This window comes from Rathayibacter sp. AY1C4 (assembly GCF_002932195.1).
In the GTDB taxonomy this organism is placed as follows: Bacteria; Actinomycetota; Actinomycetes; order Actinomycetales; family Microbacteriaceae; genus Rathayibacter.
The window spans coordinates 58,256-113,769 of sequence record NZ_PSWE01000004.1; the positions used below are offsets into that span (position 1 = coordinate 58,256).

The following is a 55,514-nucleotide window of genomic DNA, read 5'->3' on the forward strand; positions in this document are numbered from 1 at the left end:
AAGCCGACCGCGCCACACTCGATCCACACCATCCCCGCGAGCACCGCCACCGAGGCGAACCAGCGATCCGCGTACCAGCGGATCGCTGTAGCCGAACGCACACCGCCCTGCAGAACCCACCCCGTCGCGAAGCCGACCGCGCCACACTCGATCCACACCATCCCCGCGAGCACCGCCACCGAGGCGAACCAGCGATCCGCGTACCAGCGGATCGCTGTAGCCGAACGCCCCCCGCTCCTCAGAACGCACCCCGTCGAGAAGCCGACCGCGCCACGCCCGTCAGGGACGGGCGTGGAATCGACTACAGCACGTCGTCGCTCAGATCGATCGGGTTGCCGAAGCGGTGGTTCGTGATCGAGATCGCCTGCTCGCGGAGGAAGGGCAGCAGTTCGACGCGGCCGGCGGGGGTGACCGGGTCGGCGTAGACGGCGGTGTCGAGGGCGCCGCCGAGGGCTTCGGCGAGGGCGGTCGCGAGGGGGACGCGGGATCCGTCGGCGCGGGTGAGCGGGACCGGCTTGCCTGTGCTGCCGCGGGTCATGCCGGCGACGACGTCGGTGAAGGAGCCGGTCGAGTCGGACGATCGGCGGACGACGGCCTGCTGTCCGTGCGTCGGGCTGCCGGGGGCCTGCGGGCCCGCGTAGCCGTCGACGCGGTCGGAGACGATGTCGCCGATGATGCGGATGCGCCGGGCCGTGATGCGGCCGGCCGCGGCGCGCTCGAGCCACTGGGCGTCGGTCTCGACGACGATGCGCGGGACGAGGCCCGCCATCTCGGCGAGCTCGTCGCCGCCGAGCATCTCCTGGACCCGCGGCGGGAGCGGGAGGGACGTGGAGATGTCCATCCGGGAGCGGGTCAGCAGGCCCGCGGCGATGACGCGGAGGAGCTCTCCGAGGTCGCCGCCGTCGGCCAGGCGCAGCGCGATCGGCACGCGGAGGTAGCGGAACAGGTTCCGCTCGACGCCGACCTTCGAGATGTCGGTGACGACGCCGAACTCGGTCGCCCAGGCGAGCTGGTCGGAGAGGGCGGAGCGGCGGAGCAGGTCGAACTGCTCGAACCGGAGCGAGGACTGGGCCGCCTCGATGAACTGGCGCGCGCGGTCGTCGAGGCCGCGCAGGTGCAGCGTCGAGGAGGAGCGCGCGGGCGAGGGCTTCCAGGAGCCGAGGCCGATGAGGTGGTTGGGTCCGCCCGCCTTCGCGCCGCCGCCGACGGACGAGCGCTTCCAGCCGCCGAAGGGCTGGCGCCGGACGATGGCTCCGGTGATGCCCCGGTTGACGTAGAGGTTGCCCGCCTCGACCGAGTCGATCCAGAGGGCGAGCTCGTCGGCGTGCAGGGAGTGGAGCCCGGCCGTGAGCCCGTACTCGGTGCCGTTCTGCATCCGGACGGCGTCCTCGAGGGTCGCCGCGTGCATGATCCCGAGCACCGGGCCGAAGAACTCGGTGAGGTGGACGTAGCTGTCCTCGGTGACGCCCTCGCGGATCCCGGGCGACCAGAGCGTGCCGCTCTCGTCGAGCCGCTGCGGCTCGACGAGCCACGACTCGCCTCCGCCCAGCGTGGTGAGCGCGTGCAGGAGCTTGCCGGTGGGCTCCTCGATGAGCGGCCCCATCACCGCCGACGGGTCGTCGGGCCGGCCGACGCGGAGCGACGTGACGGCGTCGACCAGCTGGGCGCGGAAGCGCTTGGAGCGGGCGACCGAGCCGACCAGGATCACCAGGGAGGCGGCGGAGCACTTCTGGCCGGCGTGCCCGAAGGCGCTGCGGACGATGTCGGCGACGGCGAGGTCGTAGTCGGCGTGGGGAGTGACGATGATCGCGTTCTTGCCGCTGGTCTCGGCCTGCAGTGCGAGGCCGGGCCGCCAGGAGCGGAAGAGGCGGGCGGTCTCGTAGGAGCCGGTGAGCAGCACGCGGTCCACGAGGGGGTCGGTGATCAGCGCCCGTCCCAGCTCCTCCTCGTCGAGGTCGACCAGGGCGAGGAGCTCCTGCGGGACGCCCGCGTCCCAGAGCGCCTCGACGAGCACAGCCGCCGAGCGGCGGGCCTGGGGCGCCGGCTTCACCACGACTCCGGAGCCGGCGGCGAGCGCCGCGAGGATCGATCCGGCCGGGATGGCGACCGGGAAGTTCCACGGCGGAGCGACGACGGTGACCCGCGCGGGGACGAAGGTGGCCCCGGTGACGGCGTCGAGCTCGCGGGCGCGGGTGGCGTAGTAGTGGGCGAAGTCGATAGCCTCGGAGACCTCGGGGTCGGCCTCGGCGATCGTCTTGCCGGTCTCGGAGGCCATCACCTCGATCAGGCGGTCGCGGTTCGCGGCGAGGACGAGGCCGGCGCGGTCGAGCACGGCCGCTCGGTCGTAGCCCAGGCGCTCGCCCCAGCGCTCCGCGCGGCGGGACACCGCGCGCAGCACCTCCTGGAGCTCCGCCTCGGTGCTCACGCGCGCGGCGTCGGCCGTGCCCGCTCCGATGGTCGAGCCGGCGATGCGCTCGGTGATCAGGCGCGCCCAGCGGCGGTTGCCGGGGAGGGCGGGGTCGGTGTCGGGCTCGTTGTGGAAGCCCGCGGTCGCGGCGGCCGCACCGGAGCCGCGGCTGAGGCCGAGGACGGCCTGCGTCAGGCCCGCGGCGGCCGGGTCCTGCGCCCGCTCGCCGGCGCGGGCGTGCTCCTGCACGAGGCGGCGGCCGGAGCCGGAGGACCACTCCCGCAGGCGGTCCTGCGTGCGGTTCGGCGGCGGGACGGAGTCGTCGAGGGCCTCGAGCGAGGCGCGGAAGCGGCCGAGCTGCCGCTGCAGCACCTCCTCGTCGTCGAGGCGGAACGCGGCCGGCAGGAAGTTCTCGGGGCTGCTGTTCTCCTCGAGCCGGCGGATGAGGTACGAGATGGCCACGTCGAACTCGTGCGGGTGCACGACGGGCGTGTAGAGGAGGAGTCGTCCCACGTCCTCGCGGACGGCGCGCGCCTGCCCGGTCGCCATCCCGAGCAGCATCTCGATCTCGACCGCGCCGGTCACCCCGCGCTCGGTCGCCGTGAGCCACGCCCAGGCGAGGTCGAAGAGGTTGTGCCCGGCGACGCCCACGCGCACCGCGTCGACGCGCTCCGGCCGCAGCGCCCGGTCGAGCAGGCGCTTGTAGTTCGTGTCGGCCTCCACCTTGCTGCCGACGGTCGCGAGCGGCCAGTCGTGCAGGGCCGCGTCGACCCGCTCCATCGCGAGGTTCGCGCCCTTCACGACGCGCACCTTGATCGGGGCTCCGCCGCGGGCCCGGCGCTCCTGCGCCCACTCGGTCAGCTCGTCGAGCACGCGGACGGAGTCGGGCAGGTAGGCCTGCAGGACGATGCCCGCCTCGAGGTCGAGCATGCCCGGCTGCTCGAGGAGGCGTCGGAACACGGCGACCGTCAGGTCGAGGTCGCGGTACTCCTCCATGTCGAGGTTGATGAAGGTGGGGTCGGCTCCGGACGCGGCGGCCTGGTAGAGCGGGGTGAGACGCTCCACGACGCGGTCGACCTCCTCCTCGAAGGCCCACATCGACAGCTGGCTGACGACGCTCGAGACCTTGACGCTGACGTAGTCGACGTCCGGCCGCTCGAGCAGGCGGAGGGTCCCCTCGAGGCGGCGGCGGGCCTCGCGCTCGCCGAGCACGGCCTCGCCGAGGAGGTTGAGGTTGAGCCGGTCGCCGCCCTCGCGCAGCGCGGCGACGGCCGCACCGAGACGCGCCTCCGAGGCGTCGACCACGAGGTGCCCAACGAGGCGGCGGAGGACCCGGCGGGCCGCGGGCACGACCACCCAGGGCAGCACGGGGCCGACGGCGCCGCCGGTGCTGATCGCGGCGCGCAGGTAGGAGGGGAGGAAGGCGGGCGTCTTCGCGGTGAGCGCCGCGAGGTTCTCGGCCGCGACCGAGAGGTCCTCGGGCCGGGCGACGCCGTCGACGAACCCGACGGTGAAGTCGAGTCCGTTCGGGTCCTGGAGCACGCCCGCGAGCCGCTGGGCGGCGGGCTCGACCGGGAACTCGCCGCTGCGCGCGATCCAGCGGCGGACCAGGGACTCGACGCGCTCGATCATCGGGCGGTCGTCGACCTCGGGCTCGGCGGCGGCGGGCGCGGCGAGCTCCGACTCCGACGCGGCGTCGGGCCCGCGCAGGACCTCGTCCTCAGCGTCGCGCACGACCTCGTCCTCTGCATCGGGCTCGCTCACGGCCTCGTCCTGAGCGTCGCGCACGACCTCGTCCTCGTCCTGAACACCGGGCTCGCGCAGGTCCTCGTCCTCAGCGTCGGACTCCTGCTCGTCCTGAGGCTCAGCCACGTCCTCAGCGTCGGACTCCTGGTCGTCCTGAGGCTCGGCCACGTTCTCGGACGCGGACTCCGGCGCCGGCACGACCTCGGCCCCGCTCACGGAGTCGCGCGCCTCACCGGCCTCGACCTCGTCGTCCGACCCCGTGCCGCCCTCCGGCGTCCGACCACCGATCGTCGCGTCGACCCCGCTCCGCACGGCCGCCTCGTCGGGCTCGCGCTCCGGGTCGCTGCCGGGCACACCTGGGGTCGTCGACTGCTGCATCCTCCGAGGCTAAGCCCGACCCGCCGCCCGGACGCGGCGTGACGCGGTGGTCGCGCCGACTCGCCCGCGAGCCGCCCCTGTGGAGGAGCGGATCAGTGCCGGCGGTGGTCCTGGATGGTCATCCGCGGGCCGTGCCGCGGCTTCCTCGCTCCGCTGCAGCCGATCAGCCGGATGACCCGCTGCCGGTGCCCGCGCCACGGCTCGAGGAGCTCGAGCATGCCGTCGTCGTCGACCCCGAGCCGGCCCGTGAGCGCGAAGCCGACGGCCGCGGCCAGGTGGTAGTCGCCCACGCTGACCGCGTCCGGATCTCCGTGGGCGCGCATCATCACCTCGGACGCCGTCCACGGCCCGATCCCCGGCACCGACTGCAGCCGGCGGGCGACCTCGTCGCCGCCCCGCCCGAGCGCGAGGGTCCGCTCGAGGCCGGAGGCGACGAGCGCGGCGGTGAGGACGGTCCGCGAGCGCCGCGGATCCACTCCCGCGCGGTGCCAGTCCCACGAGGGCACGCGCCGCCACTGCTGCGCGCTCGGAGCCACGTGCAGAGCGACCGGCCCCGGGGCGGGCTCCCCGTGGAGGCGCACCAGCACCCGGTAGGCGCGCCACGCCTCCGTGCTCGTGACCTTCTGCTCGAGGACCGACGGCGCGAGCATCTCGAACACCAGGTTCGCGCGCGTGAGGCGCAGGCCCGCCGAGCGGCGGAGCACCTCGGCGAGCGGCGCGTGGGCCGACAGGTCGAGCCCGCTCCAGTCGTCGCCGTGGCCGAGGAGCTCGGGGACCGCGTCGATCAGCCACTCCGCTCCCCCGCCCCAGGCGCGCGCGTGGATCGCGCCGTCCGCCGCCTGCCGCAGATGCAGCGTGCCCGGGCCGAGCGGCGTGCGGAACGCCCGCCAGAAGCCGGACGCGTCGAGGAGCATGGTCGGGTCGCCCGAGCCCCGCAGCAGCGTGCGGAGGGTGAGCTCGAGGCTCACGGGCTCCGACGGCGCGTAGACCGTCGCCCAGGAGGGCTCGGGAGCAGGGGCGGGGATCGACACGCAGTGATGCTAACCGGCGGCTCCGACACCGGATCGGACGCTCCTCCGCAGAACCCCCATCCACGACGTGTTCGGAGCGACACGCCCGGCGGATTGGTTCAGACGGCGTGAACACATGCGCGGATCCGATCGCCCGTTTCCACTGGTCAGCAGGTCGGTCCCGGGCGTAGCTTCGCGCTGTCGCGGCGGCGCTCCAGCTGCCCGGCACCCGCCTAACACTGGAGATGCGCACATGTTCGACACGACCTTCATCCGCAACGCGATCGTCAAGAGCTCTGAGACCGCTCTCGACCGTCGCCGCTTCTTCGAGGCCACCGGCGTCGCCGGCCTCGGCATCGGAGCCGCGGCCCTCGCCGCGCCCACCGCCTCCGCCGAGGAGGTCGCTGCCAGCGGCCCCAGCGACGCCTCGATCCTCAACTTCGCCCTCAACCTCGAGTACCTCGAGGCCGAGTTCTACCTCCGCGCCGTCTACGGCACCGGCCTCGGCGGCTCGGACGTGACCGGCAAGGGCACGCCCGGCGGCGTCATCGGCGGCCGCCCCGTCGACTTCAAGACCCCGTGGCTGAAGAGCTTCGCCACCGAGGTCGCGAACGACGAGAAGGCCCACGTGCAGTTCCTGCGGGCCGCGCTGGGCACCGCGAAGGTGGCCCGCCCGGCGATCAACCTGAAGGACAGCTTCAACTCCGCCGCCGTTGCGGCGGGGCTGATCAAGGCGGGTCAGTCGTTCGACCCGTTCGCGAGCGAGTCGAACTTCCTGCTCGGCGCCTTCGTCTTCGAGGACGTGGGAGTGACCGCCTACAAGGGCGCCGCCCCGCTCATCCAGTCGAAGACCTACCTCGACGCGGCCGCCGGCATCCTCGCGGTGGAGGCGTACCACGCGGGCGCGATCCGCTCGGCGATCTACGCCGCCGACCTGTCCGACTCGGCGAACAAGCTCTCCGACGCGCGCGACAGCCTCGACGGCAAGACCGACCTCGACCAGGGCGTCAAGGTCAACGGCCAGGCGAACATCGTCCCGACCGACGGCAGCTCCATCGCGTTCAGCCGCACCCCGGGCCAGGTCCTCAACATCGTGTACCTGAACCCCGCGGCCGGGACGCGCACCGGCGGATTCTTCCCCCGCGGCGTCAACGGCGAGCTCGTCACGACCTAGTCCCACCAGCACCGAGCACGACGACGGGCCCTTCCTCGAGGCGGCGAGGAGGGGCCCGTCGTCGTCCGCGTGCACATCCGTTCACCGGGTCCTCTAACCTGAGCGAGTGAAGATCGGGATCCTGACCTCCGGTGGCGACTGCCCCGGCCTCAACGCCGTCATCCGCGGTGCCGTCTACAAGGGCATCAAGGTCTACGACCAGGAGTTCGTGGGCTTCCGGAACGGCTGGCGCGGAGTGGTCGACGGCGACCTCCTGCCCCTGGGCCGCCCCGAGATCCAGGGCATCGCCAAGCAGGGCGGCACGATCATCGGCACCAGCCGGACGAACCCCTTCGAGGGCGAGAACGGCGGCCCCGAGAAGATCGCCGAGATGATGGACCGCAACGGCATCGACTCGATCATCGCGATCGGCGGCGAGGGCACCCTGGCGGCGGCCAAGCGCCTCACGGACGCGGGCCTCAAGATCGTCGGCGTCCCGAAGACCATCGACAACGACCTCGGCGCCACCGACTACACCTTCGGCTTCGACACCGCCGTCGGCATCGCGACCGACGCGATGGACCGCCTCCGCACCACCGGCGACTCGCACGGCCGCTGCATGGTCGCCGAGGTCATGGGCCGCCACGTCGGCTGGATCGCCCTGCACTCCGGCATGGCCGCGGGCGCCCACGTCATCCTCATCCCGGAGAAGCGCACCTCCCTAAACCAGATCGTCGAGTGGGTGCAGAGCGCGCAGGACCGCGGGCGCGCACCGCTCGTCGTGGTCGCCGAGGGCTTCTCGCTCGACACGATGGACGACGCCCACTCCGAGCGCGGCCTCGACGCCTTCGGCCGGCCCCGCCTCGGCGGCATCGGCGAGCTGCTGGCTCCGCTCATCGAGGAGCGCACCGGCATCGAGACCCGCGCCACGACGCTCGGCCACATCCAGCGCGGAGGCACGCCCACCGCGTTCGACCGCGTCCTCGCGACCCGCCTGGGCATGGCCGCCATCGACTCCGTCGTCGCCGAGCACTGGGGCCGCATGGTCGCCCTGCGCGGCACCGACATCTACCACGTGGACTTCGCCGAGGCGCTTGGCACCCTCAAGACGGTCCCGGACGCCCGCTACGAGGAGGCGCGCACCCTCTTCGGGTAGCGCGCGCTCCCCGCGGAGCGGGTCAGCCCTTCGCGCCGTCCGGCGTCGCCGTGGCGACGATCTGCGCCCGCGCGAGGGTGTGGAAGTGCGCGTTGAAGCCGAGGATCGCCGGCGTCGACTCCGGATCGAGGTCGAGCGACTCGACGTCGAGGGCGTGCACCACGAAGAAGTAGCGGTGCTCGCGGTCCGGCGGCGCCGCTCCGACGAACTGGCGCAGCCGCATCTCGTTGGGCAGCGTCTGCGCGCCCGCCGGGAGCAGCTCGAAGCCGGCGGCTCCGGCTCCCGTGGGGAGCTCCGTGGTGTCGGCCGGGAGGTTGTAGACGGCCCAGTGCCAGAAGCCGGAGCCGGTGGGCGCGTCGGGGTCGAACACCGTCACGGCGAAGCTCTTCGTCTCGGCGGGGGCTCCCGACCAGCGCAGGTGCGGCGAGACGTCCTCCCCGCCGGAGCCCTCGCCGTAGTGGCGGGCGGACAGGGGCGCACCGTCGGCGATGTCGTCGCTCTCGAGCGCGAAGGTCGGCACCTCGCCGAGGCGGGCGTAGGGGTCGTAGGTCCAGTCGGACATCCGGTTTCTCCGTTCGGGAAGGGCGGGCGGGGGCCCGCGCCCTCAGCCTAGGAACCCGGCGGTGCGCGCCGAAGGGCTTGCGGAGGGGGTCAGGACCCGAGATAGCGCCCGGGCCGGTGGTTGAACGCCAGGACCAGGTTGAGCACCACCACTCCCGCCGCCGAGATCAGCACGTTCAGCGGAGGCACCACCAGCAGCGCGGCCGCGACCACGCACGCGTCGAGCGCCATCATCACGTAGCCCGCCCGCCAGCCGAGCCGCTCCTGCGCGATCAGGGCGACGATGCTGAATCCGCCCAGGCTCGACCCGTGCCGGAAGAGGATCAGGAGGCCGATCCCCGCGAGCACGTCGCCCGTGAGGACGCCGTAGACGGGCTCGATCCGCAGCTCGCCGAACGCCAGCGGGTGCAGGCCCGCCAGGACCGAGACCAGCACGATCGAGAACATGGTCCGCAGCGTGAAGCGCCAGCCCTTCTTCCACAGCGAGAGGGCGAGGAACGGCACGTTGACCGTGACGAGGATCACGCCGAACGGGATGTCGAGCGGGTACCCCAGCAGCAGTGCGAGACCCGCGGTGCCGCCCGTGACCGCCTGGCTCGCGCGCAGCAGGTAGAGGCCGAGCGACACGACGAACGCACCGGTGACGAGACCGAAGACGTCCTCGAGGCGGGAGTGCGGCACGGGGGCGGAGGCGTCGGGCACCCGACGATGCTGCCACACGCCGCGCCCCGGTCCGGACGTCCTCGTAGGATGTGCCGGTGCTGCCGAAGATCCTGCTGTTCTACCGCTTCGTGCCGCTGGCCGACCCCGAGTCCGTGCGGCTGTGGCAGCGCGAGCTGTGCGAGTCGCTGGGCCTGCGCGGGCGCCTGCTGATCTCGGAGCACGGGGTGAACGGCACGCTGGGCGGCGGGATGGACGCCCTGAAGCGCTACGTCCGCCGCACCCGTGAGCACTCGGCCTTCCACGGGCTCGAGGTGAAGTGGAGCGACGGCTCCGGCCTCGACGACGACGGCCGCAGCCTCGACTTCCCCGGTCTCTCGGTGAAGGTGCGCGACGAGATCGTCTCGTTCGGCGCGCCCGACGAGCTGCGGGTCGACGCCGACGGGGTCGTCGGGACGGCGCCGCGGCTCGACCCGGACCAGCTGGACGCCCTCGTCGCCGAGCGCGACGACGTGGTGCTCTTCGACGGCCGCAACGCCTTCGAAGCCGAGATCGGCAGGTTCGAGGGGGCGATCGTGCCGGGGGTCTCCAGCACCCGCGAGTTCGTCGAGCAGCTCGACGCCGGCGTCTACGACCACCTCAAGGGCCGGCCCGTGGTCACGTACTGCACCGGCGGCATCCGCTGCGAGGTGCTGTCGAGCCTGATGACGGCGCGCGGCTTCGGCGAGGTGTACCAGCTCGACGGAGGCGTCGTCCGCTACGCCGAGGCGCGGCGCGACCGCGGTCTGTGGAAGGGGGCCCTGTACGTCTTCGACGGCCGCGGCTCCGTCTCCTTCTCCCCCGACGCCGAGGCGCTCGGCCGCTGCACCTCGTGCGCCGCGCCGACCAGCCGGATGCGCAACTGCACCGATCTCTCCTGCCGCGCCCAGCTCGTGGTCTGCGCCGACTGCGATGCGGCGGCCTGCGCCGCGCACGCGGGCCCTACGCTCGTGCCATGAGCATCGAAGCGCGCGGACGCACCCTCGTCGACCTCCACACCGCCCCCGAGCTGCTGCAGGTGGTGAACGTCTGGGACGTGATCAGCGCGACCACGATCGCCGCACTCCCGGAGACCCGGGCGCTCGCGACCGCCAGCCACTCCATCGCGGCGGCGTTCGGCTACGAGGACGGCGAGCGGATCCCGCTGGAGCTGCACCTGGGCATGATCGAGCGCATCGTCGCCGCCGTCGAGGTCCCGGTCTCGGCCGACCTCGAGGCGGGCTACGGCGACACGGGCGAGACGGTCCGCCGCGCGATCGGGATCGGCGTCGTGGGCGCGAACCTCGAGGACCAGGCGAAGCCGCTCCCGGAGGCGCTGCGGGCGGTCGAGAAGGCCGTCGCCGCGGCCGAGGAGGAGGCGGTGCCCTTCGCTCTCAATGCCCGCACGGACGTGCTCCTCCGCGCCGGCGACCGCGACCGCGGCGAGGTCCTGGCCGACGCGATCGAGCGCGGCCGCGCCTACCTCGACGCCGGCGCCACCTGCTTCTTCGTCCCCGGGCTGCTCCAGGACGCCGAGCTGGAGTCCCTCGTCGCCGCCCTCGGGCGGCAGCGCGTCAGCGTCATCGGCGTCCCCGGATCGCAGTCGCCCGCCCGCTTCGAGGAGCTCGGGCTGGCCCGCGTCTCCTACGGTCCGTGGACGCAGCGCGTCGCCCTGACGGCGCTCCAGGACGCGGCCTCCGCCCTCTACTCCGGCGGATCGCTCCCCGAGGGCACCCGGCCCCTGAACTGACCGCCCGGCCGCGGGCCCGCGGGCGTAGCGTGGGCCCATGTACCGAGCCATCGTCGTCGAGCGGCACTCCGACTCCGACACCGACACCCCCAACCGAGCCCGCCTCCTCGAGCGCGACGACCCCGACCGCTCGCACGGCGACGTGTCGATCGCCGTCGAGTACTCGAGCGTCAACTACAAGGACGCCCTGGCGCTGGCGGGGCGGCCCGGGATCGTGCGCCGCACCCCGCTCGTCGCCGGCATCGACCTGGTCGGCACCGTGGAGTACGCGGACGGCGAGGCGGGCGAGCGCTTCGACTCCGGCGACCGGGTGGTGCTCAACGGCGCCGGCCTCGGCGAGCGCCACGACGGCGGGCTCGCCGAGCGGGCGCGTGTCGACTCCGCGTCGCTGCTCCGGCTGCCCGGCGCCATCTCGGCGGCACGGGCCGGAGCGATCGGCACCGCGGGCTTCACGGCGATGCTGGCCGTGCTGGCGCTCGAGCGGCACGGCGTGCGGCCGGGCAGCGGTCCCGTCCTGGTGACGGGGGCCTCGGGAGGCGTGGGGTCGCTCGCCGTCGCGCTCCTGACGCGCCTGGGCCACGAGGTCGTCGCCTCGACCGGCCGGCTCGGCGAGCACGGCGCTCTGCTCCAGCGCCTCGGCGCCTCCGACGTCATCGACCGCGCCGAGCTGCAGGAGGGCGGGAAGCCGCTGCAGTCCGAGCGCTGGGCGGGAGCGGTGGACTCCGCCGGCTCGCACACGCTCGCGAACGCCCTCGCGCAGACGCGGTGGGGCGGCACCGTGGCGGCGTGCGGTCTCGCGCAGGGCCCGGACCTGCCGGTGAGCGTGATGCCGTTCATCCTGCGCGGAGTGACGCTGGCCGGCATCAACTCGGTGGAGGCGCCGCGCAAGCTCCGCGAGGAGGCCTGGCGCCGCCTCGCCCACGACCTCGACCTGGAGCTGCTCGACGAGCTGACGACGACGGTGCCGCTCGGCGGGGCGGTCGACGCGGCCGAGGACGTGCTCGCAGGCCGCTCGCACGGTCGGACGCTGGTGGACGTCCGCGCCTGAGGGCACGGCGTCGGCGGAGGGCGTCCGCCCGCCTCGAGCGTCGAGGAGGGGGCGCCTCGGCCGGCGCTGCGGGGCTGCTGCTCGTGCGGCGGTGCGCTACTCCGCGGCCTCGGTGGCGCCGCTCGGCTCGGCCGACGCGTGACCGACGGAGGAGTCGGGGCGCGCGGCGCGGGGTTTCGCCGGCGTGCGGGGCTTCGGCGCGGGCTTCGCGGCCGGCCCCGGCTTCGCGGGGGCGGGCTCGGCGGACTCGGATCCGGCGGGCTTCGGCTCGGCGGGCTTCGATCCCGCGGACTTTTTCTCGGCGGGCTTCGGCTCCGCGGGCTTCGGCTCGGCGGGCTTCGGCTCGGCGGGCTTCACCGGAGCTGCGGAGTCGATCGGCTCGGAGCCGATGACGTCCACGGGCGCGGAAGCCCCGGACTCGGCCGGCGTGCTCGCGGCGGTCCGAGCACTCGTTTTCGGAGCGCCCTTCGGCGTGGCCTTCGGGCTCTTCGGAGCGGCCCCCGCTGCTGACTCCGTCGGAGCCGCGACGTCCTCCGCGGCGCCGTCCGCCTCCGGAGCCGCGGTCGCCGCGCTCCCGCCGCTCGCAGCCTCCCGGCCCTCGACCACCGTCACCGGACCGGCCGCCTCCGCGGCCACGGCCGCGGCCTCCGCCGCCTTCGCCTTCTTCTTCGCGCGCTTCTCCGCGGCGGCCGCCTGTGCCCGCTCCGCCTGCTCGGCGACCTCGGGGACGATCACGAGGTCGTCGGTCTCGATCACGGGGATCGCCGCGGTCGTCGTCCCCAGCTGGAGGGCCGCGATCAGCTCGGGAGCGTGCTTGGTGCTCACGATCAGGCGGGAGTAGTCCTCGTCGACCAGGTCGATCACGACGGCCGAGGCAGTGCGCTTGATCAGCAGGAAGTCCTTGCCGCCGTGGAACTTCCACGTGCCGGCTGCGAGCGTGAGCGGCACCGCGGTGCCCGGCGCGCGGATGCCCCGGACCCAGATCCAGGGGTCCTCGGTGACCGTCGCCGAGCGGATGCTCGACCGGTCGACGACGACGTCGCTGCGGTGGAACGCGAGCAGTCGCTCGGCCGCGGTGAGGCGGAGTTCGAGGCGGTCGGGGAGCACGGTCACGACGGGCATGCCTCTAGTCTGCCCCGCCGCCCGCCGCCGGGTCAGCGCCGGATCGCACAACGATGCCCCGCCGCTCGCGTGGGTGGCAGCATGGTCGGATGCCGATGGATCCGGACGAGGCGCGCCTCCTCGACGCGCTGCTGGCCGAGCGGCAGGCCGAGACGCGCGACGAGGCGGCCCGGCTCGAGGCCTCGCTGGCCGAGCTCCTGCGCGACCGTGCCGACGGCACCGCCGATGACGAGCACGACCCGGAGGGCACGCCGCTCTCGGCCGAGTGGTCGCGGATGGCCGGAGTCCGCGACGCTCTCGCCCGCACGGCGCGCGAGCTCGACGCCGCTCGCACCCGCCTCGGCACCGGCGGCTACGGGGACTGCGCCTCGTGCGGCCGCCCGATCGGAGCCGCCCGCCTCGCCGCCCGGCCCACGGCCGAGCTCTGCATCGACTGCGCCCGGCTAGCGGAGTCGCGCATCCGCTGACGCCCCGCGAGGCGAGCCTGCGGCATGCCCTCCGTCTGAAGGCCCCCACAGATCCCGGCGTGCGGAAACCCGGTTTCTCCTGCGAGCATTCACATCCGGTCGCGTCCCTCGAACAGGTCTGACGGACCACCCCTCCCTCCCTGCTCGAAAGGCACTCCTGCGATGACCGAGACGTCGACCGCCCGATCGACCGGCGCCCCTCCCGCCCCCGACAAGCGCGCCTGGCGCTCGCTGATCGTCCTGCTCGCGGGCATGTTCATCGCCCTGCTCGACACGACCATCGTGAACGTGGCGCTTCCCACCATCCGCACCACGCTCGACGCCTCCGAGTCGACGCTCTCCTGGATCATCTCCGGCTACGCCCTCGCGTTCGGCCTCGCCCTGATCCCTGCCGGCCGCCTCGGCGACCGCTTCGGGCACAAGTGGGTCTTCGTCAGCGGCATCGCCCTCTTCACCGTCGCCAGCTTCGCGTGCGGACTGGCCGCGGACGACACCCAGCTCGTCGTCGCCCGCATCGTGCAGGGCCTGGCGGGCGGCGTCTTCGTCCCGGCGGTCAACGCCTACATCCAGCTCCTCTTCCGCGGTCCCTCGCGCGGCAAGGCCTTCGCGGTGATGGGCGCGGTCCTCGGCGTCTCGTCGGCGCTCGGCCCGATCATCGGCGGCCTGATCATCCAGGCCTTCGGCGACGAGAACGGCTGGCGCCTGGTCTTCTGGGTGAACCTGCCCATCGGCGTCGCGACCCTGATCGCCGCCGCGGTCCTCCTCCCCGCCCGCCGCGACCTCGAGGCCGGCGACCGCGCCCCGAGCGGAGGCGTCGACTGGCTCGGCCTCGTCCTCGTCTCCGGCGGCCTGGTCGCCCTGCTCGTCCCGCTCATCCAGGGCGAGGACGAGGGCTGGCCGCTGTGGACCTTCCTCTCGATCGCCGGCGGAGTCCTGCTCCTCGCCGCGTTCGGCGCCTGGGAGGTCCTCCACGTCCGCCGCGGACGCGCTCCCCTGGTGCCGCCGACGCTGTTCCGCCACCCGGCCTTCACCGGAGGCGTGATCCTCGCGCTGGTCTACTTCGCGGCCTTCACGAGCATCTTCTTCACCATCTCGCTGCTCTGGCAGTCGGGCCTCGGCCACACCGCGCTCGAGTCGGGCCTGGTGTCGATCCCCTTCGCGATCGGCAGCATCATCAGCTCCTCGCAGAGCAACCGGATGACGGCGCGCCTGGGGCGCAACGTCCTGGTGATGGGCAGCGGACTGCTCGCCGTCGGGCTCGGCTGGGTCTGGCTGGTGCTGCTGACCGCGACCCCGGACTCGATCAGCAACTGGCAGCTCCTGCCGCCGCTGCTGATCGCGGGCCTCGGCAACGGCTTCTTCATCGCCCCGAACGTGCAGTTCATCGTCTCGACCGTCGACCCGCAGGACGCGGGCGCGGCGAGCGGCGTGATCTCGGCGATCCAGCGCATCGGCTCGGCCGTGGGCATCGCGGTCATCGGCAGCGTGCTGTTCGGGAGCCTCGTCATCACGGGTCCGGACACGGTCGCCTCTGGCTTCCTCGACGCCGCGGCTCCCGCGATGCTCCTGAGCACCCTGATGGCGGTCGCCGCTTTCGCGCTGGTGTTCGTGCTGCCGAAGTCGGTCTCGCGCCGGGGCTGAGGGCCCCTGCCCGGTCGCCGCACGCCGGCGGCCGGGCGCGCGGGACGTCCGCCGCCCGGAGATCCGGTGCGGCGGGCCCCCCGCCTGATCCGCGGGTGGCCCGGGAGCCTACGCCCGAGCGGCCGCTGCGGCCTTCGCCGCCGCCGGCAGCGCGTCCACGATGCGCCCGATCGCCGCGTCGTCGTGCGCGGCCGAGACGAACCAGGCCTCGTACACCGACGGCGGCAGCGAGACGCCCGCGTCGAGCATCGCGTGGAAGAACGCCGGGTAGCGGAACGACTCCTGCGCCTGGACCTCGGCGTAGTCGCGCACCGGCCGGCCCAGGTCCGTGAACATGAAGCTGAAGAGGCTCCCGGCCGTCTGCACCGTGTGCGCGACGCCCTCGGCCGTCAGCGCCGCCGACACCTCGCGCTGGAGCGTCAGCGCCGTGGCGTCCAGCGAGGCGTAGACCGCGTCGTCGGCCAGCTGCAGCGTCCGGATGCCCGCGGCCACCGCGACCGGGTTCCCGGAGAGGGTGCCCGCCTGGTACACCGGCCCGAGCGGCGCCAGGTGATCCATGACGTCCGCACGGCCGCCGAGAGCCGCGACCGGCATCCCTCCGCCGATGACCTTGCCGAAGGTGTAGAGGTCGGCCCGGTACGGAGCCTCGGCGCCGCGGTTCTCGAGCCCCCACCAGCCGCCGGCGCTCACGCGGAAGCCGGTGAGCACCTCGTCCATGATCAGCAGCGAGCCGTTCGCGTGCACGAGGTCGGCGAGGGCCGCGTTGAAGCCCGGGTCCGGAGCGACGACGCCCATGTTGGCGGCCGCGGCCTCGGTGATGACCGCCGCGATGTCGGCGCCGCGCTCGGCCAGGACCGCGCGCACCGCCTCGAGGTCGTTGTACGGCAGCACGATCGTCTGGGCCGCGGTCGCGGCCGTGACGCCGGCGGAGGCGGGCAGCGAGAGGGTCGCGAGACCGGAGCCGGCATCGGCGAGCAGTCCGTCGGAGTGGCCGTGGTAGTGGCCGGAGAACTTGATCAGCAGGTCGCGGCCGGTGACGCCGCGGGCGAGGCGGATCGCCGTCATCGTCGCCTCGGTGCCGGTGGAGACCAGGCGGAGCTTCTCGATCGGCGAGACTCCCCCGGCCGTGATCCGCGCCTCGACCAGCTCGGCGAGGTCGGTCTCGGCGGGAGTGGACGCGCCGAACGAGAGACCGCGGGCGGCCGCCTCCTGCACCGCCGCGACGACCTCGGGGTGCGCGTGCCCGAGGACCGCGGGGCCCCAGGAGCAGACGAGGTCGACGTACTCGTGCCCGTCCGCGTCCGTGATGTACGGGCCGGCGGCCGAGACCATGAAGCGCGGGGTCCCGCCGACCGAGCGGAACGCTCTGACGGGCGAGTTGACGCCTCCGGGGATCGCGTGCCGGGCACGCTCGTACAGGGTGTCGTTCGCCGAGGTGGTCACCCCTCCAGGGTACGCGCGCCGCCCGGCGCCCTCGCGCCGGAGAGGCGCTTTCGGACGAGATGCCGAGGCTCGCTCCCGGGAGGAGGAGCGGCTACTTCAGCAGGTCGCGAGCGATCTCGACGGCCCAGTACGTGAGAACCGCGTCGGCCCCCGCGCGGAGGATCCCCGTGACCGACTCCAGGATCGCCGGCTCGCGCGAGATCCAGCCGTTCGCGGCGGCGGCCTCGATCATCGCGTACTCCCCCGACACCTGGTACGCCCAGACCGGCACGTCCGAGACGGATGCGACGTCCGAGAGCACGTCGAGATAGCTCATGGCGGGCTTCACCATCACCACGTCGGCACCCTCGGCGAGGTCGAGGGTCGCCTCGCGCAGGCCCTCGCGGCGGTTCGCCGGGTCCTGCTGGTAGGTGCGGCGATCGCCCTCGAGCGTGGACTGCACGGCCTCGCGGAACGGACCGTAGAAGCTGGAGGCGTACTTCGCCGAGTACGCGAGGATCGCGGTGTCCAGGTGCCCGGCGCCGTCGAGAGCGGCGCGGATCGCTCCGACCTGGCCGTCCATCATCCCCGAGAGCCCGAGCAGGTGGGAGCCGGCCTCGGCCTGGGCGAGCGCCATCTCCTCGTAGCGGAGGAGCGTGGCGTCGTTGTCGACGCGCCCGCGGTCGTCGAGCACGCCGCAGTGGCCGTGGTCGGTGAACTCGTCCAGGCACAGGTCGCTCTGCACGACCAGCGCGTCGCCGACCTCCTCCACGACGACCCGCGTCGCGGCGTTGAGCACGCCGTCGGGGTCGGTCGCACCGGAGCCGACCGCGTCGCGCGTGGTGGGCACGCCGAACAGCATCACGCCGCCGATCCCCGCCTCGGCCGCCTCCGTCACCGCTCCGCGGACGCTGTCCAGCGAGTGGTGCATCACCCCCGGCATCGACCCGATCGGCCGGGCCTCGGTGGTCCCCTCGGCCACGAAGAGGGGCAGGATCAGCTGCGCCGGGTGGATGCGCGTCTCCTGGACGAGACGGCGGAGTGCGGGGGTCGTGCGGAGGCGGCGCGGGCGGATGGCAGTCATGTCCTCCAGCGTAATCCCGCCCCGCCGAGCACCTCCCGGGAGCGCGAACGCCTCACCCCGTGGAGGTGCTCCGGACGCACGACATCAGCCGAGAGGCGGATCCCTGGCCTGCGGGGCGAGGCCCGCCCCTCCCGGCCGACGTCGCGCCGGGGAGGCGGCTCAGCGGGGAGCGCGCTCCGTGGCGACGGCGGCGACCGCGTCGATGAGGGAGGAGGCCGAGCGCTCGTCGGCGACGACGTCGACGCGCAGGCCGAAGGCGCGGGCGTCCTTCGCGGTCTGCGGGCCGATCGCGGCGACGAGGATCGACTCGGGCACCGGGCCGAGCTGCTTCTGGACCTGCTCCGCCACGCTGCCCGAGGTGACGAGGATCGCGTGCACGGCTCCGCCGGCGACATCCGCCACGACGCGCTCCTCCACCGGGACGCCGACCGTACGGTAGGCGACCACGGAGCGCACGTCGTGCCCGATGCGGGTGAGGCCCTCGGTGAGCAGCGGCTTGGCGATCTCGGACCGCAGCGTCAGCACGCGCAAGGGGTGCCGACCGCCGGTCGCCTCCTCCCACTCGGCCAGGAGGCCGCGGGCGGAGTTGTCCTCGGAGGGGACGAGGTCCACGGAGTAGCCGGCGGCGACGAGCGCGGCCGCCGTGGTCTCGCCGACCGCCGCCACCTTGGTGCTGGCGGGCACGGTGGTGCGCAGGAGGGAGAGGACATCGACCGTGGTGGCGCTCGTGACGGTCATCCAGTCGAAGGCGCCGGCCTCGAGGTCGGCGAGGGCCTGCTCGAGCGCCGGGAAGTCGTCGGTCGGCGCGAAGTTGATCATCGGAGCGACGACGGGCGAGGCTCCCTTGGCACGGAGAGCGGCGGCGACACCGTCCCCCCACGGGCCTCCGCGGGGGACGAGGATGCGCCACCCCTGCAACGGCTTCTCCCACTGGGAGTAGGCGGCGGGGACGATCACGAAGGGGCTCCCAGGGGTGCGAGTTCGGCGGCACCCGCACCGAGAAGCGCGTCAGCGAGCAGAGAGCCGCAACGGAACGCGGCTTCGACGACGGGCAGTTCGCGACCACCATACTGCGGATCCGCCCGGTGTCGACCACCGCCGACCGAACCGTTACCGACCGGCTCCGCGACCTCCCGTGCGAGGGACGCCGTGCCGTCGACGGCGAAGACCACGCCGTGCAGGACCACGCGGTCCTCCTCGACGACCGCGGAGGCTCCGATCGGAGCGGCGCACCCGGCCTCGAGGGAGGCGAGGAGCGACCGCTCGGCCGTGATCGCCGCGCGGGTCGGCACGTGCTCGACCGCCGCGAGAGCGGCACGCAACTCCTCCGACGGCTCCTCGTCGCGCACCTCGATGGCCAGCGCTCCCTGACCGGGGGCGTGCGGGGAGACGTCGAAGCCGAGCACCTCGGTGATCGCGTCGACCCGGCCGAGGCGGCGCAGGCCGGACAGGGCGAGCACGATCGCGTCCAGCGGCGAGTCGCTGCCGGGCAGCACCCTCCGGAGCCGGGTGTCGATGTTGCCGCGGATGTCCACGATCTCGAGGTCCGGACGGGCGGCCAGCAGCGCCGCGCGCCGACGGGGCGAGCCCGTGCCCACGCGGGCTCCGACCGGCAGGGTCGCCAGGGTGAGCCCGTCGCGGGCGCAGAGCGCGTCGCGCGGGTCCTCCCGCTCGGGGACCGCTCCGAGCAGCAGGCCCTCCACCGCAGCGGTGGGCAGGTCCTTCAGCGAGTGCACGATCGCATCGCAGCGCCCGGCGAGCAGCGCGTCGCGCAGGGCGCTGACGAACACGCCGGTGCCGCCGAGGGAGGCGAGCGAGCCGCGCATGCGGTCGCCGTCCGACTCGATGCGCACCAGCTCCACGGGGACCCCCGCGGCGGCCGACATCAGATCGGCCGTCATCCGGGTCTGCGCCACCGCGAGCGCGCTCGCGCGGGTGCCGACTCTGATGCTCACGACAGACGACTCCTCATCACGGTGCGACTCCCGCCAGGGCGGGCTTGAACCCCGCTCGCACGTTCTCGCAGCAGCCGGGGCGGCAGACGTCGTACCAGGGGCCGAGCGCCGTCATCGAGAGCCGGTCCTCCGTCGGCACGCCGTTGACGCGCTCGAGGACCAGGTCGATCAGGCCGGAGACGTAGACCGGGTCCGTGCCGGGGGTCGCGACGCGGAGCGCGACGAGTCCGTGCTCCTCCGAGGTCTCGAGGGCCTCGTTGTCGAGGTCCCACATGACCTCCATGTGGTCGGACACGAAGCCGAGCGGGACGATCAGCAGCGCGCGGCGGCCGCGGGCCGGCAGCTCCGCGATGGCGTCGTTGATGTCCGGCTCGAGCCAGGGCTGGGTGGGCGGGCCGGAGCGCGACTGGTAGACCAGCTGCCAGGGCACGTCCTCGTCCGTGGCGGCGGCCATGACGACCTCGGCGACGGCGAGGTGCTGCGCCTCGTAGGCGCCGCCCGGTCCGAACTCGTGCACGTCGACGACGGTGCCGTCGTCGTGGCGCTCGTGGGGTCCGCTGCGCTCGGCGTCGGCCATGGGGATCGAGTGCGTCGAGAACAGCACCTCCACCTCGGACGTGACATCGAGGTCGGGCATCCGCTCGCGCAGCTCGTCGAGCCCGTCGTGGACGGCCTTGATGAACGGCATCACGAAGCCGGGGTGGTCGAAGAACTGGCGCACCTTGTCGATCCGCAGCTCGCCCTCGAGGCCGGTCGCGTCGAGCGCCGCCGCGTAGTCCTCGCGGTACTGCCTGCAGGACGAGAAGGAGGAGTACGCGCTGGTGGCGATGGCGAGCAGGTTGGTGAACCCGCGCTCCTTCGCCTCGGCGACGGCCTCGCTCATGTAGGGCGCCCAGTTGCGGTTGCCCCAGAGCACGGGGAGGTCGATGCCGCGGTTCGCGAGCTCGGCCTCGAGCGCCTTCTTCAACGCGCGGTTCTGCGCGTTGATCGGGCTGACGCCGCCGAAGTGGCGGTAGTGGTGGGCGACCTCCTCGAGGCGCTCCTCCGGGATGCCGCGGCCGCGGGTGACGTTGCGGAGGAACGGGATGACGTCGTCCTGGCCCTCGGGCCCGCCGAAGCCGGCGAGGAGGATCGCGTCGTAGGCCACGGGGACCTCGACGTGCTCGGGGCCGGACGCCGCCGCAGGGGTGGCCCCGCGGACGAGGATCGGCTCGCTGGTCGTGTCGCTCATCGAAGCACCTCGGCGATCTGGTCGGCGTCGATGCGCCGGCCTGTGTAGAAGGGGACTTCCTCGCGCACGTGGCGGCGGGCCTCGGTGGCGCGCAGGTCGCGCATGAGGTCGACGAGGTTGACGAGCTCCTCGTCCTCGAGGGCGAGGATCCACTCGTAGTCGCCGAGCGAGAACGAGGCGACCGTGTTGGTCAGGACGGAGCGGAACCGCGAGCCCTGGCGCCCGTGCTGGGCGAGCATCGCGCGGCGCTCCTCCTCGGGGAGGATGTACCACTCGTAGGAGCGGACGAAGGGGTAGACCGTGAGCCAGCGGGCCGGCGCCTTCCCGCGCATGTAGGCGGGGAGGTGGTTCGAGCTGAACTCAGCGTCGCGGTGCACGCCCATCGCGTTCCACGTCGGCAGGAGGCCGACCAGCAGCTCCGTGCGCCGCAGCTCGCGGTAGGCCCGCTGCAGCTCCTCGGGCGCCGGGCCCGTGAGCCACAGCATGATGTCGGCGTCGGCGCGCAAGGCCGAGACGTCGTAGGTGCCGCGGACGGTCACGCCCTCGCCCTCGAGCTGGGCGACGAGGTGCTCGTACTGCTTCACCGCGGGATCCACGGCGTCGCTGGAGAGGGTGAACGGACGTGCGGGATCCCTGCGGAGAACCGCCCAGAGCGTGTACCCCAGGGCCTGATCGGAGTGATCCTGATCGGCGGGGGGCTGCGGCGCCGGAGCGGCGGCGCTCGTGTCGGGGGCGGACTGAACGGGACCCGCCGTGCCGGCGGTCTGATCGGTCATTGATCCATCATCCCTCCGCTCGTGCCGATGCACAAAAGCGGCGGGGGCTCTGGCGCCGGAGGGCCCGGGACGCTAGCGCCCCCGGCCCTCCGGCGCTCAGTCCTCGATGATCTGCTTCGCGACGCCCCAGACGACGAGGCCCACGGCGGCGGCGGCGCCGACCGCTCCGGCGATCAGCGCGGAGGGGTTCTGGCGGCGCACGACCTGGAGCTTGCGCTCGATCGTCCGCTGGGCGGTACGCACCTTGCGCGGCACGTTGACCTTGTACTCGATGGCGTCGAGGGTCGCGGCGAGCTCGGAGCGAGCGCGCTCGATGTCGGCCTTCAGCTGGCCGGGCTTCAGCTCCGCCGGGTCGACGAAGCGGGGCGTGGTGCTGCTGACGGATCGCTCAGTTGTCATAGCTGCCCACTCCCTTGAACGCCTGGACGTCCTTCTTGATGCTGTCGATCGAGTCCTGCGGCACCGGCGGCACGGCCTTCTTGATGGTGCGCACGCCGACGAGGGCGAGGATCACGGCCACCAGGAGGAAGAAGACCGTCACGATCAGCGCCGACAGCCAGTCCGGCAGCCAGGAGGCGATGCCGATGATCGCGAAGGCGACCAGCGTCGCCCACGCGGTCAGGAGGAGGAAGGCCGCGACCGCGAACAGGCCGACGGCCAGACCCGCGCTCTTCGCCTTGCCCGCCAGCTCGTTCTTCAGCGAGGCGACCTCGGCCTTGACGAGCTCGATCACGAGGCCGGGCAGGTCGCTGACCAGCTCTCCCAGTGATCGGGCGTTCTTGGGATTGCGTTCGTTCACCACGGGAGCTCCTCGAGGGTGGGACGTGCCGGCCGGCGCGCGCCTGGCACGGCCGGAGGGATGAGCACTAGGCCCTGCTGGTGGAGGTGGACGTCGTCGACCCGCCGGAGCCGGCCGACGCCGCGGCCTCGTCGACCTTCGAGGCCGCCTTGCGGGCGGCGGCCGACGCCTCCGCGTCGCTCGCTCCCTGGGCCTTCCTGCCGCCGGACACGGCCTTGACGACCACCGAGCGCACGACCTCGTACGCCTTGTCCGAGACGCTGCTCAGCTGGGTCTTCGCGGCACCGCCGACGGCGCCCGCGACGTCCTGCACCGGCTGGGTCCGCCAGAAGCGGCCTGCCGCCGAGGCGATCTGCTCGTACCGCTTGCGGCCGGCGCGTGCTCCCAGCACGTACCCGGCTGCGGCTCCTGCCACGAAAAGAATCTTGCCCTTCACGCCTACTCCTCGTCCTGGGTCGCTCTCGCGATCGTCCACGCGGTCGGTGACCACTCGTGCCGGGGCACGCCGCGCGCTCGCGCGGATGCCTGGGCCTAAGAGTAGCCGTCGGCGTCGTGGGCGTCGCTCGGCAGCCCGACTCCTTGACGCACCAGTCGGCGCCGGATAAGGGCGGCCGTCTCGGCGGCGTGCGGGAGCACCGAGGCGAGGCCCGTGCCCGCGATCCAGGTGCCGGTCACGGCGACTCCCTCGATCGGGAGGAGCGCCTCGCGGAACGCCTCCAGGTGCGCGCGGCGGCCGAGCGCCGCGGCGGGCCGGACGTTGGCCCAGCGCACCCGGGCGGAGTCGACGAGCGACGCCGGATCGAGGGCGAGTCCGAGCAGCGTCGAGGCGTCGAGCAGGGCGATCGCCGCCGCCTCGGCATCGGTGCGCCCCTCGAGCGGCGGGCGCTCGCCCGGGCGCCCGTAGGAGAGGCGCAGCACGTGGCGCCCGGGAGGGAGGGAGGCGGCCAGCCAGTCCCACTTCGCGGTCGCGTGCGTGATCGCCTTGGCCGTGACGTCGGTGGCGGTGGGCGCCACGAGCACACCGGAGCCGCGGGGGGCTGCGTCCAGGCGGGCGTCGTCGAGGACGAGGGTCACCAGCTCGACGGAGTCGTGGGGCGCCTCGTCGGCGCGCTCCGCGACGGCGGGGGCGAGGCCGGCCAGCAGCGCCCGGGCGTCGCGCTCCGGCGTCGAGACGATCACCGCTCGGGCGCTCAGAGTGCCGTCGGCGAGGGTCAGGACGAAGTCCCCGTCGGAGCCCTCGAGCCGCTGCACGGAGGCGCCGGTGCGGATCTCGCCGGAGAGGTAGTCGATCCGCTGGACCAGCGCGGCGACCAGGCGGTGCATCCCGCCCTCGAGCCCGCGGACCGCGACTCCGGCCGGGAGGTTCGCGCGGAGGGCGGCCACTGCCCGGGCGAGGGAGCCCGCGCGGGTGAGCGCGCCGTTCAGTCCGGGTGCGGCGAGGTCGACGTCGATGTCGTCCGGCCGGCTCGAGTAGACGCCGGAGACGACCGGCGCGACCAGGTCCTCGAGCACGCGCTCGCCCATCCGGGTGCGCACCAGCTCGGCGAGGGAGTGGGCGCGGCCGATGCGCAGCACCGGCATCAGGGTGTCGAGCCAGGCGCGCCAGGCGCCGCGGCGGCCGATTGCCCGCACGACGTCGGGGGCGAGCGGCGTGCCGGGGATGCCGAGGATGCCGGCCCGGGGCGACGGCACGGAGCGGCCGCCCGAGAGGTGCAGCCACGAGCCGTGCGTCCGCGGCTCGACGATCGACTCGGCGAGCGGGACGCCGTCGAGGGTCAGCGCGGCGAGCGCCCGCTCGACGTGGCCGCCCCGGGTGGCGAAGCTCTCGGCGCCCGCGTCGAGCAAAGCGCCGGCCAGCGCGAGCGGGGAGACCGAGCCCCCGACCCGCTCCCCCGCCTCGAGCACCACGACGCGCAGGCCGATGCGCAGGCACTCCGCGGCGGCGGCGAGCCCCGCCACTCCGCCGCCGACGACGGCGACGTCGTACGACGCCGCGTCGCGGGGGCGCTCCTCGCTCACGGCCGCCAGGCGTGCACGAACGCGACGAGGCGCGTGAGCACGTCGGGGTCGGTCTCGGGCGGTACGCCGTGGCCGAGGTTGAGCACGTGCGCGGGGGCGCTCAGGCCCCGGCGGAGCACGTCGTCGACGTGGGCCTCGAGGACCTCCCACGGCGCGGTCAGCAGCGCCGGGTCGACGTTGCCCTGCACCGGCACGAAGCCGCCGAGGCGGTGGTTGGCCTCGTCGAGCGGGATCCGGTAGTCGACGCCCACCACGTCGGCGCCGATGCCGTGCATCGCTCCGAGCAGCTCGCCGGTGCCGACGCCGAAGTGCACGATCGGGACGTTGCGGCGCGTCTCCCCGTGGTCGAACGCCAGGTCGCGCACGTGGACGAGGGCGCGCGCGGAGGCGGGAGCGACGTGGGTCGTGTAGTCCGAGAGCGAGAGCGCCCCGGCCCAGGAGTCGAAGAGCTGCGCGGCGCTGGCCCCGGCGAGCACCTGCGCGCGGAGGAAGCGGCCGGTGACCTCGGCGGTCCACTCCATCAGCTGGGCCCAGGCGGCGGGGTCGGCGTGCATCATCGTCCGCGCGCGCAGGTGGTCCTTGGACGGGCCGCCCTCCACCAGGTAGGCGGCCAGGGTGAAGGGAGCGCCGGCGAAGCCGATGAGCGGGGTGTCGCCGAGGCCCGCGACGGTGCGGCGCACGCCCTCGCGGATGGGCTCGAGTGTCTCGTCGAGCACGGACGGGTCGATCGAGGCGAGCTCGGCGACGTCGGCGGCCGTGCGCACCGGCTTCTCGAGCACCGGACCGCGCCCGGGGACGATGTCGACGCCGACGCCCGCGAGCCGCAGCGGGATCACGATGTCGCTGAAGAAGATGGCCGCGTCCACTCCGTGGCGCCGCACCGGCTGCAGGGTGATCTCGCTCGCCAGCGCCGGGTCGAGGCAGGCGTCGAGCATCTTCGTGTCGGTGCGCAGGGCCCGGTACTCCGGGAGGCTGCGGCCGGCCTGGCGCATGAACCAGACGGGCGTCCTCTCGCCCCGCTCGGAGCGGTAGGCGCGCAGGAGCAGCGAGTCGGCCGTGCGGCCGGCGGAGAGGGGGTGCAGCGGATCGAGCAGGCCGTCGGTGGGGGAGGTCACCGCGGCATTATTCCAGGCGCATCCGTGCATTCCTCCCCAGTCCGGGACCCCGCCCCGCAGAGCGCGGGTAGACTGACGTGGTGCTTCTGTGTCTGACGGCGTCGCACAAGAACGCCAGCTTCGATCTCCTCGAGAAGCTCTCCGTCGACTCCTCCGCCGTGACCGCGGCCCTCTCCGAGGGGATCGACTTCGTCTCCGGAGCCGTCGTCGTCGCGACCTGCAACCGCTTCGAGGCCTACCTCGACATCGAGGAGCCGCTGACCGCCGCGCAGGCCGTCGCCGTCGAGGCCGCCACCGCCGCCGTCAGCGCCGCGACCGGCGTCGAGCAGGACGAGCTGCGCGGGAGCGTCGACGTCGTCTCGGGCGACCGGGTGGCCGAGCACCTCTTCGCCGTCTCCAGCGGGCTCGAGTCCGTCGTGGTCGGCGAGGGCGAGATCGCGGGCCAGGTCCGCCGGTCCCTCGAGGAGGCGCGCCGCCTCGGCACCACCTCCTCCGAGCTCGAGCGGCTGTTCCAGCGCGCCTCGCAGACCTCGCGCGGCATCAAGAACCGCACCGGCCTCGGCAGCGCCGGCCGCTCGATCGTGCGCCTCGCGCTCGACCTGGCCGCGAGCCGCGTCACCGACTGGCGGGCCGCCCGCGTCCTCCTCGTCGGCACCGGCAGCTACGCGCGGGCGACCGTCGCGGCCCTGCGCGACCGCGGAGTGGTGGACATCGCCGTGCACTCCCCCTCCGGCCGCGCCGAGGGCTTCGCCGCCCGCCGCTCGCTCCGGCCCATCGCCGCCTCCGATCTCGCGCTCGAGGCGGTCTCGGCCGACATCGTCATCACCTGCACCACGACCCAGGAGCCGGTGCTCGACGCCGCCCTGCTCGCCGCCGGGCGCCTTCAGGGCTTCTCCCGCGAGCGCCAGCTCGTGATCGACCTGGGCCTGCCGCGCAACGTCGCCTCCGACGTCACCTCGGTCGCCGGCGTCGAGCTCCTCGACCTCGAGACGATCAGCCTGCACGCACCTCTCGACGTGCTCGACGCGTCGCAGCAGGCGCGCGCGCTCGTCGACAAGGCGGCCCGGAAGTTCTCGGACGTCGCCGACGAGAAGAGCCTCACTCCGGCCGTCGTCGCCCTGCGCGCCCACGTGTTCGACGCGCTCGACGCCGAGATCGAGCGGGCCCGCTCGCGCGGCGACGAGGACGGCCGCACCGAGCAGGCGCTCCGCCACCTCGCCGGCGTGCTGCTGCACACCCCGAGCGTCCGCGCCCGCGACTACGCGCGCGCCGGAGCCCAGGAGGCGTACCTCACCGGGCTCGAGGCCCTCTTCGGCATCGAGGTCCCGGCCGAGCCCGCCGCCGCCGCCCGCCCCGACGCGGACGCCGCCACCGCGTGAGCCTCCGGCTCCCCTTCGACGCGGAGCCGCTGCGCTCCGCGCCGCTGCTCACCGAGCGCCTGCTCCTGCGTCCCCTCGGACCGGAGGACGCCGAGGACCACGCGCGCTACCAGGGCGACGCCGACGCCGTCCGGTTCCTCCGCTGGCCGGTCCGCACCCCCGAGGAGTCGCGGGCGCACCTGCAGCGCCGCCTCCCCTCGACACGGCTCGCCGCCGACGGCGACGTGGCCGTGCTGGCGATCGTCCCCCGGGAGGGCGTCCTCGCCGGGCGGATGATCGGCGACCTCACGCTCATCGCGACGTCCGTCGAGCAGGAGGCGGTCGAGATCGGCTGGGTGCTGCACCCGGAGGCGCAGGGGCGCGGCTACGCGACCGAGGCCGCCCGAGCGCTGCTCGACCTCGCGTTCGACACCCTCGGCGCGCACCGCGTGATCGCGCAGCTCGACGCTCGGAACACCGCGTCCGCCCGCCTCTGCGAGCGCCTCGGGATGCGCCTCGAGGCGCACCACCGGGAGGACGAGTTCTGCAAGGGCGAGTGGACCTCGACCCTCGTCTTCGCCCTGCTCGCCCACGAGCGCTGACCGCAGGGCCGGCTGGACCGCGTTCGGCGGGACGCCGCCGGCCCGTCCGGTCGGCGGCGTCCCGGAGGAGCGTCAGGCCCCGCGGAGCCCGGTGAAGAGGTACGACTCGAGCTGCTCGAGCGGGATGCGCTCCTGCTTCATCGTGTCGCGGTCGCGGACGGTCACGGCGTCGTCCTCGAGCGAGTCGAAGTCGACGGTCACGCAGTACGGGGTGCCGATCTCGTCCTGGCGGCGGTAGCGGCGGCCGATCGCTCCGGAGTCGTCGAAGTCGACGTTCCAGAGCTGGCGCAGCTGGTCGGCGACGCGGCGCGCGAGCGGCGAGAGTGCCTCGTTGCGCGAGAGCGGCAGCACGGCCACCTTCACCGGCGCCAGGCGCGGGTCGAGGTGCAGCACGGTCCGCGTCTCGACCTTGCCCTTGGCGTTCGGCGGCAGCTCCTGCTCCTCGTAGGCGTCGACGAGGAACGCCATGAGCGCGCGGGTGAGACCGAACGACGGCTCGATCACGAACGGCACGTAGCGCTCGTTCTTGTTCTGGTCGAAGAACGAGAGGTCCTTGCCCGAGTGCTCGATGTGCGTCTTGAGGTCGTAGTCGGTGCGGTTCGCGACTCCCATCAGCTCGCCCCACTCGCCCGAGGCGAAGCTGAAGCGGTACTCGATGTCGACGGTGCGCTTGGAGTAGTGGGAGAGCTTGTCCTTCGGGTGCTCGTACTGCCGGATGTTCTCGGGGTTCATCCCGAGCCCGACGAACCAGTCCCAGGCGAGCTGCATCCAGGTCTCCTGCCACTCCTCGTCCGTGCCGGGCTCGACGAAGAACTCGAGCTCCATCTGCTCGAACTCGCGGGTGCGGAAGATGAAGTTGCCGGGGGTGATCTCGTTGCGGAACGCCTTGCCGATCTGGCCGATGCCGAAGGGCGGCTTGCGACGGGCGCTCTGCAGCACGTTCGCGAAGTTGGTGAAGATGCCCTGGGCGGTCTCGGGACGCAGGTAGTGCAGCCCCGACTCGTCGTCGACGACGCCGAGGTAGGTCTTCATCAGGCCCGAGAACTGCTTGATCTCGGTCCACTGGCCGACCTTGTCGGGGTGCTCCGGGTCCGGGATGTCGGCGAGGCCGTTCACGGGCGGGTGGCCGTTGACCTCCTCGTACTTCTCGAAGAGGTGGTCGGCGCGGTAGCGCTTGTGGGTGATCAGCGACTCGGTCAGCGGGTCCGAGAAGACGCCGACGTGTCCCGAGGCGTGCCAGATCGCCGTGGGCAGGATGACCGCGGAGTCCAGGCCGACGACGTCGCCCCGGCCCTGCACGAAGGTCTTCCACCACTGGCGCTTGATGTTCTCCTTGAACTCCACGCCGAGCGGCCCGTAGTCCCACGCGGAGCGGGTGCCCCCGTAGATCTCACCCGAGGGGAAGACGAATCCCCTGTGCTGCGCGAGGGTGATGACTTTGTCGAGGGTGGTGGGTTCTGCCACGGGTTGCTCCTCAGCTGTTCGGGCGCACGGGGCCCCGGCGCGCGCCGGCTGCGCGCGTCCTTCTGGTGTGCCCCCATGGTAGCCGCGGGGGCGCCGCGACGGTCCGCCCGCGGCGGGCATGATGAGCGGATGAGCACCCTCCCGCCGATCATCGTGTCCGCCGTCGCCGTCCTCCGCGACCGGCAGGTCCTGATGGTCACGGCGCGGGGCCGCGACGTCCTCTACCTCCCCGGCGGCAAGGTCGACGAGGGCGAGAGCGGGATCGAGGCGGCGGCCCGCGAGACCCGCGAGGAGCTCGGCGCCGTCGCCCTCGGCCTCGTGCCCCTGTTCACCGTCCGCACCCAGGCGCACGGCGAGCCGGAGGGGCGGGAGGTCCACATGAGCGTCTTCGCCGCCGAGCTCGACCGGGAGGCGCGCCCGAGCGGCGAGATCGACTCGCTGCACTGGGTCGACGGCTCCGATGCGGGCCGCTGCCCGCCCGCCGGGGTCGAGACCCTCCGGCTGCTGCGCGGTCTCGATCTCGTCGACTGACCCTCCGGCGCCGGGCCGACCGCGGGGCGGCTAGCCTCGTGGCGTGGAGACGAGACGGCGTGCACGGGACCGGTCGAGCGCGGAGGAGCCGGACCGGCTCGAGCCGGTGCGACTGGAGGCGGCCGTGCCGATCCTGCGGATCTTCTCGGTCGCCAAGGCGGGCGAGTTCTACGTCGACTACCTCGGCTTCGAGGTGGACTGGGAGCACCGCGCCGCGCTCGACGCCCCCCTCTACCTGCAGGTGTCGCGCTCGGGGCTCCGCCTGCACCTCAGCGAGCACCACCGCGACGGCAGTCCCGGCGCCGCGGTGCACGTCGCCCTCCGCGGTGTCCGCGAGCTGCACGCCGAGCTCGACGCGAAGGCGTACCCCTACCTCAACCCGCGGATCACCCGCACGCCGTTCGGCTTCGCGCTCGACGTGATCGATCCGTTCGGCAACCAGCTGCGCTTCGCGGAGCCGGCCCCGGTGCCGCGCCTGCCCTGATCGGTGCGCGTGCGGGTGCTTGTACAACCTGAGCGCCGACTGATCAACCGTTCACCGGCCGTCCATGCACTTCGGAGTCCCATCCTTTAGCGTGGCTCCGATGGCTTCACGGGGGACGATCGAGCGGCCGGACACGGCCCGGGCAACGGGACGGCAGCGCCGACCGCGGCTCCGCTTCATGGAGGCCGCACCGCTGGCGACGGGCCTGCTGGGCTCGATCGCGATCCTCCTCGGCTCGCTCGGCGTGGGCTACCTGCCCGCCGGCTCGCCCATCCGCGACTGGCCTCTCGTCGCCTCGATCCGCGCCACGGGCTGGCTCACCGAGTCCAGCGGCGCCCTCGTCGTGGGCGGCGGGATGCTGCTGCTGATCGCGTGGCTCCGCCTGCGCACGGTCGCTCTCGCGGCGGGCCCCGGCTCCGTCCGCACCATCGTGGTGGCGGCCCTCGCCTGGACCGCTCCGCTCCTCGTGACGGTGCCGCTGTTCAGCCACGACATGTTCTCCTACGTGGCGCAGGGTCGCCTGATGACCCAGGGCATCGACCCCTACACCCACGGCGTCGCGACGCTCCCGGGCTGGTTCGACCTCGGCGTCGACCCGCTCTGGGCCGACACGCCCACGCCCTACGGGCCCCTCTACCTCCTGATCGAGCGCACCGCCGTGCAGTTCGCGGGCTACGGCGCACCGGAGCTCTCGATCGCGATGCTCCGCGCCGTGTCGGTCGCGGGCGTGGCCGTCATGGCCGTCTACGCGCTCCGCCTGGCGCGCCTGCGCGGCCTCTCGGTCCCGCTCACCGCCTGGACGATCGTCGCCAACCCGCTGACCCTCGTGCTCTTCGTCGTCGCCGGCCACAACGACTCCGTGATGCTGGCGCTCATCCTCGCGTCGCTCTACTACGCCCAGACCGACCGGCGCATCGCCGCCGTCGTGCTGATGGCCGGAGCGATCGCGATCAAGCCGATCGCCGTGATCGCGCTCCCCGTGCTCGCGCTCCTGTGGCTGCGCCACGACGCGACGTGGCGTGAGCGCACCCGCGGCTGGCTCTGGACGGGCGCCGGAGCGCTCGGCCTCGTGGTCGCCGTCGGGCTGCTCGCGGGCGTCGGGGTCGGCTGGGTCGCGGCGATGGTCGTGCCCGGCTCGATCCTGCACTGGTACGCGCCGATGTCGTTCGTCACGGTCTCGGTCTCCCGCGCCGTCGAGTTCACCGGTCACGACCCCGCCGCGGCGATCGCCGTGGTCAAGATCCTCGCGCTCGGGCTCGCCGGCCTGATCGCTGCGCGCCTCATGCTGTCGCGGCGCTCCATCGATCCGCTCGCCCGCCTGTCCGGTGCGCTGCTCGCGTTCGTGACGGCGTCGACCGCCATCCACCCCTGGTACGCCCTTTGGATCCTGCCGATCGCCGCGCTCGCGCGCCCGTGGAGCCGCTCCCACATGCACCTGGCGGTCTACGCGTCGATCTTCCTCATGTGCGTCACGCTCGCCGAGCCGATCGACGGCGGAGGCGGCACGATGGACCAGATCCCGGCGCGGGTCGCGACGATCGCCGCGATCGCCGTGGTCGGGATGTACGTCCTCCTCGGCTACACGGACGAGGAGCGGGTCGAGGGCCTGCCCCTCGTGCGCGCGCTGCCGTTCGGCTCCGTGATCCTCGCCCGCCTCAGCGGCGGCCGCCTGGTCGACGCCCGGATGGCCGCGACGCGCCTGCGCGACTAGCCGGAGCCGCGGCTCAGGAGTCGGACTCGTCGCTCCGACGGCGAGTGCGGCGGTCGAGCGCGGCCTGCGCCGTCTCGGCGGCCGAGTCCGGGGAGCCGACCGGCCCGGTGGGTCCGGCGAGGGTGCTCGAGAGCGACGACAGCCAGCCGGAGTCGTCGCGGCCGGCGTTCAGCGCATCCGAGAAGAGGGGGAGGTCGCTGCGGGTGGCGTGGATCGCGTAGGACTCGCGGGAGAACCCGTTGTCGGGGACGACGGGCGTCCTGCGGGACGCGCGCGTGGCGTCCGGGGCCTGCCCCTGTCGCGAGGCGTCCGACGCCTGCTCCTGGGGGGCCTGCTCCTGGGCGGCCTGCTCCCGGCGGGCGTCGCGCTCGTCGCGCGGGGTGCTGCTGTCGTGGTCCACGGCGGTCCTCCTGCTCTCCGCCCCGAGCGGAGGGACGGGCGCCGCGATGACGGGGCGGCGCCCGGTCAGGCTACCCCTCGTTCAGGGCGTGGCGTCGTCGTCGGCCTCTGATCGTGGCGCGGGGCGCCAGACGACCAGCTCGGTCCGGCGCTGCGCGCGCGTGCCGTGGCGCAGAGTGACCACGTCCCCCTCGAGTCCGGCGGCGAACACGCGGCGGCCCGGCCGGTTCAGGAGCTCGTCGGCGAGGGCCGACTCCAGCTCGCGCACCCGCTGCGAGAGCGACTGCACCTGGTTCTCGAGCTGCAGGATGCGCGCGATGCCCTCGAGCGAGACGCCCTCGGAGGAGAGCCGGGCGACCTCGCGCAGCTGCACCACGTCGCGCATCGAGTAGCGGCGCGACTTGCCCGCGGTGCGGGTCGGGCTCACGAGCCCGAGCCGGTCGTACTGCCGGAGCGTCTGCGGGTGCATCCCCGCCAGCTCGGCGGCGACGGCGATCGCGAAGACGGGCGTGTTCTCGTCCATGTCTCCTCCTCCGACCGGTCGCGCCGATCCGGTGCTAGTAGCGGGCCTTCTCCAAGATGTCCTCGCGCGGGTCCTCGTCCGGCTCGGCGGCGGCGTAGGCCTCGAGGGCCTCACGGGCGGCGGCGGACATGTGGCTCGGGACGGCGACCTGCAGGACGGCGAGCAGGTCGCCCGTGCCCTTGGGAGTCGTGACGCCGCGGCCCTTGACGCGCAGGACGCGGCCGCTCGGGGTGCCTGCGGCGACCCGGAGCTTGACGGGCTCGCCGCCGAGGGTCGGCACCTCGATCGTCGCGCCGAAGACCGCCTCGACGAAGGTCACGGGGACCGTCACGCGCAGGTTCAGCCCGTCGCGCTCGAACACCGGATGCTTGCGGACCGAGACGGTGAGCACCAGGTCGCCGGGATCACCGCCGTCCGGGCTGGGGCGGCCCTTGCCGCGGACGCGGATCTTCTGGTCGTCGGCCACGCCGGCCGGGATGCGCACCGAGAGGGTGCGCCCGTCGCCGGTCTGCAGCTGGACGGTGTCACCCCGGGTCGCGGTGCGGAAGTCGATGGTGGTGCTGGCGGTGACGTCGGCGCCCTTCTGCGGGCCGCCGAAGCCGCGGTAGCCGCCGCTGGGCTGGCCGAAGCGGCTGCCTCCGCCGCCGAACATGCCGCCGAGGATGTCCTCGAAGCCGGGCGGCGGGCCCTGCTGGGTGCTGTAGGAGGTGCGCCCGCCCTGGCCGAACATGCCGCCGAAGACGTCGTCGAACCCTCCGGGCTGGCCTCCCGCGGTGAAGCGCGCTCCGCCGCCCATGGCGCGGATCTGGTCGTACTCCTTGCGCTGCTCGGCGTCCGAGAGCACGGTGTACGCCTCGCTGATCTCCTTGAAGCGCGCCTCGGCCTTCGCGTCCCCCGGGTTGGAGTCGGGGTGGAACTGGCGGGCGAGCTTGCGGTAGGTCTTCTTCAGGTCCGCGGCGGAGACGTCCTTGGACACGCCGAGGACCTTGTAGAAGTCCTTGTCGAACCAATCCTGGCTGGCCATGTGCCTCTTCCTGTGTCGAATGCGGCGAGGGACCCCGCCCCGGTCCGGCAGCGTGCTGCCGAGCGGGGCGGGGTCCTCCGCGGTGGTGGTGCCGGTGGCGGGGTCAGTCGGCGGGGACTGCCACGACCACCTTGGCGGCCCGCAGCAGCGAGCCTCCGAGGTAGTAGCCCGCCTCGACGACGTCCGCGACCGTGGAGGTCTCGGCGCCGGGGGTGGGCTGCTGGAAGATCGCCTCGTGGATGTTCGGGTCGAACAGGTCGCCCACGGCGCCGGTCTTCACCAGGCCGAGCTTCTCCACTCCGCCGCGCAGCTTCTGCGCGATGGCCGTGAAGGGCCCGCCCTCGGCGAGGTCGCCGTGCTTCTCGGCGCGGTCGAGGTCGTCGAGCACGGGGAGGATGACCTTCACCGCGTCGCCGATCGCCCGCTCCTTGTCGACCTGGCGGTTCGCCTCGGTGCGCTTGCGGTAGTTCGCGTACTCGGCGGTCACCCGCTGGAGGTCGGCGAGGTGCTCGGCTGCGAGCGTCTCGGCGCTGGACTGTCCCGAGAGGAACGAGAGGTCGGCGTCCGAGAGGCTGGTCTCGACGTCGGGCCCCTCGGCCTCGATGAGGCCCTCCTGGTCCTGGGCGTCCTGCGCCGCCTCCGCTCCCGCCTCGCCGCCGGTGGCCGGCTGCTCCTCGGGGAGGTCCTGGGGCTCGTTCTCGGCTGCCATGGCTACTTCGTGTCCTTCGGCTCGTCCTCGTCGATGACCTCGGCGTCGACGATGTCCTCGTCGTCCTTCTTGTCACCGTCGGCCGGAGCGTCCGCGGGGGCGCTCTGCGCGGCCTGGTCCTGGGAGTAGATCGCCTGGCCGATCTTGGTCTGCGAGGCGTTGAGGGCGTCGAACGCGGTCTTGACGGCCGCGTCGTCGTCGCCGGCGAGCGCGGTCTTCAGCGCGTCGACGTCTCCCTGCACCTCGGACTTGACGTCCTCGGGCAGCTTGTCCTCGTTGTCCTTGATCAGCTTGTCGATCGAGTACGCCAGGGTCTCGGCGTTGTTGCGGATCTCGGCCGCCTCGCGGCGGGCCTTGTCCTCGGCGGCGTGCTCCTCGGCCTCGCGGACCATGCGGTCGATGTCGTCCTTGGGCAGCGACGAGCCGCCCGTGATCGTCATCGACTGCTCCTTGCCGGTGCCCTTGTCCTTCGCGGACACGTGGACGATGCCGTTGGCGTCGATGTCGAAGGTGACCTCGACCTGCGGGATGCCGCGCGGGGCCGGCGCGATGCCGGTCAGCTCGAACGTGCCCAGGTTCTTGTTGTCGCGGGTGAACTCGCGCTCGCCCTGGAAGACCTGGATCGCGACGGACGGCTGGTTGTCGTCGGCCGTGGTGAAGGTCTCAGACCTCTTGGTCGGGATCGCGGTGTTGCGCTCGATGAGTTTCGTCATGATCCCGCCCTTGGTCTCGATGCCCAGCGAGAGCGGGGTCACGTCGATCAGGAGGACGTCCTTGCGCTCGCCCTTGAGGACGCCGGCCTGCAGCGCGGCGCCGACGGCGACGACCTCGTCCGGGTTGACGCCCTTGTTGGGCTCCTTGCCGCCGGTGAGCTTCTTGACGAGCTCGGCCACGGCCGGCATGCGGGTCGAGCCGCCGACGAGGACCACGTGCGCGATGTCCTCGACCTTGACGCCCGCCTCGGCGATGACGTCGGTGAAGGGCTTGCGGGTGCGCTCGATCAGGTCGCTGGTGAGCTCCTCGAACTTGGCGCGGGTGAGCGTCTCGTCGAGATTCGCCGGGCCGTTCTCGGTGAGCGAGAGGTAGGGCAGCTGGATGCTGGTCGAGGTGCTCGAGGAGAGCTCCTTCTTCGCCTGCTCCGCGGCCTCCTTGAGGCGCTGACGCGCGATCTTGTCCTTCGAGACGTCGACGCCGGTCGAGTCCTTGAAGCGCTTGACCAGGTGGTCGACGACGCGCTGGTCCCAGTCGTCGCCGCCGAGGCGGTTGTCGCCCGAGGTCGCACGGACCTGGATGGTCGAGAAGTCGTCGTCCTTGCCCACCTCGAGGAGGGAGACGTCGAACGTTCCGCCGCCGAGGTCGAAGACGAGGATGAGCTCGTCCTCCTTGCCCTTGTCGAGGCCGTAGGCCAGCGCGGCCGCGGTGGGCTCGTTGATGATGCGCAGGACGTTGAGTCCGGCGATCTCGCCGGCGTCCTTGGTCGCCTGGCGCTCGGCGTCGTTGAAGTAGGCCGGGACGGTGATGACCGCGTCGGTCACCTTGTCGCCCAGGTACTGCTCCGCGTCGCGCTTGAGCTTGCCCAGGATGCGGGCCGAGATCTCCTGCGGGGTGTACTTCTTGTCCTCCACGCCGAAGGTCCAGTCGGTGCCCATGTGGCGCTTGACCGACGCGATGGTGCGGTCGACGTTGGTGACTGCCTGGCGCTTCGCGGTCTCGCCGACGAGCACCTCCCCGTCCTTGGTGAACGCCACGACGGACGGCGTGGTGCGGAAGCCCTCGGCGTTGGCGATGACGGTGGGCTCGCCTCCCTCGAGGACGGCCACGACAGAGTTGGTGGTTCCCAGGTCGATGCCTACGGCACGGGACATATGCGTTGTTCTCCTTCGCGATCGGCGTCGCGCGGGCGGCTGCCGGTCAGTTGACGGGTGGTGCGGAATCCTCTGCGGGAGTTGAGCCCCGCACGCTCAAGTTTACGCATCCGTCGTCTCGCGTCAAGTCCGGAGGCGAGAAGTTGAGTCGCATCGGCTCAACTCTCAGACTCACGGGTCCCGCCGCTTCCGGCCGTTCACCTCCTCCCCCTACGGTGGGCCCATGACGACGCGCACCGGCCGCTGGCCCGTCCTCGCCTGGGGCCTGTGGGACTGGGGCGGATCGGCCTTCAACGCGGTGGTGACCACCTTCGTCTTCACCGTCTACCTGACCACCGACGGGCTCTTCGGCACCTCGAGCGGAGTCTCGGCCGCGCTCGGCTGGTCCCTCGCCGCCGCCGGCGTGGTCGTCGCCGTCATCGCGCCGATCACCGGCCGCCGGGCCGACCTCGGCGGGCACCGCCGGCTCTGGCTCGGGATCCACTCCGCCGTCGTCGTCCTCTGCATCCTGCTGATGTTCCTCGTGCGCCCCGACCCGGCCCTCCTCTGGCTGGGACTCGGACTGCTCGCGGTCGGCACGGTCTTCTTCGAGTTCGCGAGCGTCAACTACAACGCGATGCTCCTCCAGGTCTCGACCCGGGCGACCATCGGCCGCGTCTCCGGCTTCGGGTGGGGCATGGGCTACGTCGGCGGGATCGTCCTGCTGCTGATCGTGTACTTCGGCTTCATCTCGCCCGAGGTCGGGCTCTTCGGAGTGACGGGGGACGACGGCCTCGACGTGCGCGTCTCGATCCTGGTCGCCGGCGTGTGGTTCGCCGTCTTCGCCCTCCCTGTGCTGGTCGCGGTGCCGGAGACGCCGGCGCGCGCGAGCCGGGCGGAGCGCGTCGGGGTGATCGCCTCCTACCGCGCGCTCTTCGCGCAGGTCGCCGGCCTCTGGCGCGAGAGCCGCAGCACCGTGGCCTTCCTCATCGCCAGCGCGGTGTTCCGCGACGGGCTCACCGGGGTCTTCACCTTCGGCGGCGTGCTGGCGCAGGGCACCTTCGGCTTCGACGCCGGCGAGGTGATCCTCTTCGCCATCGCCGCGAACGTCGTGGCCGGAGTGGCGACCATCTCGGTCGGCGCGCTCGACGACCGCATCGGCCCCAAGGCCGTGATCGTCGCCTCGCTCATCGGCCTGGTCGTCTGCGGCACCGCCGTCTTCGTCCTGCACGACGGGGGGAGCACGGTGTTCTGGATCTTCGGCCTGCTGCTGTGCCTGTTCGTCGGCCCGGCGCAGTCGGCGAGCCGCAGCTACCTCGCCCGCCTCATCCCGGAGGGACGCGAGGGCGAGATCTTCGGCCTCTACGCGACCACCGGGCGGGCGGCCTCGTTCCTCGCGCCCGCCGCCTTCGCAGCCGCCGTCTCGATCGCCGCGGCCGTCTCGGGCAGCGGCGAGGCGAACGTGCAGTACTGGGGCATCCTCGGGCTCGTCCTCGTCCTCGCCGTCGGGCTGGTGCTGCTCCTGCCGGTGCGCCGCCCGCCGGCCACCGCCCCCGTCGTGCCGGAGCCGCGGCTCGCTCCGCCCGCCCGCCGGGACTGACGGGGCCGGGACCGCGGAGTCGCTGGCGACGCCCCTCCCCGCGCGCCGCCGGCCGCGGATCAGACCGTGGCGATCCAGAACACGATCAGCAGGAGCGTGACGAGGAAGCCGGTCAGGAAGTTCAGCGCGAGGAAGCGCTTCCAGCCCGCGTTCGCCCGCTCCGCCTCGGCGTCCTCGAGCGATCGGTACGGCCAGATGCTCACCGCGTACGGCACCGCGAGGATCGCCGCGAGAGTCCCCGGCCAGGGCAGCAGGAGCAGGAGCAGGCCGCTCGCGACGTAGGCGGCGATGGCGAAGCGCGTGGTCGCCTTCGCTCCGATCACGGTCGCGATCGAGCCGATGCCGCCCGCCCGGTCGGCCAAGATGTCCTGCACCGCGCCGAAGGCGTGGCTCGCGATCCCCCAGAGGAAGAACGCCACGAGCAGCGCCACGAGAGGTCCGGTGACCACGGTGCCCGCGAGGGCGATCCCGTAGACGGCCGGGCTGACGAAGTGGGTCGCCGAGGTCAGCGAGTCGACGAACGGACGCTCCTTGAAGCGGAGCCCCGGCGCACTGTAGGCGATCACCGCGAAGACGCTGATCGCGAGGACCAGCCACGAGACCGGGGATCCGAGCAGCACGAGCGCCACCAGGAACGGCACGTTCGTGGCCACCGCCGCGATCAGCGTCGCGCGGTGCTCGCTCCGGTCGAGCACGGCGCCCTCGACGCCGCCCTTGCGGGGGTTCCGCAGGTCGGACTCGTAGTCGAAGACGTCGTTGATCCCGTACATCGCGAGGTTGTAGGGGATGAGGAAGTAGATCGTGCCGAGCACGAAGGCGAGGTCGATCTCGCGGGTGGTCAGCAGGTACGCCGCCGCGAACGGGTAGGCGGTGTTGACCCAGCTCAGCGGGCGGCTCGAGACGAACAGCGCGCGCAGCCGGTTCACGGCTCGCTCCGACGACGCGAGGGCAGGAGCACCCAGAGCGCCGGGAGGGCGAGGGCCGCGGCGATCGCGTAGGCGAAGTCCTCGATCGGAGCGACACCGATCCGGATGCCCGAGATCAGGTCGTCGTCGTAGGCGACCAGCAGGCCCACTCCGATCATGATGTTGTCGAACACGGCGGTCATCACCAGCAGCACGGCGAGGGTGCCGAGGACGGCGGGCAGGCGCAGGACGCGTCGGCGCAGCGCGAGCAGCAGCAGCACCAGCACCACCGCGAGGAACACGGCGTTGAGGAGGAGGTAGGTCACGCGCGCGCCTCCGCCCGCCGGGCGACCCGCTGCGAGAGGAAGCCGTGCACGTCCATCGTCAGGTAGCAGAGCAGGGTGAGGAAGAGGACCTCCTCGACCGGGAGCTCCGGCGCGATCTGCAGGCCGGTCATGTAGGAGGTCTCTCCGCGGAAGAAGACGCCCAGGCCGATCCCCACGAGGTCCCAGACCAGGAAGAACGCGACTCCCACGGGCAGCACGATCGCCGCGCGTCGCGCGTCCGCCCAGAAGAACAGCCGGAAGCGGCGGTCGAGCACGATCATCCCGGTGATCGAGACGAGGAGCGCGAGCAGGTAGAGGATCCCCACGCCTACTCCCCCACGGCGACGGGCGCGACCGGAGCGGACGGCGCCTCCCGCACGGGCAGCGGCTCGGTCGACACGTCGCCGCGCACGCGCTTGAGCATGACCTCGGCGCTGATGATGCACATCGGCAGGCCGATGCCGGGGATCGTGGAGCTGCCGGCGAAGAGCAGGCCGTCGACGTGCCTGCTGACGTTCCCGGCGCGGAAGAAGGCGCTCTGCGAGAGGACGTGGGCCGGTCCGAGCATCGAGCCGCGCCAGGCGCCGAGGTCGCTCTCGAAGTCGGCCGGGCCGATGGTGCGGCGGACGACGATCCGCTCGGCCAGGTCGGTCGCGCCGGTCCAGGACGCGATCTGCGCGATGGCCTGGTCGGCGATGGCCTCGACGCGCGCGTCGCCCGCGCCGTCGACTCCGCCGTGGCCGATCGAGGTGTCAGCGGGGATCGGCACGAGCACGAACAGGTTCTCGTGCCCCTCCGGAGCCGTGCTCGCGTCGGTCGCGCTCGGGCGGCAGACGTAGATCGACGCGGGATCGGGGACGGTCGGGTGCTCGCCGAAGATCTTGTCGAAGTTGTCGCGCCAGTCCTTCGTGAAGAGCAGGGTGTGGTGCTCGAGCTCGGGCAGCTCCCCGCGCACGCCCAGGAGGACGAGGACGGCGCTCGGGCCGGGCTCGCGCTTCTCCCAGTAGGCGGGCGGGTAGGTCCGCAGCTCCTCGGGGAGGAGCGACTGCTCGGTGGTGAAGAGGTCGGAGGCGTTGACGACCAGGTCGGCGGGGATCCGCTCCGTGCCGTCGGGGCCCGTGAACTCGACTCCGACGACCTCGGCGCCGCGGCGTCGGCCGCGGGGCGAGCGGGCGGTGAGGATCCGCGTCGCGGGCGAGGACGTGCGGACGGTGACGCCGGCCTCCTCGGCGACGTCGGCGACCGCCTCGATCAGCTTCGTGAATCCGCCCATCGGATAGAGCACGCCGTCGGCGAGGTCGAGGTGGCTCATCAGGTGGTACATGCTCGGCGCGGCGAACGGCGAGGAGCCGAGGAAGACGGCCGGGTAGCCGAGGATCTGGCGCAGCCGGTTGTCGGTGACCGCCGTCGCCGCGAACGTGTCGAGCGGAGTGAGCAGCAGGCGGCCGAGCCTCCCGGTCCGGCTGAGCACGTCGCGGCGCAGCAGCGGGAGGAAGGACGAGAAGCTCGTGTAGAGGAAGCGGCGCTTGGCCATCTCGTAGGTGTCGCGCGCGGAGTCGAGGTAGGCGCGCATCCGCTCGCCCGCTCCGGGCTCGATGCTCTCGAAGAGCGCGAGGTTCGACTCGAGGTCGGCGAGCACGTCGATCGGCTCGTCGACGCCCTCGCTGTAGACCCGGTAGCCGGGGTCGAGCGTGACGAGGTCGAGGCGCTCCTCGGCGCTGGTGCCCATGAGGCGGAAGAAGTGGTCGAACACCTCGGGCATCAGGTACCAGGAGGGACCGGTGTCGAAGCGGAAGCCCTCGTGCTCCCACGAGCCGGCGCGGCCGCCGACGGCCTCGCGCGCCTCCAGGAGGGTCACGTCGTAGCCGTCGCGCGCGAGCAGCGCGGCGGAGGCGAGTCCGCCGATCCCCCCGCCGATGACGACGGCGCGGTGCGGGCCGGTCCTCGAGCGGGTCGCGCGGACGGGGCCGGGGCCCAGGCGCGGGCCGAGCGTCGACACGGCCGCCTTGGCCGCGAGCGCCGCCTTGGCGGCCGTGGGCACGCTGACGCGGGCGCGGAGGAGCTCCTCGGCGGGCGTCGCGCGGATCCGGTCGGCCAGGGCGGCGAAGAGGGAGTGGGCCAGCAGGACCGCGCGCCGGCTGGAGCGCGGGAGCTCGGGCACGATGGCGGCGGCTTCGGCGAGATCGTCGTCGAGGTCGGCGAGCAGCGAGGCCTTGTCGCGCTCGGAGAACGCCCGCGGGTCGACTCCGGGGAAGTAGCTGCGGCCGAGACCGTCGACGTCGGCGGCGAGATCGCGGAGGAAGTTGACCTTCTGGAACGCGGCGCCCAGGCGGCGCGCTCCGGCCACGAGCCGCGCGCGGGCGGCCTCGGAGACGAGCCCCGCGTCCGGCGCCGCGAGGAACACGTGCAGGCACATCAGCCCGACGACCTCGGCGGAGCCGTAGACGTAGGCCTCGAAGGACTCGGGGGTGTGCTCGGTCTCGCGGAGGTCGGCGCGCATCGACGCGAAGAACGGCCGGGTGAGCTCGGTGCCGAATCCGGTCGCCCGCGCGGTCCGCGCGAAGGCGTGGATCACGAGGTTGGAGCTGTAGCCGGAGGCGAGCGCGCGCTCGGTCTCTGCCTCGAAGGCGTCGAGGGACTCCTCCACCGCGGCCCGGTCGAGACGGGCCTCCTCGGCGACGCCGTCGACGATCTCGTCGGCGACGCGCACGAGGGCGTAGACGTCCTCCACCCGCTCGCGGACGCCCGGGGCGAGCAGGCGCGTGGCCAGCCCGAAGGAGGTGGAGTAGCGGCGGATCACCTGCGCGGACGACTCGTGCGCGACGCGGTCGTACAGTTCGCTCTGGCGGCTCATCGTGCCACCGTACGGGGGCTCGGCCGGGCGGAGCGCATCGTCGCGCGCATCCGCGCGTGGCGGACAGCGCTCATCGGGTGCGCCCGACCACGCTGGCCACGAGCGGGCGGACCTCGTTGCGGAAGGCCTCCGACACCGCGGGCGTCTCCAGAGCCGCCCAGGCGCGATCGGCGAACTGGTTCGCGAGCCCCTCGGCGTAGCTGCGGGCGCCGCACTCCTCGAGGATGCCGCGCACCTTCTCCGCGGTCTCGGGCGCGAGGTGCTCGTCGCCGATCAGCGCCTCGATGTCGGGCCAGCAGTCCGTGCCGGCCGCGTGGGCGATGAGGACGGTGCGCTTGCCCTCGCGGAGGTCGCCCAGCGTGGTCTTGCCGGTCTGCCCCTCCGAGCCGAAGACCCCGAGCAGGTCGTCGACGATCTGATAGGCGATGCCGATCCAGCGGCCGAACTCGCCGAGGGCGTCCACCGCGGCGTCCGAGGCCCCGGCGAGGATCGCTCCGGCCTGCAGCGGCGCCTCGAACGAGTAGACGGCCGTCTTGAGGCGCTCCATCTCGAGCACCTCGTCGACCGAGGGCATGCCCGGCATGAGGGAGAAGTCCACATCGGCCAGCTCACCCGCGGCGGAGGCGAAGACGGCCTCGTCGAGCAGGGTGAGCAGGCGGGCCCGCACGCCGTCGGAGGCGCCGACGCCCTCGACGAGGCGGTGGGCGCCGGTGAGGGCGAGGTCCCCGGCGATCACGGCCACCGAGGTGCCCCGGTGCTCGGCGATCGGGATGGAGAGGCCCGCGGTCGTCGCCTCGTCGCGGTAGCTGCCCGAGACGTTCGGGCCGCCGCGGCGCACGAAGTCGCGGTCGATCACGTCGTCATGCACGATCAGCGCGGTGTGCAGCAGCTCGAACGCCGCGCCGAGGTGGGCGGCGGCCTCCGGATCCTGGCCGCCGTGGGCCTCGTACGCGGAGATCACCATCAGCGGGCGGAAGCGCTTACCGCCGCGGGTGTTGGCCTCCAGCGTCTGCCAGAGGGTCAGGTAGCGGGGTCCGAGACGCACCGCCCGGGACCTCGCCAACGAGAAGAACCTGTCCAGGACGGCATCGACGTGCTCCTGCCTCAACCGGGACAGAACCACGGGGTCGCGCGTATCCACGTGGGAAGGCTAACAAAGGGGAGAACCAGGACGATAAGCCGGCTGATGTGTTGCGGCGTGCTTGACTTGCGGGTATGACTTCGCCAGCCGCCACTGTGCAGACGGACCGGATCGAGCAGGTGGTCCTCCTCGACGAGGCCGGGAACGCCGTGGGGGTCGCCGACAAGGCGACCGTGCACGACACGGCCACTCCCCTGCACCTCGCGTTCTCCTGCCACGTCTTCTCCCCGGACGGCGCGCTTCTGGTGACCCGCCGCGCACTCGAGAAGCGCACCTGGCCGGGCGTCTGGACCAACTCCTTCTGCGGGCACCCCGCCCCGGGCGAGCGGATCGAGGACGCCGTCGTCCGCCGGGCCGAGCGCGAGCTCGGCGCCCGGCTGGCCACGCTGGAGGTCGCCCTGCCGGACTTCCGCTACCGCGCGGTCGACGCGTCCGGCGTCGTCGAGAACGAGATCTGCCCCGTCTACACGGCGACGCTGTCGAGCCGCGACGCCCTCGATCCGCGCCTCGACGAGGTCATGGACTACGAGTGGGTCGATGCCGAGTCGACGCTCGCCGCCGTCCGCTCGACCCCCTGGGCGTTCTCCCCCTGGCTCGTGCTGCAGCTCCCCCGCCTGCTGGGCTGACCCCCGCGCCCTGATCCCTTCGCCGGCGTCAGTCGGTGTAGACGTCCGTGCGGTGGAAGCCGAGCGCCGAGCGCGACGCGGTCGGACCGCGCTGGCCCTGGTACCGCGAGCTGTACTCCGCCGAGCCGTAGGGCTTCTCGGCGGGCGAGCTGAGGCGGAAGAAGCACATCTGGCCGATCTTCATCCCCGGCCAGAGCGTGATGGGGAGCGTCGCGACGTTGCTGAGCTCGAGGGTGACGTGGCCGGTGAAGCCCGGATCGATGAACCCGGCGGTCGAGTGGGTCAGCAGCCCGAGCCGTCCGAGAGAGCTCTTGCCCTCGAGGCGCGCCGCGATGTCGTCCGGCAGCGACACCTCCTCGTAGGTCGAGCCGAGCACGAACTCTCCCGGGTGGAGGATGAACGGCTCGCCCTGCGGCGTCTCGACCAGGCGGGTCAGCTCGGGCTGGTCCTCGGCCGGATCGATGTACGGGTAGCGGTGGTTGTCGAACAGCCGGAAGAAGCGGTCGAGGCGCACATCGACGGACGACGGCTGCAGCATCGACGGATCGTGCGGGGCGAGCCCCACGCGGCCGGAGGCGAGTTCGAGCGAGATGTCGCGGTCGGAGAGGAGCACGCTGCGATCCTAGGGCGTGGCGCGACCCGGGGCATGGGCCGGCTCCGGGCCTTGCTACGATGTCCTGGTGCGCCCGAGCGGCGCCGCGCGAGTGTAGTTCAATGGTAGAACTTCTGCTTCCCAAGCAGATGGCGCGGGTTCGATTCCCGTCACTCGCTCTCCTCCTCCCCTCGTCTGCGGCCGATCCTCCGGCCCGACGCGAGCGGCTCCTCCTCCGGCGCTGCAGCGGCAACCGGCAGACCAGCGGCGTCCGTCAGCCCAGCGGCGTCCGTCAGCCCAGCGGCGTCCGTCAGCCCAGCGGCGTCCGGCAGCGCAGCGGCGTCCGTCATCCCAGCAGCGGCAGCCGCCCGACGATCCTGTCGATCCGGTTCCTCGGCCCCACCAGGCTGACCGCGAGGTACTGCAGCTCGTCGGAGCCGCTCGCCGCCACCGCCTCCCGGTACTCGTCGTACACCCGGGTGGCCTGCGCGGATGCGGGCATGTCGGCGACGAACGTCCCCTCGTGCGCCTCGGCCTTCGCGCGGATCGCGAGCAGGGTGGCCGCGTCGGCGGCGAGGACCGTGCAGCCGGCCCACGGCAGACCGGGATGCAGCGATCCGGACGCGTCGGCGGGGCTCGGTCCGAGCAGTCCCGCGACGTGCGCGGCCGTCGCGGCGCCCACGCAGATCGCGGCGTTCACGGCGCGACCGGCGGGGAGGGACTCGTCGACGACGACCACCCACTTGAGGCGGGCCGAGCGGGTGGGCGCGGCGGTGTCGATCTCGTCGGGGTGGAAGCCGACGGCGTCGGGGGCGGGGATGGTCATGATGCTCCTCGGTTCGTGCGCAGTGACGTCACGAACAGTAGGCAGGAGGGCTCCCCTTCGGCAGGATCTCCGTATGAACGACCAGCAGAACGGCCCAGGAGCGGCACTCGACGAACTCGACGTCCGGATCCTGCAGGTCCTGCAGTCGGATGCACGGATCACGAACCGTGACCTCGCAGCCGCCGTGCACGTCTCGCCGACCACCGCACGAGGAGCCTCCGGCGCCGCGGCGTGATCACCGGCGCGACGCTCACTCTCGACTTCGCGGCCCTCGGGCGCGGCATGCAGGCGCTGGTCGCGGTCCGCATCCGTCCGCCGTCGCGCGAGATCATCGAGGCCTTCCGCGACTGGGTCGCCGGCCTCGACGAGACGGTCGGCGTGTTCGTCACCTCCGGCTCGGAGGACTTCATCATCCACGTCGCCGTCCGCGACAACCAGGACCTCTACGCCTTCGTCATCGACGAGCTGACGCAGCGCCGCGAGGTCGCCGACGTGCGCACCTCGGTCGTCTACGAGCACTTGCGCGAGCAGGTCGTCCTGCCGCTGGAGCCGCACGGCCGCGCGGAGCGGTGAGGCGCCCGCGCGGCGTTTCGATGCGACACGCCGGGCGGATCCGCGGCAGCGCGCGGGATCGCGGGACGCAGAGGGCAGGGTGGAGGGGTGACAGAGCTCGTCCAGATCCCGTCGCCGGGCGTCGCCCTCGAGTACGGGCACCCCGGCCGGCCCGTGGTGGTCGTGCTGCACGACGTGTTCGGGCGCCTGCCGTGGCTGGAGCCGTTCGCCGAGGCCGTGGCGAAGCACGGCTACCACGTGCTCGTGCCCGACCTCTACGACGGCTGGGCCACGCTCGCCCCGGAGGACGCGCGCGACCTCGCCGCGATGGCCGCGCAGGACCGCACCCTCGCCGCCGTCGCCGAGGCGGTCGGCACCGGAGTCGCGGCCGGGGCGCCGCGCAGCGCCGTCATCGGCTTCGGCTTCGGCGGCCGCCTCGGGCTGCTCGCCGCGGGCACCGGGCTCGTGGACGCGGTGGTCGCGTACTACGCCACCCTCGGTGCGGAGGAGCACGTTCTGGTCCCGTGCCCCACCCTCCTGCACTACGCGCAGAGCGACGAGTGGCCCGCGGGCGACGACCCGGAGTCGTTCGTCGGGCGGCTGAAGGAGTCGGGGACGCCGGTCACGGCGCACACCTACCCGGACACGCAGCGGCACTTCGCGAACGGCAACCTGCGCGACGCGGTCAGCCCCGCCTCCGCGGCGCTCGCCTACGCGCGGACGCTCTCGTTCCTCAATCCCCAGCTCATCGACACCTGAGCTCAGCCCTGCACGTCGTGCAGGTGGTGCTGGACGTCGTGCAGGTAGTAGCGGGCGATCGTGTCGACCGTGAACGCCGCGCCGTCGCTGCGGCGGCCTCGGCGCTGCCACTGGGCACCGGCGACGGAGTCGAACACCTCGGCGATGCGCTCGGCCGCCTCGACCAGCTCGCGGCCGACCGTCGCGGGGTCCTGCTGGTCGTAGCGCTCCTCCACGGCGGTGACGTCCTGGTCCCAGTTGGGGTAGAGCGGGTCGTCGCCGGCGAGCATCAGCTGCACGCGGGTGCGGTAGATGCGGTGCACGTCGCGCACGTGCGCGGCGTACTCGAGCGGCGACCAGGTCTCGTCGTCGGGCCGGCCCGCCGCATCGTCGCGGTCGAGCACGTAGGGCCAGGCGGCGGCGTTCTCGCGGATGAGCTCGGCGACCTCGTCGGCGTCGACGAGCGAGGCGTCGAAACCGCACTCGAGGCAGGGGCGCTCGAGGACCCAGGTCCAGTCCTTGGTGTCGGGAGTGATCGGCATGGCACCAGAGTAGGGCGCCGCCGGATCAGCAGCGCGTCGGGGTCCCCTGCACGGCGCCGCGCTCGCCGTCGGCCGTCCACGGGAGCCGGGGCAGGCCCTCGGCTCCCGTCGCGGCTCCCTGCTCGACCGCGATGGCGGCCAGGGTGCGGGCGACCGTCGCAGCGAAGTCGCCGCCAGGCGTCGAGCTGTTGATCGAGACGGCCACGGTCAGGCCCGAGACCGGGTCGGAGTAGGCCGCGGTGACGAAGCCGGGCGCGAGACCCGAGAAGCCGCGGAGGGGTCCCGCCTCGTGCCCGCCGAGCCCGGCGCGGAGGTAGTCGGCGCGGCCCTGGCCCTGGACGACCGGGTCCTGCCACATGGCGTCGCCCGCGGGATCGGCCGCGAGCCCCGTCGCCAGCCGCCGGAGGTCCTCCAGATCGGTCAGCGCTCCGCCCGCGGCGCCGAGCGCGGACGGGGACGCGGCGGTGACGTCGAGCCGCACGTCGCAGCGCTTCTCCCCGGTCGCCGGGTCCAGCGCGACCGCGTAGCCGCGGGGGGACGGAGCGGGCAGGTCGACCTCGGAGGCGCCGGGCAGCTCCGTGCTGCGCAGCCCGTACCGCGGCACCACGTACTGGTCGTAGAGCTCCCCGATGCTCCGACCGGTCACCTGCGCGGCGACGATGCCGGCGAGCAGCGGACCGGTGGCGGAGTCGGACCACGCCGCTCCGGGCTCGGCCGAGGCGCCGCGCACCTGGGCCGCGGCGAGCAGCTCGAGCGTCGGCCACTGCCGCGGGGGGTTCTGGAGCACGGTCGGCCAGAGCGCCGAGCGGAAGTCGGCCAGGCCGGAGGTGTGCGCGCAGAGCTCGCGCAGCGTGAGGCCGTCGATGCCGGGCAGGGAGCGAAGCGTCTCGCCGACGTCGGCGTCGAGGTCGACCCGGCCGGAGTCGGCGAGGGCGAGGACCACGTCGCAGGTCATCGCCTCGGTGCCGCCGGTGCCGAGCCGCAGGTGCGCGTCGGTGGTGAGGGCGGTGGTGCGCTCGTCCGACTCCCAGCCGACCGCGCCCTCCCAGCTGCCGCCCCATGGCGACCAGACGCCGGCGACCGCTCCGGTCGCGCCGGCGACGCCGACCGTCTCGTCGAGGAACCCCGACAGGGCGGAGGCGAGCTCCTCCGACGCCGCCTGCGCGGGCGCCTCCGCCACGCGCGAGGCGGCGGCGGGCGTGCAGCCGGCCAGTGCGAGCACGAGGACCGGGACGACGAGCAGCCCCGTCCGCGTCCGTCTGCGAGATCCCATGCCGTGCGACTCCCCCGTCGTCTGCGAACGGCACCACTGTACGGGGGCTCCGTCGGGCCGGAGAGGGCCGCTGAGCGCCCGATCGCGATTCGTGTCCTGACCGTGACCGGCGGAGTCCACCCCGTTCCCAAACCGGCAGGCGCCCGGTTACGAAGAGAGGGAGTACAGCGCAGAGGCGCTGCTCGAAGGAGGTAAGAGACCATGCGCAGATCCCCCAATCGACTGCTGGCGACTCTCTTCGGAGCCGTCTACGTCGTCGTCGGGCTGCTCGGCTTCGTCGTGACCGGAGGCGTGCAGTTCCTCTCGACCGAAGGCGGGCTCCTGCTCGGCATCTTCGAGGTGAACCCGCTGCACAACATCGCCCACCTGCTCATCGGAGGCGCGCTGCTGATCGCGGGCCTGTCGACCGTCGCCGCGGCGAAGACCGTCAACGTGACCGTCGGAGCGGTGTACCTGCTGCTCGGCATCGCCGGCTTCTTCCTGGTCGACACCGCTCTGAACGTGCTGGCGCTGAACACCGCCGACCACTTCCTGCACCTGGCCAGCGCGCTGGTGCTCCTGGGAGTCGGACTCGGCACCGAGAAGACGGCGAGGACGCGCACCGCCGCGACCGCCTGACCAGGGCGGCACCCGCCGCCCCCCTCTACTCCGTCCGCCGTGGGCCCGCCGTTTTCCGCGGCGGACGGACTGAACGGCCCCGGACGACACGATGCGGTGTGTCGATCCGGGGCCTCCTCTTCTTCCCCGATCCAGCGAAGGAGCCGCCATGACCACCGTGGCCCGCTGCAACGCCGCTTTCGCCGGACTCGGCGCCGGGCTCGTCCACCTCTCGCTCGCCGCCGGCGGCGAGGGCGTGCAGGCTCCGGTGATCGGAGCGCTCGGTGCTGTCGAGATCCTCTGGGCGGTCCTCGTCCTGGCACGCGGCCGGATCGTCGTGCCGCGCTCCGCGCTGGTCGTCGCGGTCGCCTCCCTGGCGGCGTTCGCCCTCGCACTGGCCCTCGGCGCACTCGCCGAGCCCCTCCCCGCGCTGGCCGCCGCGGTCCTCCAGCTGATCGCGGTCGCCGTGGTGGCCGTCTCGCTCCGCTCTCCGCGCGTCGAGGAGAAGGCCGTCTCACCGTCGCGAGCTCTCGTCGGACTCCTGGCCGGCGCGCTCACCGTCTCCGCCCTCGCCACCCCCGCCATGGCCGCCTCCTCGGGCGGCTCGGGCGACATGGGCGGGATGATGCACTCCGTCGTCGTCGACGGCGGACACGGGCACTGACGCCTCTGGTCCCAGCGGCTCCGCTCGGCTAAGGTAAGGCAGTCCTCAGTCGCCGAGGGAGGCCACCGTGTCGAACGTCATCCCGTTCTCCGAGGCCCTGCGCCTGCGCATCGGGCAGTCCGGCGCGGACGACGAGGGCGCCGCCTTCATGACCTCGCTGATGACCGGCTCCGGCAGCCGCGACGACTACATCGCGCTCATCTCGCAGCACTACTTCGTCTACGAGGCCCTCGAGGCCGTGGCGGAGGACATGGCCGGCGATCCGGTCGCGGAGCCCTTCCTCTCGGCCAAGCTCACCCGGCTCCCCGCGATCGCGGAGGACCTGCGCTTCCTCGTCGGCGAGGACTGGCGCGAGCGCATCCGCCCGCTGCCCTCGACCAGCGCCTACGTCGACCGGATCCGCACCGTGGCCTCGGGCTGGAGCGGCGGCTTCGTCGCCCACCACTACACGCGCTACCTCGGTGACCTCTCCGGCTGCGCGATCGTCCGCGGGCTGCTGCAGCGGCGGTTCGGCTTCGAGACCAACGGCGTCGGCTTCTTCCTCTTCGGCGAGATCGCCGCACCGTCGGCCTTCCGCGCCACCTATCGCGAGCAGCTAGACGCCGCGGGCTGGGACGAGGAGGAGCGCGAGCGGGTCATCGCGGAGGTCGCGGAGGCGTACCGGCTGACGACGGAGCTGTTCCGCGATCTCGCCCGGACCTGCGCGGCGGCCTGAGGCCCCTGCTCCCACGTCCTCCGCGGGGCGTCAGTCCGCGGACGCCTCCGCGACGGCGGCCGGCTCGGCTCGCCGTTCGGACATGAAGCGCAGCACGTCCTTGTCGACGATGATGTCGCTCGGCCGGAGCGGCCGCGTCAGGTAGAGCCCCTCGAGGCTCGTGATGCGGCTGAGCGCCACGTAGGTCTGCCCGGGGGCGAAGGCGCGCTGCCCGAGGTCGACCACGGCGGAGTCGTAGGTCTTGCCCTGCGACTTGTGGATCGTGACCGCCCACGCCAGGCGGAGCGGGAACTGCGCGAACTCGGCGACGATCTCGCGGGTGAGCTTCTTCGTCGCGGCGGAGTAGGAGTAGCGGTAGCGCTCCCAGGTCGCGGGCTCGACCTCGTGGACCTCGCCGTCCACCTCGACCCACACCGTCCCCGCGACCTTCGTCACCCGGCCGATCGTGCCGTTCACCCAACGCTGCTCGGAGTCGTTGCGCAGGAACATCACGTGCGCGCCGATCTTGAGCTCGAGGTTCTGGTCCGCCGGATAGGCGCGCCCGCCGAAGTCGCCGCTGATCTCGGCCGACGCGGTCTTCAGCGGGCCCTTCAGCCGCGCGAGCGCCGCCTGGTTGATGCGGTTGACCGTGTCGTTGCGGGTCGCGAGCGTGATCGCGTCGTCGGCCGGAGGCGTCCGCGCGCCCGCCGCGTTCAGCACGTCGGCGATCTCCTTCGTCACCATGCCGAAGCGGACCGCGTTGAGCATCCACTTGAAGCGCTCGTCGCTCTGCCGGTGGATCCGGCCGAGCTCGACGATCCGCAGCGGCGCCTCCTGCCAGACGAGGGCGTCGAAGAACCACAGCGAGCGGTAGCGGTCGGCGAAGTAGGCGCGCTCCTCCGGATCGCCGGGAACGGGCGCGAGCTGGAACGGGTCGCCGAAGAGGACGACCTGCACGCCCCCGAACGGCTCGGAGCGCCGCTGCCGCGCCTGCCGGAGGCTGCGGTCGATCCCGTCGAGCAGGTCGGCGTTGACCATGGAGATCTCGTCGATGACGAGTGTGTCGATGGTGTTGAGGAGCTTGCGCAGCTCGGGCGGCTGGTCGAGGTCGGAGTCGGCGATGACGCCGATCGGCAGTCGGAAGAGCGAGTGGATGGTCTGGCCGCCGACGTTCAGCGCCGCGACGCCGGTGGGGGCGCAGATGACGATCTGCTTGTCGGTGTTCCAGCTCAGGTGGTTGAGCAGGGTGGACTTGCCCGTGCCCGCGCGACCCGTGACGAACAGGTGCTCGCGCGTGTTCTCGATGAGGTCGAAGACCCGCTGCTGCTCGTCGGAGAGGGTCGGCTGAGTCACCGCTCCACTGTACCCGCGGGCCGCCGGGACCCCGGGGCCCGGGCGCGGATCAGCCGCGCTTCTGGAGGGCGGCCAGGCGGTCGTTGTAGGCCGTGAGCTCGGCCTCTCCGGTGCGGTCGGCCTGGCGGTCGCGGCGCTTGGTCTCGCGGGCGTCGGAGCGGCTCCACATCATCGCGACGACGATCGCGAGCGCGAGGGTGGGGATCTCGCCGATGCTCCACGCGATGCCGCCGGCCGCCTGCTGATCGGCGAGCGCGGAGGTGCCCCAGCCCATCGCTCCGTACCAGTCGGCGAGGAGCAGCCCCTCCCCCGTCATCAGTGCGAGGCCGAAGAAGGCGTGGAACGCCATGGTGCCCAGCAGCAGCAGCAGGCGCATCGCGTAGGGCACGCGGTGCACGCTCGGGTCCACTCCGATCAGGACGCTGACGAAGAGGTAGCCGGTGATCAGGAAGTGGACGATCATCCACTCGTGGCCGATGTGGTCCGTGGTGGCCCAGCGGAACAGCGGGGAGTAGTAGAAGCCCCAGAGCGACCCGACGAACAGCAGCGCGGCGACGATCGGGTGCGAGATCGCGGTGGCGAAGCGCGAGTGCACGGCGAGCAGCACCCACTCGCGGGCGCCGCGGGAGCCGTCGGTGCGGCGGGCGGCGGCGCGGGCGATGAGCGTGACCGGTGCCGCCGGGACGAGCAGCAGCGGCACCGCCATGGTGAGGACCATGTGCGAGAGCATGTGGGCGCTGAACAGGTACTTCTCGTACGCGTTCACCCCGCCGTTCGTGATGTAGGCCAGGAGGAGCATGCCCGCGATCCAGAGGATCGTGCGGTGCAGGGGCCAGCGGTCGCCGCGGCGGTGCAGGCGCACCACTCCGGCGACGTAGAACGCGATGGCGAAGGAGCAGACCAGGAGCCAGACCAGGTCGATGTTCCAGAGCGTGAGGAAGTTCATCGCGCTCGCGGGCGGCGGCAGGGGCTCGCCCGTCAGCAGCTGGGCCGGGGTCGGATCCGTGAGCTGGCTCGCGGCGATCTGGTCGACCGGGGTCGCGGTGCGCGCGAGCGCCGCGGCGACTCCGGACGCGATCCCCATGAAGGCGATCTCGGCGCCGACGAGCCACCAGAAGCTGCGGCCGCCGACGCCGCCGGCCTTCCGCATCCGCTCGATGAGGTAGCGGCGCTGCAGCACGCCGAACAGGCCCAGCGCGACCAGCGCCGCGACCTTGACCAGCACGAGGATCCCGTAGCCGGTGAGCAGGTTGTCGAGAGTGGCGAGCCGGAGCTCGGCGCTGACGTAGCCGGACGCCGCGACCACGACGAAGCTCACGAGCGCGAGGCTGGAGTAGCGCTCGATCACGGGCAGCAGGCGGGAGCCGCCGAGCAGGGGCCGCAGGGCGATGACGGTGATGAGGCCGCCCAGCCAGATCGCCGCGAAGACGAGGTGCAGGCCCAGCGCCGTGACGGCGGCGTCGTGCCCGCTCGCTCCCGCCGCGTGCCCCTGCTGCGCCATCGGCAGCAGCGTGAGCAGGGCCAGGCCCGTGACGAAGACGAGCGCGGTCTGGTTGCGGACGGCGAAGCAGAGGACGGTGACGACGGCCGCGAGCAGCGTCGTGATGAGCCAGGCCTGGCCGACCTGGATGCTGCCGATGAAGTAGCTGAGCTTGGTGCCGAAGTCGCGGTCGAGGCTCAGGGGCGTCTGCGTGACGTTGAGGAAGGTGAGGAACCCGGTCACCGCGCTGGCCGCCGCGAAGAAGGCGGCGCTGGCGGCGGCGACGTCGAGGGCGATCGAGAACTCGGTGCGCGGCTCGGGCGCGGCCTCGGCGGGCGCGGGGCGCGCGGGGGCGACCGCGGTGCGCGTCGATCCGGCGCGGGAGGAGGACTGGCCGCCGCGCGAGGACTGGCCGCCGCGAGAGGAGGCGTGAGCGGTCGAAGATCGGGACGAGGACCGTGCGTCGCGGGCGGCGGCGGCGCGGGGGCTCAGCGCGAACAGCGTCAGCACGAGCGAGCCGATCATGCCCGCGGCGCCGAGATTGACAGCCAGCTTGGCGATCGGGAGGCCGTAGCGGACCACGGGGCCGGGATCGTTCAGCAGCGGAGCCGCGGCTCCCCCTCCGAAGGCCAGGGCCGAGAGGAGGGCGACGAGCGCTGCGGCGACGAGCACGAGCGCAGGGCCGACGATCCGGACGGTTCGATTCACCGGTCCAGCCTACGTTCCGCGGCTGATCGGCAGCCGCGTCGGCGGACGATCGGCGGGCGCGTCCGCGGACGATCGGCGGGCGCGTCCGCGGACGACGACGGCCCCGGCGCAGTGCCGGGGCCGTGTCGGAGGGCGCGACTACTTCGCGGCGGCCTTGAGCTTGGTGCCCGCGGAGACCTTGACCGAGTGGCCGGCGGCGATCTGGATGGTCTCGCCGGTCTGCGGGTTGCGGCCGGTGCGTGCGGCGCGGGAGGTGCGCTCGACGGCGATCCAGCCGGGGATGGTGACCTTCACGTCGTTCGACACGGAGTCGGCGAGGGTGGTGAAGAGCGAGTCGAGGACGCCGTTGACGGCGGCCTGGCTCTGGCCGGAGTCGGCGGCGATCTTCGCGACGAGCTCGGTGCGGTTGAGCGACTTGTCAGCCATGGAGTGTCCTCCCAGGACGTTCTCGCTGTCGGAACAGCTGGTTTCGATGGATCGTCCTCGGCCGGGGACGGACGTCCTCAACCGGTCGGACCGTCGGTAACCTACCAGCCCCGCCCCGGATCTCCGGCGATTCCGGCCCCGAGACGCCCGGAACGACGCCGATCGCGCCGGTCGGTCCCTCCACAGGAGGCGCTCGGCGCCTCTCGTCCACCGATCCGCCGATCGCCTCTCCGCAGAGTCCGCCGCCTGACGAGGATCGGCTCATGACGACGACGGCACTCCTCCCTCCATCCGCTCCGGCCGACGCGGCCCTCCCCCGGCCGCCCCGGCGGCACCCTCCCGCTCGCCGGCCGTACGAGCCCGGCCTCGCCGCGCTCGCGCTGGGCCTGCTCGCGCTCGCGTCCTCCGTGCATCCGCTCTGGGCCCTCCCCGCCGTCGCCGTGGCGGTCGCCGCGGTGATCGCGTCCGTGCGGGCGCTGCGGTGGGCGGGCGAGCGGAGGAGCGCGGTGGCCGGGCTCGCCTGCGCGGCTCTCGCGCTGCTCGTCTGCACCGTCACGGCACCCGCCTCCGTGCGGGCGGGCCTCGCCGTGCTGGCCTGGATCACCGCCCTGCGGCCCGGCTCGTGAGCGGGCGCGGCTCCGGTCCAGCCCGCCTCGCTACAGTGACGGCGGCCCGCGCCCGAGCGGGCCGGGAGGACGGCCACGATGGCTCTGACGGACGGTTGGATCTCGACGGCGATCTGGTGGCACGTCTACCCGCTCGGCTTCACGGGCGCCGAGGCGAGCGCCTCGGAGGGTCCGGGCCCGGACGACGAGCCGCAGCACCGCCTCCGCGCCCTGCTCCCCTGGCTCGACGACCTGCTGGCGCTGGGCTGCAACGGGCTGCTGCTGGGGCCGGTCTTCGCCTCCTCCACCCACGGCTACGACACGGTCGACCACTTCCGGGTCGATCCCCGCCTCGGCGACGAGGCAGACCTCGACGCGCTGATCGCCGCGTGCCGCGAGCGCGGGATCCGGGTGCTGCTCGACGGGGTCTTCAACCACGTGGGACGGGAGCACCCCTGGTGGCGTGCCGCGGTCGCGGCCGGCGACAGCTCCCCCGAGGCGGCGCGCTTCTCCCGCAGCGAGCGGTCGCAGGAGGTCGACGGCCTCCGCGTCGACGTGTTCGAGGGGCACGACGCTCTGGTCGAGCTCGACAACGGGAACCCCGAGGTCGCGGAGCACGTGTCCTCCGTGCTCGCGCACTGGCTCGAGCGGGGCATCGACGGCTGGCGGCTCGACGCGGCGTACGCGGTCGCGCCGGCGGCCTGGCACGCGGCGATCGACCCGGTGCGGCAGCGCTTCCCCGACGCGTGGTTCGTCGGCGAGGTCATCCACGGCGACTACACCGGCTACGTGCGGGAGTCCGGGCTCGACTCGGTCACGCAGTACGAGCTCTGGAAGGCCGTCCG

General features: G+C 73.0%; 56 protein-coding genes and 1 tRNA gene (1 of these 57 cut by a window edge). 23 read left to right on the forward strand and 34 right to left on the reverse strand.

Going from position 1 to position 55,514, the window contains the following annotated elements:
- Positions 1-301: 301 nt before the first annotated feature.
- Entirely contained in the window at positions 302-4,039 is a 3,738-nt protein-coding gene (locus C5C99_RS03070) for a bifunctional proline dehydrogenase/L-glutamate gamma-semialdehyde dehydrogenase (protein ID WP_104339603.1), read from the reverse strand.
- Positions 4,040-4,623: 584 nt separating this feature from the next.
- Complete coding sequence (locus tag C5C99_RS03080; protein WP_258063610.1) at positions 4,624-5,562, reverse strand: DNA-3-methyladenine glycosylase; 939 nt, start codon at positions 5,560-5,562, stop codon at positions 4,624-4,626.
- A 232-nt stretch (positions 5,563-5,794) separates the two neighbouring features.
- On the opposite strand from C5C99_RS03080, the gene C5C99_RS03085 reads away from it, so the two are divergent.
- Positions 5,795-6,715 (forward strand): ferritin-like domain-containing protein, encoded by a 921-nt coding sequence (locus tag C5C99_RS03085; RefSeq protein WP_104222865.1) that lies wholly within the window; start codon positions 5,795-5,797, stop codon positions 6,713-6,715.
- Between the two features lie 106 nt (positions 6,716-6,821).
- Positions 6,822-7,850, forward strand: coding sequence for a 6-phosphofructokinase (locus C5C99_RS03090; RefSeq protein ID WP_104226151.1), 1,029 nt, complete (start codon positions 6,822-6,824; stop codon positions 7,848-7,850).
- A gap of 22 nt (positions 7,851-7,872) precedes the next feature.
- Here the strand turns inward: C5C99_RS03090 and C5C99_RS03095 are convergent, their stop codons facing one another.
- A complete protein-coding gene (locus C5C99_RS03095; RefSeq protein ID WP_104222867.1) occupies positions 7,873-8,412 on the reverse strand; it encodes a YbhB/YbcL family Raf kinase inhibitor-like protein in 540 nt (179 codons plus the stop codon).
- 89 nt (positions 8,413-8,501) lie between these two features.
- Positions 8,502-9,113, reverse strand: a complete 612-nt coding sequence (locus tag C5C99_RS03100) for a YitT family protein (protein WP_244230588.1) — start codon at positions 9,111-9,113, stop codon at positions 8,502-8,504.
- A gap of 56 nt (positions 9,114-9,169) precedes the next feature.
- On the opposite strand from C5C99_RS03100, the gene C5C99_RS03105 reads away from it, so the two are divergent.
- The 3 genes from C5C99_RS03105 to C5C99_RS03115 are packed head-to-tail and all read left to right on the forward strand — an operon-like array spanning position 9,170 to position 11,887.
- Positions 9,170-10,069 carry a rhodanese-related sulfurtransferase gene (locus C5C99_RS03105; protein WP_104226150.1) on the forward strand — a complete coding sequence of 300 codons (900 nt, stop codon included), beginning with the start codon at positions 9,170-9,172 and terminating at the stop codon, positions 10,067-10,069.
- Entirely contained in the window at positions 10,066-10,839 is a 774-nt protein-coding gene (locus C5C99_RS03110) for an isocitrate lyase/phosphoenolpyruvate mutase family protein (RefSeq protein WP_104226149.1), read from the forward strand. Before C5C99_RS03105 ends, C5C99_RS03110 begins: the two co-directional genes overlap by 4 nt.
- A gap of 37 nt (positions 10,840-10,876) precedes the next feature.
- The gene (locus tag C5C99_RS03115; RefSeq protein WP_104335492.1) at positions 10,877-11,887 is read left to right on the forward strand and encodes an MDR family oxidoreductase; all 1,011 of its coding nucleotides are present in this window, start codon (positions 10,877-10,879) and stop codon (positions 11,885-11,887) included.
- Between the two features lie 96 nt (positions 11,888-11,983).
- On the opposite strand, the gene C5C99_RS17610 is transcribed toward C5C99_RS03115, so the two are convergent.
- Positions 11,984-13,009 carry a hypothetical protein gene (locus tag C5C99_RS17610; protein WP_308471037.1) on the reverse strand — a complete coding sequence of 342 codons (1,026 nt, stop codon included), beginning with the start codon at positions 13,007-13,009 and terminating at the stop codon, positions 11,984-11,986.
- An 89-nt stretch (positions 13,010-13,098) separates the two neighbouring features.
- On the opposite strand from C5C99_RS17610, the gene C5C99_RS03125 reads away from it, so the two are divergent.
- Together C5C99_RS03125 and C5C99_RS03130 are read left to right on the forward strand one after the other, a co-directional pair.
- Positions 13,099-13,476, forward strand: a complete 378-nt coding sequence (locus tag C5C99_RS03125) for a TraR/DksA family transcriptional regulator (protein WP_258059381.1) — start codon at positions 13,099-13,101, stop codon at positions 13,474-13,476.
- A 162-nt stretch (positions 13,477-13,638) separates the two neighbouring features.
- Complete coding sequence (locus C5C99_RS03130) at positions 13,639-15,117, forward strand: MFS transporter (protein WP_104335491.1); 1,479 nt, start codon at positions 13,639-13,641, stop codon at positions 15,115-15,117.
- Positions 15,118-15,225: 108 nt separating this feature from the next.
- On the opposite strand, the gene hemL is transcribed toward C5C99_RS03130, so the two are convergent.
- From hemL to hemE, 11 genes are all read right to left on the reverse strand, one after another.
- The gene (hemL, locus tag C5C99_RS03135; protein ID WP_104226146.1) at positions 15,226-16,560 is read right to left on the reverse strand and encodes a glutamate-1-semialdehyde 2,1-aminomutase; all 1,335 of its coding nucleotides are present in this window, start codon (positions 16,558-16,560) and stop codon (positions 15,226-15,228) included.
- Positions 16,561-16,651: 91 nt separating this feature from the next.
- Complete coding sequence (hemB, locus tag C5C99_RS03140) at positions 16,652-17,623, reverse strand: porphobilinogen synthase (protein ID WP_104226145.1); 972 nt, start codon at positions 17,621-17,623, stop codon at positions 16,652-16,654.
- Positions 17,624-17,782: 159 nt separating this feature from the next.
- Complete coding sequence (locus C5C99_RS03145; RefSeq protein ID WP_104222950.1) at positions 17,783-18,577, reverse strand: uroporphyrinogen-III synthase; 795 nt, start codon at positions 18,575-18,577, stop codon at positions 17,783-17,785.
- A complete protein-coding gene (hemC, locus tag C5C99_RS03150) occupies positions 18,577-19,578 on the reverse strand; it encodes a hydroxymethylbilane synthase (protein WP_104317689.1) in 1,002 nt (333 codons plus the stop codon). The genes C5C99_RS03145 and hemC overlap by 1 nt, the downstream gene beginning before the upstream one ends.
- A gap of 16 nt (positions 19,579-19,594) precedes the next feature.
- Positions 19,595-20,809 (reverse strand): ferrochelatase, encoded by a 1,215-nt coding sequence (locus C5C99_RS03155; RefSeq protein WP_104335490.1) that lies wholly within the window; start codon positions 20,807-20,809, stop codon positions 19,595-19,597.
- Positions 20,806-21,585 (reverse strand): hydrogen peroxide-dependent heme synthase, encoded by a 780-nt coding sequence (hemQ, locus tag C5C99_RS03160; RefSeq protein ID WP_104233087.1) that lies wholly within the window; start codon positions 21,583-21,585, stop codon positions 20,806-20,808. The genes C5C99_RS03155 and hemQ overlap by 4 nt, the downstream gene beginning before the upstream one ends.
- 96 nt (positions 21,586-21,681) lie before the next feature.
- The gene (locus C5C99_RS03165; RefSeq protein ID WP_104222879.1) at positions 21,682-21,984 is read right to left on the reverse strand and encodes a DUF3618 domain-containing protein; all 303 of its coding nucleotides are present in this window, start codon (positions 21,982-21,984) and stop codon (positions 21,682-21,684) included.
- The gene (locus tag C5C99_RS03170) at positions 21,974-22,384 is read right to left on the reverse strand and encodes a phage holin family protein (protein ID WP_258063431.1); all 411 of its coding nucleotides are present in this window, start codon (positions 22,382-22,384) and stop codon (positions 21,974-21,976) included. Before C5C99_RS03170 ends, C5C99_RS03165 begins: the two co-directional genes overlap by 11 nt.
- A 67-nt stretch (positions 22,385-22,451) precedes the next feature.
- Entirely contained in the window at positions 22,452-22,799 is a 348-nt protein-coding gene (locus tag C5C99_RS03175) for a YtxH domain-containing protein (RefSeq protein WP_146076886.1), read from the reverse strand.
- Between the two features lie 116 nt (positions 22,800-22,915).
- The gene (locus tag C5C99_RS03180) at positions 22,916-24,403 is read right to left on the reverse strand and encodes an NAD(P)/FAD-dependent oxidoreductase (RefSeq protein WP_258063611.1); all 1,488 of its coding nucleotides are present in this window, start codon (positions 24,401-24,403) and stop codon (positions 22,916-22,918) included.
- Positions 24,400-25,548: a uroporphyrinogen decarboxylase gene (gene hemE, locus C5C99_RS03185; RefSeq protein ID WP_104255341.1), complete on the reverse strand. Its 1,149-nt coding sequence runs from the start codon at positions 25,546-25,548 to the stop codon at positions 24,400-24,402. Before hemE ends, C5C99_RS03180 begins: the two co-directional genes overlap by 4 nt.
- 50 nt (positions 25,549-25,598) lie before the next feature.
- Between hemE and C5C99_RS03190 the strand changes: the two genes are divergently transcribed.
- Both C5C99_RS03190 and C5C99_RS03195 read left to right on the forward strand, forming a co-directional pair.
- Positions 25,599-26,897, forward strand: a complete 1,299-nt coding sequence (locus tag C5C99_RS03190; protein ID WP_104283145.1) for a glutamyl-tRNA reductase — start codon at positions 25,599-25,601, stop codon at positions 26,895-26,897.
- The gene (locus tag C5C99_RS03195; RefSeq protein ID WP_258063612.1) at positions 26,894-27,478 is read left to right on the forward strand and encodes a GNAT family N-acetyltransferase; all 585 of its coding nucleotides are present in this window, start codon (positions 26,894-26,896) and stop codon (positions 27,476-27,478) included. Before C5C99_RS03190 ends, C5C99_RS03195 begins: the two co-directional genes overlap by 4 nt.
- Before the next feature lie 72 nt (positions 27,479-27,550).
- Here C5C99_RS03195 and C5C99_RS03200 read toward each other — a convergent pair whose 3' ends face one another.
- Positions 27,551-28,942, reverse strand: a complete 1,392-nt coding sequence (locus tag C5C99_RS03200) for a glycine--tRNA ligase (RefSeq protein ID WP_104226140.1) — start codon at positions 28,940-28,942, stop codon at positions 27,551-27,553.
- Between the two features lie 129 nt (positions 28,943-29,071).
- On the opposite strand from C5C99_RS03200, the gene C5C99_RS03205 reads away from it, so the two are divergent.
- From C5C99_RS03205 to mptB, 3 genes are all read left to right on the forward strand, one after another.
- Positions 29,072-29,473 carry an NUDIX domain-containing protein gene (locus C5C99_RS03205; protein ID WP_104337216.1) on the forward strand — a complete coding sequence of 134 codons (402 nt, stop codon included), beginning with the start codon at positions 29,072-29,074 and terminating at the stop codon, positions 29,471-29,473.
- A 43-nt stretch (positions 29,474-29,516) separates the two neighbouring features.
- A complete protein-coding gene (locus C5C99_RS03210) occupies positions 29,517-29,957 on the forward strand; it encodes a glyoxalase superfamily protein (RefSeq protein WP_208543318.1) in 441 nt (146 codons plus the stop codon).
- Positions 29,958-30,057: 100 nt separating this feature from the next.
- The gene (mptB, locus tag C5C99_RS03215; RefSeq protein WP_146085457.1) at positions 30,058-31,668 is read left to right on the forward strand and encodes a polyprenol phosphomannose-dependent alpha 1,6 mannosyltransferase MptB; all 1,611 of its coding nucleotides are present in this window, start codon (positions 30,058-30,060) and stop codon (positions 31,666-31,668) included.
- A 13-nt stretch (positions 31,669-31,681) separates the two neighbouring features.
- Here the strand turns inward: mptB and C5C99_RS03220 are convergent, their stop codons facing one another.
- From C5C99_RS03220 to dnaK, 5 genes are all read right to left on the reverse strand, one after another.
- A complete protein-coding gene (locus tag C5C99_RS03220; protein WP_104339580.1) occupies positions 31,682-32,068 on the reverse strand; it encodes a hypothetical protein in 387 nt (128 codons plus the stop codon).
- An 81-nt stretch (positions 32,069-32,149) separates the two neighbouring features.
- Positions 32,150-32,590, reverse strand: a complete 441-nt coding sequence (locus C5C99_RS03225) for a heat shock protein transcriptional repressor HspR (RefSeq protein WP_104222887.1) — start codon at positions 32,588-32,590, stop codon at positions 32,150-32,152.
- Positions 32,591-32,624: 34 nt separating this feature from the next.
- Positions 32,625-33,614, reverse strand: a complete 990-nt coding sequence (locus C5C99_RS03230) for a DnaJ C-terminal domain-containing protein (protein ID WP_104339581.1) — start codon at positions 33,612-33,614, stop codon at positions 32,625-32,627.
- Between the two features lie 103 nt (positions 33,615-33,717).
- Positions 33,718-34,323, reverse strand: coding sequence for a nucleotide exchange factor GrpE (locus tag C5C99_RS03235; RefSeq protein WP_104222889.1), 606 nt, complete (start codon positions 34,321-34,323; stop codon positions 33,718-33,720).
- Between the two features lie 2 nt (positions 34,324-34,325).
- A complete protein-coding gene (dnaK, locus tag C5C99_RS03240) occupies positions 34,326-36,188 on the reverse strand; it encodes a molecular chaperone DnaK (RefSeq protein WP_104222890.1) in 1,863 nt (620 codons plus the stop codon).
- Positions 36,189-36,411: 223 nt separating this feature from the next.
- Here dnaK and C5C99_RS03245 point away from each other — a divergent pair, with 223 nt between their 5' ends.
- Positions 36,412-37,767 carry an MFS transporter gene (locus C5C99_RS03245; protein ID WP_104222891.1) on the forward strand — a complete coding sequence of 452 codons (1,356 nt, stop codon included), beginning with the start codon at positions 36,412-36,414 and terminating at the stop codon, positions 37,765-37,767.
- A 59-nt stretch (positions 37,768-37,826) separates the two neighbouring features.
- Here C5C99_RS03245 and C5C99_RS03250 read toward each other — a convergent pair whose 3' ends face one another.
- From C5C99_RS03250 to C5C99_RS03270, 5 genes are all read right to left on the reverse strand, one after another.
- The gene (locus C5C99_RS03250; protein WP_104222892.1) at positions 37,827-38,693 is read right to left on the reverse strand and encodes a prenyltransferase; all 867 of its coding nucleotides are present in this window, start codon (positions 38,691-38,693) and stop codon (positions 37,827-37,829) included.
- A complete protein-coding gene (locus C5C99_RS03255; RefSeq protein ID WP_104222893.1) occupies positions 38,690-38,998 on the reverse strand; it encodes a lycopene cyclase domain-containing protein in 309 nt (102 codons plus the stop codon). The genes C5C99_RS03250 and C5C99_RS03255 overlap by 4 nt, the downstream gene beginning before the upstream one ends.
- Entirely contained in the window at positions 38,995-39,324 is a 330-nt protein-coding gene (locus C5C99_RS03260) for a lycopene cyclase domain-containing protein (RefSeq protein ID WP_104222894.1), read from the reverse strand. The genes C5C99_RS03255 and C5C99_RS03260 overlap by 4 nt, the downstream gene beginning before the upstream one ends.
- A gap of 2 nt (positions 39,325-39,326) precedes the next feature.
- Complete coding sequence (gene crtI, locus C5C99_RS03265; RefSeq protein ID WP_104222895.1) at positions 39,327-41,852, reverse strand: phytoene desaturase family protein; 2,526 nt, start codon at positions 41,850-41,852, stop codon at positions 39,327-39,329.
- A 70-nt stretch (positions 41,853-41,922) separates the two neighbouring features.
- The gene (locus C5C99_RS03270) at positions 41,923-42,897 is read right to left on the reverse strand and encodes a polyprenyl synthetase family protein (RefSeq protein WP_244229492.1); all 975 of its coding nucleotides are present in this window, start codon (positions 42,895-42,897) and stop codon (positions 41,923-41,925) included.
- Between the two features lie 170 nt (positions 42,898-43,067).
- On the opposite strand from C5C99_RS03270, the gene idi reads away from it, so the two are divergent.
- On the forward strand, positions 43,068-43,619 hold the full coding sequence (gene idi, locus C5C99_RS03275; RefSeq protein ID WP_104337213.1) for an isopentenyl-diphosphate Delta-isomerase: 552 nt from the start codon (positions 43,068-43,070) through the stop codon (positions 43,617-43,619).
- 28 nt (positions 43,620-43,647) lie between these two features.
- Here idi and dcd read toward each other — a convergent pair whose 3' ends face one another.
- On the reverse strand, positions 43,648-44,232 hold the full coding sequence (gene dcd / locus C5C99_RS03280) for a dCTP deaminase (protein WP_104246931.1): 585 nt from the start codon (positions 44,230-44,232) through the stop codon (positions 43,648-43,650).
- Between the two features lie 87 nt (positions 44,233-44,319).
- Here dcd and C5C99_RS03285 point away from each other — a divergent pair.
- A tRNA-Gly gene (locus tag C5C99_RS03285) sits at positions 44,320-44,390 on the forward strand.
- Between the two features lie 167 nt (positions 44,391-44,557).
- Here C5C99_RS03285 and C5C99_RS03295 read toward each other — a convergent pair.
- A complete protein-coding gene (locus C5C99_RS03295; RefSeq protein WP_104249914.1) occupies positions 44,558-45,037 on the reverse strand; it encodes a DUF2000 domain-containing protein in 480 nt (159 codons plus the stop codon).
- 73 nt (positions 45,038-45,110) lie between these two features.
- On the opposite strand from C5C99_RS03295, the gene C5C99_RS17415 reads away from it, so the two are divergent.
- From C5C99_RS17415 to C5C99_RS03310, 3 genes are all read left to right on the forward strand, one after another.
- Complete coding sequence (locus C5C99_RS17415) at positions 45,111-45,272, forward strand: Lrp/AsnC family transcriptional regulator (RefSeq protein WP_104222900.1); 162 nt, start codon at positions 45,111-45,113, stop codon at positions 45,270-45,272.
- A complete protein-coding gene (locus tag C5C99_RS03305; RefSeq protein WP_104339583.1) occupies positions 45,269-45,610 on the forward strand; it encodes an Lrp/AsnC family transcriptional regulator in 342 nt (113 codons plus the stop codon). Before C5C99_RS17415 ends, C5C99_RS03305 begins: the two co-directional genes overlap by 4 nt.
- A gap of 87 nt (positions 45,611-45,697) precedes the next feature.
- Positions 45,698-46,348, forward strand: a complete 651-nt coding sequence (locus C5C99_RS03310) for a dienelactone hydrolase family protein (RefSeq protein WP_104237610.1) — start codon at positions 45,698-45,700, stop codon at positions 46,346-46,348.
- Between the two features lie 2 nt (positions 46,349-46,350).
- Here C5C99_RS03310 and C5C99_RS03315 read toward each other — a convergent pair whose 3' ends face one another.
- Together C5C99_RS03315 and C5C99_RS03320 are read right to left on the reverse strand one after the other, a co-directional pair.
- Complete coding sequence (locus C5C99_RS03315) at positions 46,351-46,869, reverse strand: DinB family protein (protein ID WP_104222903.1); 519 nt, start codon at positions 46,867-46,869, stop codon at positions 46,351-46,353.
- Between the two features lie 25 nt (positions 46,870-46,894).
- Positions 46,895-48,142, reverse strand: a complete 1,248-nt coding sequence (locus tag C5C99_RS03320) for a serine hydrolase (RefSeq protein WP_104267178.1) — start codon at positions 48,140-48,142, stop codon at positions 46,895-46,897.
- A 201-nt stretch (positions 48,143-48,343) separates the two neighbouring features.
- Between C5C99_RS03320 and C5C99_RS03325 the strand changes: the two genes are divergently transcribed.
- The 3 genes from C5C99_RS03325 (at position 48,344) to C5C99_RS03335 (ending at position 50,118) form a co-directional block, all read left to right on the forward strand.
- On the forward strand, positions 48,344-48,760 hold the full coding sequence (locus tag C5C99_RS03325; RefSeq protein WP_104339584.1) for a DUF4383 domain-containing protein: 417 nt from the start codon (positions 48,344-48,346) through the stop codon (positions 48,758-48,760).
- 148 nt (positions 48,761-48,908) lie between these two features.
- Positions 48,909-49,403: a hypothetical protein gene (locus C5C99_RS03330; protein WP_104339585.1), complete on the forward strand. Its 495-nt coding sequence runs from the start codon at positions 48,909-48,911 to the stop codon at positions 49,401-49,403.
- A gap of 67 nt (positions 49,404-49,470) precedes the next feature.
- On the forward strand, positions 49,471-50,118 hold the full coding sequence (locus C5C99_RS03335; RefSeq protein WP_104226125.1) for a heme oxygenase (biliverdin-producing): 648 nt from the start codon (positions 49,471-49,473) through the stop codon (positions 50,116-50,118).
- Between the two features lie 30 nt (positions 50,119-50,148).
- Here C5C99_RS03335 and C5C99_RS03340 read toward each other — a convergent pair whose 3' ends face one another.
- From C5C99_RS03340 to C5C99_RS03350, 3 genes are all read right to left on the reverse strand, one after another.
- Positions 50,149-51,450 (reverse strand): ATP-dependent RecD-like DNA helicase, encoded by a 1,302-nt coding sequence (locus C5C99_RS03340; RefSeq protein WP_104222908.1) that lies wholly within the window; start codon positions 51,448-51,450, stop codon positions 50,149-50,151.
- Between the two features lie 49 nt (positions 51,451-51,499).
- A complete protein-coding gene (locus tag C5C99_RS03345) occupies positions 51,500-53,638 on the reverse strand; it encodes a bifunctional copper resistance protein CopD/cytochrome c oxidase assembly protein (RefSeq protein WP_258063613.1) in 2,139 nt (712 codons plus the stop codon).
- Positions 53,639-53,776: 138 nt separating this feature from the next.
- Entirely contained in the window at positions 53,777-54,064 is a 288-nt protein-coding gene (locus C5C99_RS03350; protein ID WP_056037903.1) for an HU family DNA-binding protein, read from the reverse strand.
- Between the two features lie 263 nt (positions 54,065-54,327).
- Here C5C99_RS03350 and C5C99_RS03355 point away from each other — a divergent pair, with 263 nt between their 5' ends.
- Positions 54,328-54,690, forward strand: a complete 363-nt coding sequence (locus C5C99_RS03355) for a hypothetical protein (RefSeq protein WP_104339586.1) — start codon at positions 54,328-54,330, stop codon at positions 54,688-54,690.
- A gap of 78 nt (positions 54,691-54,768) precedes the next feature.
- Positions 54,769-55,514, forward strand: the 5' portion of a protein-coding gene (locus C5C99_RS03360) for an alpha-amylase family glycosyl hydrolase (RefSeq protein ID WP_104339587.1). Its footprint extends 526 nt past the window's final position; 746 of the gene's 1,272 nt are visible here — the first part of the coding sequence; it begins with the start codon at positions 54,769-54,771; its stop codon lies off the right edge, out of view.

Excerpts from the sequence above, each read along its gene's own strand:
- C5C99_RS03245 (WP_104222891.1), top strand. The coding sequence starts at position 36,412 with ATGACGACGCGCACCGGCCGCTGGCCCGTCCTCGCCTGGGGCCTGTGG.
- crtI (WP_104222895.1), bottom strand. The coding sequence starts at position 41,852 with ATGAGCCGCCAGAGCGAACTGTACGACCGCGTCGCGCACGAGTCGTCC.
- C5C99_RS03320 (WP_104267178.1), bottom strand. The coding sequence starts at position 48,142 with ATGGGATCTCGCAGACGGACGCGGACGGGGCTGCTCGTCGTCCCGGTC.
- idi (WP_104337213.1), top strand. The coding sequence starts at position 43,068 with ATGACTTCGCCAGCCGCCACTGTGCAGACGGACCGGATCGAGCAGGTG.
- C5C99_RS17610 (WP_308471037.1), bottom strand. The coding sequence starts at position 13,009 with ATGCCCGTCGTGACCGTGCTCCCCGACCGCCTCGAACTCCGCCTCACC.
- C5C99_RS03155 (WP_104335490.1), bottom strand. The coding sequence starts at position 20,809 with ATGAGCGACACGACCAGCGAGCCGATCCTCGTCCGCGGGGCCACCCCT.
- hemE (WP_104255341.1), bottom strand. The coding sequence starts at position 25,548 with ATGCACGGATGCGCCTGGAATAATGCCGCGGTGACCTCCCCCACCGAC.
- mptB (WP_146085457.1), top strand. The coding sequence starts at position 30,058 with ATGGCTTCACGGGGGACGATCGAGCGGCCGGACACGGCCCGGGCAACG.
- C5C99_RS03115 (WP_104335492.1), top strand. The coding sequence starts at position 10,877 with ATGTACCGAGCCATCGTCGTCGAGCGGCACTCCGACTCCGACACCGAC.
- C5C99_RS03225 (WP_104222887.1), bottom strand. The coding sequence starts at position 32,590 with ATGGACGAGAACACGCCCGTCTTCGCGATCGCCGTCGCCGCCGAGCTG.
- C5C99_RS03230 (WP_104339581.1), bottom strand. The coding sequence starts at position 33,614 with ATGGCCAGCCAGGATTGGTTCGACAAGGACTTCTACAAGGTCCTCGGC.
- C5C99_RS03205 (WP_104337216.1), top strand. The coding sequence starts at position 29,072 with ATGAGCACCCTCCCGCCGATCATCGTGTCCGCCGTCGCCGTCCTCCGC.
- C5C99_RS03315 (WP_104222903.1), bottom strand. The coding sequence starts at position 46,869 with ATGCCGATCACTCCCGACACCAAGGACTGGACCTGGGTCCTCGAGCGC.
- C5C99_RS03070 (WP_104339603.1), bottom strand. The coding sequence starts at position 4,039 with ATGATCGAGCGCGTCGAGTCCCTGGTCCGCCGCTGGATCGCGCGCAGC.
- C5C99_RS03235 (WP_104222889.1), bottom strand. The coding sequence starts at position 34,323 with ATGGCAGCCGAGAACGAGCCCCAGGACCTCCCCGAGGAGCAGCCGGCC.
- C5C99_RS03125 (WP_258059381.1), top strand. The coding sequence starts at position 13,099 with ATGCCGATGGATCCGGACGAGGCGCGCCTCCTCGACGCGCTGCTGGCC.
- hemB (WP_104226145.1), bottom strand. The coding sequence starts at position 17,623 with ATGACTGCCATCCGCCCGCGCCGCCTCCGCACGACCCCCGCACTCCGC.
- C5C99_RS03350 (WP_056037903.1), bottom strand. The coding sequence starts at position 54,064 with ATGGCTGACAAGTCGCTCAACCGCACCGAGCTCGTCGCGAAGATCGCC.
- C5C99_RS03295 (WP_104249914.1), bottom strand. The coding sequence starts at position 45,037 with ATGACCATCCCCGCCCCCGACGCCGTCGGCTTCCACCCCGACGAGATC.
- C5C99_RS03085 (WP_104222865.1), top strand. The coding sequence starts at position 5,795 with ATGTTCGACACGACCTTCATCCGCAACGCGATCGTCAAGAGCTCTGAG.
- C5C99_RS03110 (WP_104226149.1), top strand. The coding sequence starts at position 10,066 with ATGAGCATCGAAGCGCGCGGACGCACCCTCGTCGACCTCCACACCGCC.
- C5C99_RS03355 (WP_104339586.1), top strand. The coding sequence starts at position 54,328 with ATGACGACGACGGCACTCCTCCCTCCATCCGCTCCGGCCGACGCGGCC.
- dnaK (WP_104222890.1), bottom strand. The coding sequence starts at position 36,188 with ATGTCCCGTGCCGTAGGCATCGACCTGGGAACCACCAACTCTGTCGTG.
- C5C99_RS03165 (WP_104222879.1), bottom strand. The coding sequence starts at position 21,984 with ATGACAACTGAGCGATCCGTCAGCAGCACCACGCCCCGCTTCGTCGAC.
- hemQ (WP_104233087.1), bottom strand. The coding sequence starts at position 21,585 with ATGACCGATCAGACCGCCGGCACGGCGGGTCCCGTTCAGTCCGCCCCC.
- C5C99_RS03330 (WP_104339585.1), top strand. The coding sequence starts at position 48,909 with ATGACCACCGTGGCCCGCTGCAACGCCGCTTTCGCCGGACTCGGCGCC.
- C5C99_RS17415 (WP_104222900.1), top strand. The coding sequence starts at position 45,111 with ATGAACGACCAGCAGAACGGCCCAGGAGCGGCACTCGACGAACTCGAC.
- C5C99_RS03325 (WP_104339584.1), top strand. The coding sequence starts at position 48,344 with ATGCGCAGATCCCCCAATCGACTGCTGGCGACTCTCTTCGGAGCCGTC.
- C5C99_RS03130 (WP_104335491.1), top strand. The coding sequence starts at position 13,639 with ATGACCGAGACGTCGACCGCCCGATCGACCGGCGCCCCTCCCGCCCCC.
- C5C99_RS03095 (WP_104222867.1), bottom strand. The coding sequence starts at position 8,412 with ATGTCCGACTGGACCTACGACCCCTACGCCCGCCTCGGCGAGGTGCCG.